The organism is Streptomyces sp. NPDC040405 (genome assembly GCF_055595765.1).
Window position 1 is genome coordinate 891,817 of sequence record NZ_JBVIVI010000001.1, and the last position, 56,266, is coordinate 948,082.

Annotated in this window: 51 protein-coding genes, 3 tRNA genes and 1 pseudogene (2 of these 55 running past the window's edge); 18 read left to right on the forward strand and 37 right to left on the reverse strand. The window is 70.2% G+C overall.

Annotated elements, in window-relative coordinates; translation table 11 throughout:
* The 3 genes from ACZ59A_RS03950 to ACZ59A_RS03960 all read right to left on the reverse strand — a co-directional run.
* On the reverse strand, positions 1-119 hold the beginning of the coding sequence (locus ACZ59A_RS03950) for a hypothetical protein (protein WP_470953145.1). It extends 553 nt beyond the left edge of the window; 119 of the gene's 672 nt are visible here — the first part of the coding sequence; it begins with the start codon at positions 117-119; the stop codon falls past the left edge of the window.
* A 570-nt stretch (positions 120-689) separates the two neighbouring features.
* The gene (locus ACZ59A_RS03955) at positions 690-1,523 is read right to left on the reverse strand and encodes a PIG-L family deacetylase (protein WP_470953147.1); all 834 of its coding nucleotides are present in this window, start codon (positions 1,521-1,523) and stop codon (positions 690-692) included.
* Between the two features lie 257 nt (positions 1,524-1,780).
* Complete coding sequence (locus tag ACZ59A_RS03960) at positions 1,781-2,227, reverse strand: anthrone oxygenase family protein (RefSeq protein WP_470953149.1); 447 nt, start codon at positions 2,225-2,227, stop codon at positions 1,781-1,783.
* A 90-nt stretch (positions 2,228-2,317) separates the two neighbouring features.
* Here ACZ59A_RS03960 and ACZ59A_RS03965 point away from each other — a divergent pair, with 90 nt between their 5' ends.
* Positions 2,318-2,896: a TetR/AcrR family transcriptional regulator gene (locus tag ACZ59A_RS03965; RefSeq protein WP_470953152.1), complete on the forward strand. Its 579-nt coding sequence runs from the start codon at positions 2,318-2,320 to the stop codon at positions 2,894-2,896.
* A gap of 345 nt (positions 2,897-3,241) precedes the next feature.
* Here ACZ59A_RS03965 and ACZ59A_RS03970 read toward each other — a convergent pair whose 3' ends face one another.
* The 11 genes from ACZ59A_RS03970 to ACZ59A_RS04020 form a co-directional block, all read right to left on the reverse strand.
* The gene (locus ACZ59A_RS03970) at positions 3,242-3,727 is read right to left on the reverse strand and encodes a SitI3 family protein (RefSeq protein ID WP_470953154.1); all 486 of its coding nucleotides are present in this window, start codon (positions 3,725-3,727) and stop codon (positions 3,242-3,244) included.
* Between the two features lie 193 nt (positions 3,728-3,920).
* Positions 3,921-5,525 (reverse strand): solute symporter family protein, encoded by a 1,605-nt coding sequence (locus ACZ59A_RS03975; RefSeq protein WP_470953157.1) that lies wholly within the window; start codon positions 5,523-5,525, stop codon positions 3,921-3,923.
* Positions 5,522-5,884, reverse strand: coding sequence for a DUF485 domain-containing protein (locus ACZ59A_RS03980; RefSeq protein ID WP_470953160.1), 363 nt, complete (start codon positions 5,882-5,884; stop codon positions 5,522-5,524). Before ACZ59A_RS03980 ends, ACZ59A_RS03975 begins: the two co-directional genes overlap by 4 nt.
* A 1,083-nt stretch (positions 5,885-6,967) precedes the next feature.
* The gene (locus tag ACZ59A_RS03985; RefSeq protein ID WP_470953162.1) at positions 6,968-7,612 is read right to left on the reverse strand and encodes a pentapeptide repeat-containing protein; all 645 of its coding nucleotides are present in this window, start codon (positions 7,610-7,612) and stop codon (positions 6,968-6,970) included.
* Positions 7,613-7,752: 140 nt separating this feature from the next.
* Complete coding sequence (locus ACZ59A_RS03990; RefSeq protein ID WP_470953164.1) at positions 7,753-8,025, reverse strand: hypothetical protein; 273 nt, start codon at positions 8,023-8,025, stop codon at positions 7,753-7,755.
* Positions 8,026-8,051: 26 nt separating this feature from the next.
* Entirely contained in the window at positions 8,052-8,921 is an 870-nt protein-coding gene (locus ACZ59A_RS03995) for an immunity 49 family protein (protein WP_470953166.1), read from the reverse strand.
* A gap of 12 nt (positions 8,922-8,933) precedes the next feature.
* Positions 8,934-11,567, reverse strand: a complete 2,634-nt coding sequence (locus tag ACZ59A_RS04000; protein ID WP_470953167.1) for a hypothetical protein — start codon at positions 11,565-11,567, stop codon at positions 8,934-8,936.
* On the reverse strand, positions 11,564-11,950 hold the full coding sequence (locus ACZ59A_RS04005) for a DUF6507 family protein (RefSeq protein WP_470953169.1): 387 nt from the start codon (positions 11,948-11,950) through the stop codon (positions 11,564-11,566). The genes ACZ59A_RS04000 and ACZ59A_RS04005 overlap by 4 nt, the downstream gene beginning before the upstream one ends.
* Positions 11,951-12,037: 87 nt before the next feature.
* On the reverse strand, positions 12,038-13,459 hold the full coding sequence (locus tag ACZ59A_RS04010; protein WP_470953171.1) for a DUF6177 family protein: 1,422 nt from the start codon (positions 13,457-13,459) through the stop codon (positions 12,038-12,040).
* A gap of 523 nt (positions 13,460-13,982) precedes the next feature.
* Entirely contained in the window at positions 13,983-16,400 is a 2,418-nt protein-coding gene (locus tag ACZ59A_RS04015; RefSeq protein WP_470953173.1) for an ABC transporter permease, read from the reverse strand.
* Positions 16,397-17,092, reverse strand: a complete 696-nt coding sequence (locus ACZ59A_RS04020) for an ABC transporter ATP-binding protein (protein ID WP_470953176.1) — start codon at positions 17,090-17,092, stop codon at positions 16,397-16,399. Before ACZ59A_RS04020 ends, ACZ59A_RS04015 begins: the two co-directional genes overlap by 4 nt.
* Positions 17,093-17,313: 221 nt before the next feature.
* On the opposite strand from ACZ59A_RS04020, the gene ACZ59A_RS04025 reads away from it, so the two are divergent.
* From ACZ59A_RS04025 to ACZ59A_RS04040, 4 genes are all read left to right on the forward strand, one after another.
* Positions 17,314-18,609 (forward strand): sensor histidine kinase, encoded by a 1,296-nt coding sequence (locus tag ACZ59A_RS04025; protein ID WP_470953178.1) that lies wholly within the window; start codon positions 17,314-17,316, stop codon positions 18,607-18,609.
* Complete coding sequence (locus ACZ59A_RS04030) at positions 18,606-19,292, forward strand: response regulator (RefSeq protein WP_470953180.1); 687 nt, start codon at positions 18,606-18,608, stop codon at positions 19,290-19,292. The genes ACZ59A_RS04025 and ACZ59A_RS04030 overlap by 4 nt, the downstream gene beginning before the upstream one ends.
* Positions 19,293-19,722: 430 nt before the next feature.
* The gene (locus tag ACZ59A_RS04035; protein ID WP_470953183.1) at positions 19,723-20,091 is read left to right on the forward strand and encodes a low affinity iron permease family protein; all 369 of its coding nucleotides are present in this window, start codon (positions 19,723-19,725) and stop codon (positions 20,089-20,091) included.
* A gap of 253 nt (positions 20,092-20,344) precedes the next feature.
* Positions 20,345-21,319 (forward strand): hypothetical protein, encoded by a 975-nt coding sequence (locus tag ACZ59A_RS04040; protein WP_470953185.1) that lies wholly within the window; start codon positions 20,345-20,347, stop codon positions 21,317-21,319.
* A gap of 189 nt (positions 21,320-21,508) precedes the next feature.
* Here the strand turns inward: ACZ59A_RS04040 and ACZ59A_RS04045 are convergent, their stop codons facing one another.
* Both ACZ59A_RS04045 and ACZ59A_RS04050 read right to left on the reverse strand, forming a co-directional pair.
* Positions 21,509-21,712, reverse strand: coding sequence for a cold-shock protein (locus ACZ59A_RS04045; RefSeq protein WP_010982331.1), 204 nt, complete (start codon positions 21,710-21,712; stop codon positions 21,509-21,511).
* 271 nt (positions 21,713-21,983) lie between these two features.
* Positions 21,984-22,112 carry a hypothetical protein gene (locus ACZ59A_RS04050; RefSeq protein WP_470953188.1) on the reverse strand — a complete coding sequence of 43 codons (129 nt, stop codon included), beginning with the start codon at positions 22,110-22,112 and terminating at the stop codon, positions 21,984-21,986.
* Between the two features lie 132 nt (positions 22,113-22,244).
* On the opposite strand from ACZ59A_RS04050, the gene ACZ59A_RS04055 reads away from it, so the two are divergent.
* Positions 22,245-23,666: an RICIN domain-containing protein gene (locus ACZ59A_RS04055; protein ID WP_470953190.1), complete on the forward strand. Its 1,422-nt coding sequence runs from the start codon at positions 22,245-22,247 to the stop codon at positions 23,664-23,666.
* Positions 23,667-23,705: 39 nt separating this feature from the next.
* Here the strand turns inward: ACZ59A_RS04055 and ACZ59A_RS04060 are convergent, their stop codons facing one another.
* From ACZ59A_RS04060 to ACZ59A_RS04070, 3 genes are all read right to left on the reverse strand, one after another.
* Entirely contained in the window at positions 23,706-24,242 is a 537-nt protein-coding gene (locus ACZ59A_RS04060; RefSeq protein ID WP_470953192.1) for a hypothetical protein, read from the reverse strand.
* A gap of 544 nt (positions 24,243-24,786) precedes the next feature.
* Complete coding sequence (locus ACZ59A_RS04065) at positions 24,787-26,202, reverse strand: M1 family metallopeptidase (RefSeq protein ID WP_470953195.1); 1,416 nt, start codon at positions 26,200-26,202, stop codon at positions 24,787-24,789.
* 184 nt (positions 26,203-26,386) lie between these two features.
* Positions 26,387-26,725, reverse strand: a complete 339-nt coding sequence (locus ACZ59A_RS04070) for an SDR family NAD(P)-dependent oxidoreductase (protein ID WP_470953199.1) — start codon at positions 26,723-26,725, stop codon at positions 26,387-26,389.
* Positions 26,726-26,819: 94 nt separating this feature from the next.
* Between ACZ59A_RS04070 and ACZ59A_RS04075 the strand changes: the two genes are divergently transcribed.
* Complete coding sequence (locus tag ACZ59A_RS04075; RefSeq protein ID WP_470953202.1) at positions 26,820-27,470, forward strand: TetR family transcriptional regulator; 651 nt, start codon at positions 26,820-26,822, stop codon at positions 27,468-27,470.
* 167 nt (positions 27,471-27,637) lie between these two features.
* Here ACZ59A_RS04075 and ACZ59A_RS04080 read toward each other — a convergent pair whose 3' ends face one another.
* Positions 27,638-28,486 carry a TIM barrel protein gene (locus ACZ59A_RS04080; RefSeq protein WP_470953205.1) on the reverse strand — a complete coding sequence of 283 codons (849 nt, stop codon included), beginning with the start codon at positions 28,484-28,486 and terminating at the stop codon, positions 27,638-27,640.
* Positions 28,483-29,544, reverse strand: coding sequence for a Gfo/Idh/MocA family oxidoreductase (locus ACZ59A_RS04085; RefSeq protein WP_470953208.1), 1,062 nt, complete (start codon positions 29,542-29,544; stop codon positions 28,483-28,485). The genes ACZ59A_RS04080 and ACZ59A_RS04085 overlap by 4 nt, the downstream gene beginning before the upstream one ends.
* A 482-nt stretch (positions 29,545-30,026) precedes the next feature.
* Between ACZ59A_RS04085 and ACZ59A_RS04090 the strand changes: the two genes are divergently transcribed.
* Positions 30,027-31,505 carry a sugar porter family MFS transporter gene (locus tag ACZ59A_RS04090; RefSeq protein ID WP_470953211.1) on the forward strand — a complete coding sequence of 493 codons (1,479 nt, stop codon included), beginning with the start codon at positions 30,027-30,029 and terminating at the stop codon, positions 31,503-31,505.
* A 75-nt stretch (positions 31,506-31,580) separates the two neighbouring features.
* Here ACZ59A_RS04090 and ACZ59A_RS04095 read toward each other — a convergent pair whose 3' ends face one another.
* Positions 31,581-32,279, reverse strand: a complete 699-nt coding sequence (locus ACZ59A_RS04095) for a citryl-CoA lyase (protein WP_470953213.1) — start codon at positions 32,277-32,279, stop codon at positions 31,581-31,583.
* Between the two features lie 188 nt (positions 32,280-32,467).
* Between ACZ59A_RS04095 and ACZ59A_RS04100 the strand changes: the two genes are divergently transcribed.
* Both ACZ59A_RS04100 and ACZ59A_RS04105 read left to right on the forward strand, forming a co-directional pair.
* Positions 32,468-33,022, forward strand: coding sequence for a hypothetical protein (locus ACZ59A_RS04100; RefSeq protein WP_470953216.1), 555 nt, complete (start codon positions 32,468-32,470; stop codon positions 33,020-33,022).
* A 584-nt stretch (positions 33,023-33,606) separates the two neighbouring features.
* Positions 33,607-33,711 (forward strand): annotated as a pseudogene (locus ACZ59A_RS04105) (IS21-like element helper ATPase IstB); the annotation flags it as partial.
* Positions 33,712-34,161: 450 nt separating this feature from the next.
* Here ACZ59A_RS04105 and ACZ59A_RS04110 read toward each other — a convergent pair.
* The 3 genes from ACZ59A_RS04110 to ACZ59A_RS04120 form a co-directional block, all read right to left on the reverse strand.
* Positions 34,162-34,238 (reverse strand) — tRNA-Ile (locus ACZ59A_RS04110).
* Between the two features lie 190 nt (positions 34,239-34,428).
* Positions 34,429-34,501 (reverse strand) — tRNA-Asn (locus tag ACZ59A_RS04115).
* A 5-nt stretch (positions 34,502-34,506) separates the two neighbouring features.
* Positions 34,507-34,579, reverse strand: a tRNA-Asn gene (locus ACZ59A_RS04120).
* A gap of 227 nt (positions 34,580-34,806) precedes the next feature.
* On the opposite strand from ACZ59A_RS04120, the gene ACZ59A_RS04125 reads away from it, so the two are divergent.
* Complete coding sequence (locus ACZ59A_RS04125) at positions 34,807-35,079, forward strand: YtxH domain-containing protein (protein WP_468054718.1); 273 nt, start codon at positions 34,807-34,809, stop codon at positions 35,077-35,079.
* Positions 35,080-35,104: 25 nt separating this feature from the next.
* A complete protein-coding gene (locus tag ACZ59A_RS04130; RefSeq protein ID WP_468054720.1) occupies positions 35,105-36,556 on the forward strand; it encodes an FGGY family carbohydrate kinase in 1,452 nt (483 codons plus the stop codon).
* Here ACZ59A_RS04130 and ACZ59A_RS04135 read toward each other — a convergent pair whose 3' ends face one another.
* The 7 genes from ACZ59A_RS04135 to ACZ59A_RS04165 form a co-directional block, all read right to left on the reverse strand.
* Entirely contained in the window at positions 36,557-37,924 is a 1,368-nt protein-coding gene (locus ACZ59A_RS04135; RefSeq protein WP_470953220.1) for an RNA polymerase sigma factor, read from the reverse strand.
* 215 nt (positions 37,925-38,139) lie between these two features.
* Positions 38,140-40,086, reverse strand: coding sequence for a DNA primase (gene dnaG / locus ACZ59A_RS04140; protein ID WP_470953223.1), 1,947 nt, complete (start codon positions 40,084-40,086; stop codon positions 38,140-38,142).
* A gap of 87 nt (positions 40,087-40,173) precedes the next feature.
* The gene (locus ACZ59A_RS04145) at positions 40,174-41,469 is read right to left on the reverse strand and encodes an NAD(P)/FAD-dependent oxidoreductase (RefSeq protein WP_470953226.1); all 1,296 of its coding nucleotides are present in this window, start codon (positions 41,467-41,469) and stop codon (positions 40,174-40,176) included.
* Between the two features lie 173 nt (positions 41,470-41,642).
* Complete coding sequence (locus tag ACZ59A_RS04150) at positions 41,643-43,052, reverse strand: deoxyguanosinetriphosphate triphosphohydrolase (RefSeq protein WP_470953229.1); 1,410 nt, start codon at positions 43,050-43,052, stop codon at positions 41,643-41,645.
* Entirely contained in the window at positions 43,049-43,852 is an 804-nt protein-coding gene (locus ACZ59A_RS04155) for a sirohydrochlorin chelatase (protein ID WP_470953231.1), read from the reverse strand. The genes ACZ59A_RS04150 and ACZ59A_RS04155 overlap by 4 nt, the downstream gene beginning before the upstream one ends.
* A gap of 763 nt (positions 43,853-44,615) precedes the next feature.
* Positions 44,616-45,071: a MarR family winged helix-turn-helix transcriptional regulator gene (locus ACZ59A_RS04160; protein ID WP_470953234.1), complete on the reverse strand. Its 456-nt coding sequence runs from the start codon at positions 45,069-45,071 to the stop codon at positions 44,616-44,618.
* Positions 45,072-45,105: 34 nt separating this feature from the next.
* Positions 45,106-46,086, reverse strand: a complete 981-nt coding sequence (locus ACZ59A_RS04165; RefSeq protein WP_468054734.1) for an adenosine deaminase — start codon at positions 46,084-46,086, stop codon at positions 45,106-45,108.
* Positions 46,087-46,204: 118 nt separating this feature from the next.
* On the opposite strand from ACZ59A_RS04165, the gene ACZ59A_RS04170 reads away from it, so the two are divergent.
* The 3 genes from ACZ59A_RS04170 (at position 46,205) to ACZ59A_RS04180 (ending at position 47,577) form a co-directional block, all read left to right on the forward strand.
* On the forward strand, positions 46,205-46,561 hold the full coding sequence (locus ACZ59A_RS04170) for a hypothetical protein (RefSeq protein WP_470953238.1): 357 nt from the start codon (positions 46,205-46,207) through the stop codon (positions 46,559-46,561).
* Positions 46,558-46,806: a hypothetical protein gene (locus ACZ59A_RS04175; RefSeq protein ID WP_470953241.1), complete on the forward strand. Its 249-nt coding sequence runs from the start codon at positions 46,558-46,560 to the stop codon at positions 46,804-46,806. The genes ACZ59A_RS04170 and ACZ59A_RS04175 overlap by 4 nt, the downstream gene beginning before the upstream one ends.
* Positions 46,807-46,872: 66 nt before the next feature.
* On the forward strand, positions 46,873-47,577 hold the full coding sequence (locus ACZ59A_RS04180) for a SanA/YdcF family protein (protein ID WP_470953244.1): 705 nt from the start codon (positions 46,873-46,875) through the stop codon (positions 47,575-47,577).
* Positions 47,578-47,628: 51 nt separating this feature from the next.
* Here the strand turns inward: ACZ59A_RS04180 and cutA are convergent, their stop codons facing one another.
* Positions 47,629-47,952 (reverse strand): divalent-cation tolerance protein CutA, encoded by a 324-nt coding sequence (gene cutA / locus ACZ59A_RS04185; RefSeq protein ID WP_470953247.1) that lies wholly within the window; start codon positions 47,950-47,952, stop codon positions 47,629-47,631.
* A gap of 117 nt (positions 47,953-48,069) precedes the next feature.
* Between cutA and ACZ59A_RS04190 the strand changes: the two genes are divergently transcribed.
* Positions 48,070-48,429: a cupin domain-containing protein gene (locus ACZ59A_RS04190; RefSeq protein WP_446461794.1), complete on the forward strand. Its 360-nt coding sequence runs from the start codon at positions 48,070-48,072 to the stop codon at positions 48,427-48,429.
* Between the two features lie 95 nt (positions 48,430-48,524).
* Here ACZ59A_RS04190 and ACZ59A_RS04195 read toward each other — a convergent pair whose 3' ends face one another.
* Together ACZ59A_RS04195 and ACZ59A_RS04200 are read right to left on the reverse strand one after the other, a co-directional pair.
* Positions 48,525-51,092 carry a CBM35 domain-containing protein gene (locus ACZ59A_RS04195; protein ID WP_470953250.1) on the reverse strand — a complete coding sequence of 856 codons (2,568 nt, stop codon included), beginning with the start codon at positions 51,090-51,092 and terminating at the stop codon, positions 48,525-48,527.
* Complete coding sequence (locus tag ACZ59A_RS04200) at positions 51,089-52,159, reverse strand: LacI family DNA-binding transcriptional regulator (protein WP_470954637.1); 1,071 nt, start codon at positions 52,157-52,159, stop codon at positions 51,089-51,091. The genes ACZ59A_RS04195 and ACZ59A_RS04200 overlap by 4 nt, the downstream gene beginning before the upstream one ends.
* Before the next feature lie 79 nt (positions 52,160-52,238).
* Here ACZ59A_RS04200 and ACZ59A_RS04205 point away from each other — a divergent pair, with 79 nt between their 5' ends.
* Positions 52,239-54,434 (forward strand): alpha-galactosidase, encoded by a 2,196-nt coding sequence (locus ACZ59A_RS04205; RefSeq protein ID WP_470953252.1) that lies wholly within the window; start codon positions 52,239-52,241, stop codon positions 54,432-54,434.
* On the opposite strand, the gene ACZ59A_RS04210 is transcribed toward ACZ59A_RS04205, so the two are convergent.
* Together ACZ59A_RS04210 and ACZ59A_RS04215 are read right to left on the reverse strand one after the other, a co-directional pair.
* Complete coding sequence (locus tag ACZ59A_RS04210) at positions 54,431-55,324, reverse strand: hypothetical protein (protein WP_470953254.1); 894 nt, start codon at positions 55,322-55,324, stop codon at positions 54,431-54,433. The two genes, ACZ59A_RS04205 and ACZ59A_RS04210, sit on opposite strands and share 4 nt — an antisense overlap.
* Positions 55,325-55,377: 53 nt before the next feature.
* On the reverse strand, positions 55,378-55,995 hold the full coding sequence (locus tag ACZ59A_RS04215) for a TIGR04222 domain-containing membrane protein (protein ID WP_470953256.1): 618 nt from the start codon (positions 55,993-55,995) through the stop codon (positions 55,378-55,380).
* Between the two features lie 176 nt (positions 55,996-56,171).
* On the opposite strand from ACZ59A_RS04215, the gene ACZ59A_RS04220 reads away from it, so the two are divergent.
* Positions 56,172-56,266: the 5' portion of a GDSL-type esterase/lipase family protein gene (locus tag ACZ59A_RS04220; protein WP_470953258.1), read on the forward strand. 1,063 nt of this gene lie beyond the right edge of the window; the window shows 95 of its 1,158 coding nt (coding positions 1-95); it begins with the start codon at positions 56,172-56,174; the stop codon falls past the right edge of the window.

The window sequence follows — 56,266 nt, forward strand, 5'->3', positions numbered from 1 at the left end:
CTGGCCGACGACGACGCCGCGTCGGCCGAGGTGGCCGACATGCCGGTCACCATCAGCAGGCCGACCGCCAGCGCGGACGCCATGCGGGCCGGTCTACTGCCCAGCTTCAGTTTTCTCACGTGTGTCTCCCAGAATGTCTTCGCTTGATCCGGAAAGGGTGCCGAACCGTTCCATGAGCGTGATTGGCCATCAGTGAGCGCCAATTGGTGCGATGGAGCAGAGAAGAACAAAGGGAACCGACGTAGATCAGTCGGGGAAGGCGGAATGGAGCCCTCCAACCGAGGCGCAGCGCCGACAGCGCGCGGCGACGACGGGAGAATTATCCAGGGCACATCAGGACACGCAGCAGGTCAATTTCGGCCAGGTAAGGGAGACTCCGAGCGCCACCCCTGGACGGCGCCAGCCTCGACTGGACCCGGACTCGGCCGACACACCTCGCCCCCGTCCCGTCCAGCCCCGTCCAGCAGATGAGCCGGGGCGCCCCGCGGCCCCAGGCAGACGCCGTGCTCGCGGCAGGGCGAAGAGACGTCGCCCCCTACCCTCTCCTGAGCTGGCCCTTCGGCGGCAACGCGCCACTTCCTGCCTGACCTGGGGCGCGGGAACTCGCGTGGACAAGCCTCCGGGTGCGCGACCCGTTCGATCGCGCCGTGCGGCCGATGCGCTTCCCGGGCCCCGGTCGGCAGAGCGGATCAGCGCAGTCCGGCGAAGAGATCGTTCTCGGGTACGGCGGCGCCGGTGGCGTCCTGGACACGTACGTAGGTCTCCATGCCCATCAACTCGCCGAACCTCTCCTTGCCCATCTTGAGGAAGAAGATGTTCTCGCCCTGACTGGCGTGCGCGGCCAGCGCGTCGAACTTCTGGCCGCTGAAGGCGGTGGTGTCCACCCACGTGGTGATCTCATCGTCGGGGAGGCCCATCTCGGCCATCGCGGCGGTCTCGGCAGGGTCCGGCTCCGGCATGTCCTCGTGGAACTCGCGCATGATCTCGCCGAACCGCTGCATCCCCGAGCGGGGCATCGTGGTCCAGTACACCTTCGGTGTCAGCTCGGTCATCTCCAGCGCCGCCATCGTGATGCGGTGGGCCTGGATGTGGTCGGGGTGGCCGTAGAAGCCGTTCTCGTCGTAGGTGACGACCACATCGGGCTGGTAGTGCCGCATGAGTTCCGCGAGCCGGGCGGCGCCTTTCTCCACGGGGGTCTGCCAGAAGGATTCGGGGGCGTCGTTGCCCGGCCAGCCGATCATTCCGGAGTCGGCGTAGTCGAGCATCTCCAGATCGCTGATCTTCAGCACGTCACAGCTCGCCTTGAGTTCGTCACGGCGCATCAAGGCGACGGCCGCCGGATCGTGCCCGGGATCGCCCGGCTTGACACCCCCCGGTCCGTCACCGCAACCGCCGTCGGTACAGGTCACCAGAACCGTGCGGATGCCCTCCGCCGCGTACCTCGCGAGGACCCCTCCGGTGCTGGTGGCCTCGTCGTCGGGGTGGGCGTGTACGGCCATGAGCGTCAAGGGCCGGTCAGTCATGAAACAGTCCTCCTGCAGAAGTACGTTTTCCTAAGAACTCGGATCCTGACGGGCCGGACGACCCTGTGGTCTCCGTGTTCCCCGCCGTGCGGCGCCGGTCCATCGGTCGATGCAACCGTGCCGCCGGGACGGCTGTTCCCGCGCGGCCGCTCGACCTTCCGGACATCGACGTTTCCATGCGGACGAGGCACAGGCGCGACCTATTGTCCTGTCGCAGCAGCAGTGCGCGCCACCTGCGCGGCCTCGGGTCCGCGGGCTCAGGCGAGGGCGGCTACCAGCAGGGCGAAGGCGGCGGTGATGACGGCGACGCGGACGTAGTGGAAGCGGTCCCAGCGGTTCATCTGCTGCTTCCAGTCGGCGGGCCGGTTGTCAGGGGTCCACGTCTTGCCCCGGTTGTTGATCGGGACGAGCAGCAGGAGCGACATGATCACGCTGAGGATCAGCAGCCCGCCGGCGGTGACGACGAGGCCGGTGCCGTGGTGGTGCCATCTGGCGATGGCCCAGACCGCGACGAGGACGAGCGAGGTGATGTACCAGACCGGCATCACGGCGCCGAGCATCCGGCCCCCGTGGGCGCGGCCGAGTTGGTCACTGTCCTCCGGGAGTGCGTTGAGGATCGGGTTGATGACGAAGGCGACGGAGAACTCCACCCCCACCATCAGGCCGACGATCACTGTGGTGACGACCTCGAGTGCGTTGAGCATGGTACCCCTCCTGAAATCTAGCGTCACTAGATGATGAGGCGACGCTAGCATTGCCGCCGATCGCCTGTCTAGCGATGCTAGGATCGAGTCATGTCGGTACAGGAACGCAAGGAGCGTGAACGGGCGGTCCGCGAACGTCTCATCGTGGCGACGGCCCGCGAACTCGCCGAGCAGCAGGGCTGGGACGCGGTCACCACCCGTCGGCTCGCCGAGCGCATCGAATACAGCCAGCCCGTCCTCTACAGCCACTTCCGCGGCAAGCGCGAGATCATCGGCGCCGTCGCCCTCGACGGCGCCACCGAGCTGGCCGCGGCCGTACGGGGCGCGACCTCCGCCGCGGACGACCCGCGCGGCCGGGTCACCGCCCTCGCCCGCACCTACCTCGACTTCGCCGTACGCAACCCGGCGGTCTACGACGCCATGTTCCAGCTCGACGGCGGCCTGGCGTTCGCGCAGGAGGACACCCCGGAGCCACTGAAGGACGCCTTCGCCGCCCTGCTGGAGAGCCTCGGCGAAGTTGCCGGGGACGGCGTCCACCCAGGGCTGTTCACCGAGGTGTTCTGGGCAGCCCTGCACGGCCTGGCGACCCTGGCCCGGGCGGGGCGGCTTCTCCCGGGGGAGGCCGAGTACCGGGTGGAGCTGCTGGTGGACCGACTCGCCGTGCTCTGACGCACCGCCCGGGCGGACGGGCAGCCGGAGCCTTCCGGCCCGGCTGCCGACCCACGGCATCGCTTCTGGTCACCCGTGCCCACGACCGGGTCGACCTGACGAGTGAGCGCGCTGAGCAGTTGTCCTGTCGAAACGCATCGCCGTAGTCGTCGGCGAGCGCACCCGCGGCGGCCCACATCCGCGCAAGGGCTGGACCGTGCACCCACACCTGGAAGCCACCGTCCCAGTTGGCCGCCCGTCACCCCCGTCTCCGGCACGAACTGGGAGGGCACCGGTGCGCAGCCGGACATCCCTTGCGCCGCTACCGCCTCCCTCGCTCATCGCCCGGGCAGTGCCTGTTGGTGGTCACTCGCCGGAAAACACGTGCGTGGCGCGTCGATAGGGCCGGGAGACCGCAGCCAGCCGGTGCGGGGTCCACAGGTCATCCCGCTCATTCAGGCTCATTTCGCCTGAACGGCGCAGCAGCCAGGTGACCTCGAACTGGAAGTGCAGCACCGCATCGCCGTCGACCCGGTCCAGTAGGCGGGACGCCAGCCTGATCATTTCGTCCTGCTGGCCGGAGTGCTCACTTGATCTGGCGAGTTCGAACATTACGGATACGTTCGGACTGAACCCGAGATCGGTGAGCACAGGGTGCCGCGGATCTGATCTCTCTTCACCCACGCGAAGCCACAACCCAGTCGTGGTCACCGCACCTTCGCCGACTAGCAGTTCGGGGGTGACTGACGCGTCGAACAGGTCGAGAGACCGGGCTACGTCCCACATCCGCCAGGCGACCTGCAACACGGCTTTCTCCGTCGCCGCCATGTCGAGACTGTAGGAAATTGACATGCGGATTACCCTTCTCGCAGGTTCCAGGGAAAGAGGCGCAATATGTTGCCTTCCTCGTTCTGACGGCTCAGCGAGACAGGACCGGTCAGCGCCGGCGCACCGAGCGGCGACGCCGCGGTCACCCGGCGTCGGGAGGATCGGGGCACCCGCTGCGCCGAGAGCGGCCGGGTGGCGCGGAGGAAGCGCCACCGGCTCAGTCGCCGCGAAGCCCCGTGCCCGTTCCGGTGAGGACGCGGAGTTCGGTATCCGTGTAGTCCGCCCCGCCCGGCTGGCCCCGGTCGGAGACCGAACCGGCCCAGGCGAGCAGGAACCCCATGGGAATCGAGATGAGGCCGGGGTTCCGCAAGGGGAACACCGCGAAGTCCCAATCGGGCCATAGGGCAGTCGGGTTGCCCGAGACCGCCGGGGACAGCGCGGTCAACAGCACGGCGACGAGCAGACCGCCGTAGGTGCTCCAGACCGCTCCCCTGGTCGTGAAACGCCTCCACCACAGGTTGAGCAGAAGGGCGGGCAGGATCGCGGAGGCCGCGATGGCGAAGGCAAGGCTGACCAGGAAGGCGATGTTGAGATGCTGGGCGACCATCGACAAGGCGATCGCCGCCACACCGATCAGCCCGACGCCCAGCCGGGCGACGAGGAGCTCGCTCTTCTCTGACGCCTTGCCCCGCATGATCGTCGCACCGTAGACATCGTGAGCCAGGGACGCCGCCGCGGTGAGCGTGAGAGCGGCGACAACGCCCGCGATCGTGAGGAACGCGACGCAGGAGACCACCGTGAGCAGGAAGGACCCGCCCAGGCGCTCGGCGAGCAGGAGCACGGCCCGATTCCCGGAGGCGGCATCCTCTTCGATGGTCTTCGAGCCGATCAGCGCCGCAGAGCCCAGGCCCGTGATCACCTCGAACAGGGTGAAGACGATGACCAGGCAGGCCGCCCACGCGGCCGACTTACGGGCTCTGCGTCCGCTGGAGACCGTTCCGATACGCATCAGGACGTGCGGCAGAGCGGCCGCTCCGAGCACGAACGCGAGTTGCAGGCTCACCGAGTCGATCTTGCTGGTGTGGTCGTGGAAGCGGATGCCGGGTTCCAGGAAGGGGTCACCGAGGCCACTGTGCAGGACGGCGGCATCCAGCAGGCGCGCCGGGCTCCAGCCCAAGTCCGACAGCACCGCCAGCACGACGAACAGACCTGTGGCGAGGAGAAGCACGGCCTTGATGCTCTGTACCAGGGTCGCGGCGCGCATACCGCCGATGACGACGTAAAGGACCATCAGAAGACCGAGAGCTGCCACAACGGCCCGCTGGGCAGCGGCTCCGTCGATGCCCAGGACGCTCACAGCGAGCGCTCCGGCACCGACGAGCTGGGCGGTCAGATACAGCAAGCAGACGACCACACTCGCGATGCCCGCCGCCAGGTGCGCGGGGCGGGCGCGCAACCGCAGGGCGAGGGAGTCGCCGATGGTGAACCGTGCGGTGCTGTGGAACGGCTCAGCGACCAGCAGTACCAGTACGGACCAGGCGACCATCGGCCCCATCACATAGGCGATCCCGTCGTAGCCGGTGAGCGCGATCAGACCGGGATTGCCCAGCATCCCTGCCGCGGACATGTAGCTGCCGAAGATGGCCAGCCCGTTGACAAGCGACGGCAACCGTCGCTGGCCGAGGTAGAACCCGCTCAGTTCGTTCTTTTCGTAGGTGATCGACCCGATCGACAGGAACAGCGTAAGGACGACACAGAGGCCGAAGACAGCGAGAACGGGGAAGGCTCCGCCGGAATCCGGGAGCGCGAGGACAGAGTTCACCGGCGGCTCTCCAGGTGCGGCAAGGAAGCACGGTGACGCTCGACCACGGGCTCCACACAGCGCCTCGCATACCGTACGTACCACAGGACTGCTCCGCCGGTGAACGCCAGTTGGGCCAGGACCAGGGTGAGCCCGATGTTCAGCGGTCCCGCCCAGGTGATCGCCATGACACCGGGGGCCTCGTTGGCCAGGATGACACCGGCCATCTGGGCGCCCACGACCGCGGCGGCGATCTGGGCCGGGCGGCGCCGTACGGCACGCAGATCGCGCAGTGCGCGGGTCGGCCCGGAGCCGGGGAGGGACTCCGGGGAAGCAGCGGTGCCGGACCGGCCGTCGTCCAGGGCCAGGTGCCGGGCCATGCGAAGGGCCCAATCTCTGCGACTCGTACGGACCTCGCGTTCGTCGGGGGTACTGGCCCCCTGCACGGACTGCCGGTACAGCTCCGAGAGTGCGGCCGGCTTGTCGATGGTCGCTTGGACGCGGGAGAGGGCGTTCCACAACTCGGCTACGGAGTATTGGTGTTCGTGGTCGAGGGAACTGATATAGAGCGCGGCGGCCGCGGGAGGGTCTTGGCCAGGTAGGAGATCGCGGGAATACATAGTCGTCCTCGACAGGATGGTGTGTGGATGTGGAGAGCACCTCGTACGAGGGTTTGTGGCCCTACGCATCTCCCGGGCACGCGGGTGGGAGCCGATGTCAGTGACGAAGACACTCGGCAAGGAATGAGAGCGAATGAACGGATTGCGCCTGCTCTCCAGAACCATGCACGCGATTCGCCGGGCCGAGCCGTTCCAGGCCCTTGCGGTCACCTCGCTTCACTGGCGCTAACCGTGCCGCAGAGACATTGGGCCGACAACGGTGTGAACCGTAACGATCGAAGGTACTTGCGTGCTTTACGTGCCTTGCATTCATGGCGTGGGCAAACCGTTCCCGGCCGCTCGCGTGGTCGGCTCGCTTCGAACTGAGCACTGGATCGGGTGAGTCGGCCCGTGGGTAGGCACGAAGGCATCTCGGCAGCGTTGGCCCTCCTGGTCGGTCAGTGTGCGCCCACGGACAGCCTCGGCCACCGCGCCTCGAACGATCGGATCGAACATCGCCGACACACCCAACCGCCACAACCTCGCCCCGGCGAACCCTGACCACCGCGACCCGCGACCTCGACGGCCTGCCTGCACTAGCCGACCGGCTCAAGGGCGTCGGTCTCCACCGACCAGCAGTCGACCGCCCGGGGACCTCGACACCGCCCCCGCCGCCGACCGGCCGATCACCACCGGCGGAGCAGGAGAAGCCTGTCGCCACCTGATCGCCGACCGCCTCGACATCACCGGCGACCGCTGGGGCCGTACCAGCACCGAAGCCGCCTTCCAACTCCGCACCGCCATCGCAAAACGGCGACTCCGCCACTGCCCCGACAGCCCGAACCCCTCTCCTTGGCCAGTGCCTCAGCGCCGTTTCGGCTCCAGAACACGCACGTCGCCGCCTCTGGCTCTGAGCCAACTTTCGAGTTCATTGCCCGCCAATGTCCGAACGACATCGCCCTGTACCACTTCCATCGGCCCGAAGATCGAACCGGCCATGTCGCGGAAGACCGTTGAGTCATCGACCCGAGCCTTGAAGGCGTTCTCTTTGAATACGGCGCCGGTGAGGTCGGCCCCGCAAAGGTTCACGTCGAGGAGCGAGGAGTTGACGAACCGCGCGCCGTGCCACCGCGAACCGGCGGCATCGACCTCGAAGAGTGACGTGGTGACGAGATCCGCTCCGTCAAGGGTCGTGTCGCGCAGCACGGCCCAGTCCAGAGCGACCCGCGCGAAGGAGGCACGCGTCAGGTTCGCCCGCGTGAGGTCGGCGTCCTGCAGGTCCGAGCGGTAGAACTCCGCTTCGGTGAAGTTCACGTCGGCCAAGGTGGCTTCGGTGAACCATGCGTTGGAGAACTCGCCACCGGAGAGGTCCGCGCCGGTCGCGTCCAACTCGATCAAGTTGAGGTCGCCACCCTCACCCGCGAGCCACTCCCTGAGGCGTTGCGCCGCCACGGGGTCCTGAGGGAATTTTCCTGGCGTCCATTCTTTACGGGTATCAGATGACATCATCACCCCAGCCCCTTTCCGTCACGCCGACTTGAGCCGCCGCGGCCACCGGCCCGCGAAACGGAACGGCAACTATTCACAGGCGGTCCCTGAGATCGGACCCGCGTCCGTCGATGACATCGGGCATTTCGACGCCGTGGCCTTCAGCACGTCCGAAGCAGGTTGCGTCGCCCGGCGAACGCCGTCGCCCCGAGAAGCGCATCGAGTTCCCCGAGAGCCACAGCGAGCCTGGGCGCGTTGCGCTTGTAGCTTTCCGGGTGCGGAAACCCCCTGAAGCCGAAGTGGCCCCAGATGTCATGGAAACCGCTCACACCAACGATAGTGACGGCGCCTTCGGGGGCAGTGTTGTCGTCCATCCACGAATGGATCGCCTCGACCGTCATCGCACGGTAGGGGATGTGGAATTTGAGCGGCACGAGTTCTGTGATCGGCCGATCGCAGCTCAAGCATCGATCTCGCCGACCCAGCCGAACTGCAGAAGTTCTTTGGGAAGATACTCAGAATCGACCTCGATCGGGAAATCGTTGTCGTAGGCCATGCATGCAATGGCAAGAGGGGCGAGGGCTACCAAGCCGTCGCTGTTCAGAGATCGAGCCTCGTCGCCGGTCCAGTACTGCCTGTGCCAGGTGAGGAATTCGACCATCGAGGCATTGAATTTCTCGACCTCCCCGCGGTTGTAGAGTTGGAAAAGCTCAAGCGGCGGATAAAGGATCTTCAGCAACGTCTCTTCGTCAGCGATCCGGGCGGCCCGGGGGCTGGCGCCATCAATCGCCTCGACCAGTGTGTTCCACATGTCGTCTGCTCGGCGGGACCAATAGCTCTGCAGTGCCTCCACCCAGCTGTATACGTACTCGTCGAACACGGCGCCGGACTCACGGAGGAACGACGTCGGCACCTGCATGAGCCGGTCGAGGCGCTCGTCGTCACGGCAGATCGTCGCCAGGTAGACCGCGGTGAGCCAGGACCCGGCATGCGTGTAAGAGGTCGGCCCGGTCGCCGGAAGATGCTTCACTTCCCCGGCGATCCCGATGCGACAGGGCACAGGGCCTTCCGCCGCCACAGCCGAATCAAACAGCGCGGAGCCAACCTGCATAGCTGTGACCCACGCCTCCCACGTCTCCAACTTCGCTGCCTGAGGATCGGCCGCACAGCACGACAGCGCCACGGTCAAGGTGGAGTCGAGAGCCCGGGACCGGGACATCTCCGATTGCTCAAGACGTCCGATGATATGGCTGGTGCTCTTCATGAGCGCGGCCATGTCCTCCTGGGTTGCCTGGGCTGGGAAGTCATGGCGGGGAACGCTCGTGACCACTGCTTCTCTCCTCTAGTAGACCTTGAAATGCTCCAGCACAGCACCATCGTAAGAGCCCCCGCTCTCCTTCCCCTTGACCAGGACGTACTGCAGCTTCCCGTCCTCGAGTGCGGCGAAGAGGGATTCCGCGAGTTCCCTGTCCCTTCCGCCTCGCTTCCACATCTCGTGGAAGATCGTCTCGAGGTACGGCCTGGTACCTTGCTTGACCATCATGTTCGCAGCAGGCCCGGCACCAAGACGGGGTGGATTGAGATTCGCCTTCGGCCCCTTCTGCTCAACGACGAGATAATGGCCGTCATCGCCAAGCTCATAAAGATCGTCGAGCATGTTGGCGCCATTAGGTGTCTTCGGAAGTGAGATCCATACGGGGTTCTTATCCTTGAAAAGCTCCGGGATGGCGTGGCGCCTGGACGCCTGCTCTCCAAGCTTCTCGGAGTGCTCACTGTTGTTAGGCACGTCACCGAGCTGATCATGATACGCATCCCGCGCGGTATCGAGAGCAGCCTGATTCTCGGCCGACGGACTATCCTTGAATTCCCTTTCCGCGTTGGTGAGATCCACGCTCACCCTGCTGTTCTTCGCTGCCTCATCAAGCTTCGGAAGGTGCGCGGTATCGGCGGAGTCCGGCTTGAGCGGGGTCCGGCCATGCCTGACTTCAGATGGTCCGTGCGGCAGGTCGTACTTGGCTACCCAGCCGCCGCCGGGACGTTTCTTCAGGATGGGTAGCTCAACGCCGTCCACCTGTTTGCTCTTGCTCCAACGATGCCCGTCGTCCCGATAGTGCTCGTTGAACCACACATCGTCGTTGTTGGCCAACCACACGTGCTTTTCTTGGAGCTTCTTCCGCTCGGCCGCGGTCAGCTCTCGCTCTCCGACGCCGCCGTGATCGCTTGTCCCGGTGCCCTCATCCGCCTGATGTACGGGCGCGTCCGCGTCATCGCCCGCGCGCCCTGCGTCACCGGCGTCGTCCACGCCGTGAGCTGCGTCGTCGCCCTCGCGGGCCACGTCGTCCATGCCCTCGGCCCCAGGAGTCTCCGGGTGACCGGAGCCAGGGTTGTCGGTTGACGGGCCGTGGTGTCCGCCTGTGCTGTGCCCGTCGCCGTGGCCGCTGGAGGGGCCATCGCCGTGACCGCCGGAGGGGCCGTCACCGTGACCTCCGGTCGACGGGCCGTTGTGCCCGCCTGCACCGGAGCCGCCACTGTGCCCGCCGGTGGAAGGCTCGTGGCGGGCGGAGGAGCCGTCGCCGGTGTGTGCGTGGGCGCGTGGTGGGTGGTGGTCCGCGCCGCCCCCGACCGTGGCCTTCTCGCGCTCGGGTGCCCTTTCGTGTGCGGGGTGGTCCTCGGGCAGGGACTGCTGCGGGTGGTCGCCTTCCTTCCTGGCGTCCTTGATGTCGTGGATGATCTCGCCGTTTTCCGCGTGGCGGATGTTTCCGTCGTTGTCCAGGACCGTCGGAGGCTGGCCCTCCTGGTCCGGCATGCGTACGCCCGACTCGCGCGGGTGGGCCAGATCGTCCGCGGCGTCCACGGTGCGGTCCAGGTGAGGAGCATCGCCCCAGTGAGGGAGGCCTTTGACCGCCGCCAGCACCTCGGAGGCTTTCGGAAGCGCGGCGCGAGCGGCCCGGGTGCCGGCAGTGACGGAATCGACGACCTTGGTGACCTTCGTGACCTCGGCCAGGTGGGTGCCCTTGGCGGCCTTTCCGAGCTTGCCGAGAATGCCGAAGGGCGTGACGTTGTAGAGGACCTGGCCTCCCGCACGCACCGGGTCCTTGTCCCACTCATCCCACGCAACGAAGCCCTTGAGGGACTCACGGAACGCCTTCTTCTGCTCGTTGTCCCCGTTGCCCCCGCCGATGGTCTTGGACATCGCCCACTCATACGGCCAGGCCGTGTACTGACCCAGGCCGCTGAAAGTGTCCCCCAGCGCCCCCCATGCCTCGGAGGCCTTGTCGCCTCCGTGCCAGCCGACCAGGGTGGCCAGCCCGTCGATGTCGCCGCCGAAACCGTCGATACCGAACCCCTTGGCCGCACTGGCACCCCAGTAGTCGAGCTCCCAGGGGCGGTGGGTCTCCTTCTCCGGGGTGCCCCAGGGCAGATCCTTCGCCTTGTCCAGATCACCGGCCCGGTACCCGTACGCACCCCGTTTACCGGACCCGTCGTCGACGGTGTAGTGGGTGGAGCCGAAGAAACGGTCGCCGATCTTGTTCGCCGCGCGGCGTTCGGCCGCCTGGAATGCCGCCACCGCGACATTCACCTGGTGCAGCAGGCCGGAGTGCTCGGCGATCTTCTCCTCGTCATCCTTCCAGTGCTCATCGTCCTTGACCTTCTCCACGAAGGCCGCGGCCTGGTGCTTGAGCCGCCGCAACTTGTTCTTGACAGGGCGGACTTCATCGACGTAGGCCGACAACGCTGCCGCGATCTTCTCCAAGTCGTCCGCGATGACATCGGACATGTCGCGCACGGGTGCGGTGGTGTCGAAGAGCTGCTGGGCCTCGGGAGCGTGGTAGACACCCGACAAGCTCTGGAACTTGGAGTGCACATCCGAGCCAGTGATACGGAACTTCCCCGCCTGCTTCTTCAGCGCGGAGGCATCCTTCTCCAACTGCTCCAAGTCACCCTTGAACTGAGGGATGGCATGAGGATCGATCACTTGGCGCCCTTCTTCCCCGGGCCATCAAGATCGATGGAGGGCGCCTTGAGTGCCTCCCCCTGCGCGTTGGCCGCCATATCCAACGCCCCCTTGTTGTACTCCTCCGTCGCGTCCACCGCACCCTGCAACGACTTGTCCGCACGGGCCACGATGAAGGCGATATCCGACTGCTGCGCCGAGGCGTACTGCCCCAGCGTCATACCCACCAGACCGACCTCAGGCGTCTGACTCTCGCCCCCGAAATCCAACGTCCCCGCCGCCTTCATCGCACTCTCCAGATGAGAGCTGATGGACTTCAGCTCCCCCTCGAAATGCCCAGCGGTACGTCCAGCCTCCCCAACGATGCGGCCCACACCCGCCACGTCGATGTCCCACTTCGCCACGATTCCCCCCGATTCCCCTCCGGAGCACGCCGCGTCGAACGTGCTCTGCTTCGTGCCCCTGATGTCTGCGGTAAACGGCCCTTCTAGCTATGCGTCCCGGCCGCGCAAGTGCTCCAGGAGCGAACGCAACCTCGCCCAGTTGGACGGGGAATCGGCCTCCCCCAAGCAGTAGTACCTGCCCGGTCGGCGTCGCGCTCCGATGGCCCGCGGCGGCTGCGGAACCGGCACCTTCTCCACACCGGCACCAGCCCTTCGGGCTTCCTCCGCGCCAAGCGCGAGGGCGAGCGGGATGGGCGGCGTCTCGAAACTCGCCGGAGCATTCACATCCCGCCGCCCGGTCCGCACATGGAACAAAGCCGAACGGAGACCGTGATGAGAGGCCAGATCATCGGCAAGACCGGCAAGCGCGTCAAACGGCGGCTCCTCACCCATGCCGTAACCGACCCCGAGGTTGATGTCCTCTTCCACACCGTCCGCGGTGCGCAGGATATTCAGGGCCGCGACGGCCGGACGATCGGGAGCGCCGACGACCACCAGTCTGGTCGGCCGCGGAGCGCGGTCCCGCGCGAAGTCGGTGAGGTTACGCCGGGACCACGGCAGACCGACCGGCTCAGCCGTACCCCACGCGACCGGAGCGGCCCCCGCCAGGTGCTGCCAGCAGGCCTCCAGCGCTCCGCCCAGCAGCAGGTGTTCGTCAGCCCGGTGGCAGGTACGGATGGACAGCAGCAGCTGACGCTCATCCGGGTTGGGCACCGGGGCGAAAGCCGCCGCCGTGCCGGTTCCACCGGTCTCGCGGGAACTGTCCGGGACGGGGACGAAGGAATCGCCCTGCCAGCCCAGCACCGCCCCGGTCAGACCGTCGTAATAGTCCCCGGACTCCTCCCGCACCACCCAGCGCCCCTCAACCTCGGCCAGTGCGAGGCGGGCGGGGAGCGTCAGCAGCGTATGAGGCGGGGTGACGATCTGTACCCGACGGTCCTCCGCCGCAGCGGAAAGCAGGGCATTGCCCAGCCACGAGGACAGCCCGAGAACCGGACGGTCCTGAAAAAGGACGGCCGCGGCGTCGGTCAGGACATCCACCGCGGGCTGTTCAGGATGAGGCGAAGGAGGAACCTGAGCACCGCGGGTGTCGACGACACCGATGCCCTCCTCCGCGGCCTCCCGCGGCCACAGCACACCACCCACCATGGCCACCAGACGCCCGGCCACCACCGACGCAAGCCGCCGCGCCTGGTCCGTGGCAGCCGTCGCACGCACTTCCGTCCACCACACCGACTCACCCAGCTCATCCGCCCGCACCCCGAGTAGACGCTGCGCTTCGTGCGGCACGGCAAGCAGCATCGGGGACTCGATGGAGACCAGCGGCCGCCCATCGTCATCGGTCAACTGCACTACAGCCCCCTCGCCAAGGGTCCGCAACCGCAGGTCAGGTCCTCCCGACAGCAGAGCGGCCGCGACGGTCCGCGGATCCGGCGGCTGCTTGGTGAGGGCAATGACGTCCTTGGTCATGATGCGGCCCCGCGGCTGCCGCGGCTCACGGCGCTGTGCCCAGCGGCCAGCTCACCACGAGGTGTACGGGCTGCCCTGAGCAGCGCGGCCGAACCGATGCCGCCCGCGTCGAACTTCATGCGCCCGCCCCCTGGTTACGAAACCGCACCGCATGCACTGACGTCATCCCCCGGAGCGGTGCTTCCCCCGGAGCCCCACACCCACCATAGATCACGACGCGTTACCCCCATTCGGGTCCCAACGTCTGCGCGGTGAGTCAGTCGCGAGCTGGCCAGTTGCACACGGCCCGGGCAACGCTGCTCCAATGCCTCCTGACCACCTGGACCGTCACCGGCCCCACTTGCCGTCGCGCCGCACCATGACAGCGTGGGCTCAGCCACGGTCTTCCAGCCCGTGCCGGAAGGCAGTTACCCACCTTGCCCAGAGTCCCTGAATCTGGCGGGCCCCCGGGAGAGGAGCGCCCTCGGTGGGGAGCCCGGGTGACATACCTTCCAGCGCCCAGAGGCTCGCGCTCCGCCGGACGCTACTCGGTGCGCAGTGCCGTGGCTGTACGGGCCTTGGCGGCCCAGCCGGCCGGGACGAGCGCGCCCAGCATCGCGATCACGACCCCGCCCAGCCCCAGCAGGAGCAGCTGAGCAGGCCCGTACACATCGAGGACCGACGACGGCATACGGGTGCCTACGGCACGCCCCATCACCGGCATGACGACGCGGTGCAGCGCGTACCCCGTCGGCACGCCGATCAGCCCTCCGATCACTCCGATCGCGGTCACCGAGGCGAGCACGAGGCTCATGGTCTGCCGCGGCGTCATGCCGATCGCCTTGCAGACGCCCAGGTCGTGGATGCGTTCCCGGGTGTCCAGGACTACGGAGTTGAGTACGCCGAGACCGGCCACGGAGACCAGCATGAGGGTGAGCAGCACCGCCATCGCGTCCATGATGAGGATGATGCCCTTCTGCTCCGAGGGGGCGTTGGTCGCGGCGTCGCCGCCCAGCGGCCGTACGACCGCGGCGAGCTTCCGGGCGTACTCGTCGGCGGGGACACCGGGCTTGACCTCCACGAGGAAGGTACTGGGCTCGGCCGACCGGAAGTTGGCCATGTCCGCGTGGATCTCCAGCTCGTTGCCCGAGGTGTCGAAGGACTCGCCCACGATCCGCAGGTTCGCGGTCTCCTTCTCGTACGTCACCCGCACCGTGTCACCGATCTTGGTGCTCGTCCTTTCCAGGAAGCGTGTGGGCGCCACGACCTGCCCCTTACCGGTGATCCAGTGTCCGGAGAGCATCTCGTAGCTGCCGGAGCGCGAATCGCCTTCGTAGAGGCTGATCCGTACCGAGCCGGAGATTCCGGCCACGGCGACCTCGGTCCGGGCCTTGCCGTAGTACGGCCCCGTCCCCGCCTGCGATGTGATGGCAGACCGCACCTTCGCCGGGTCGGCAGCCCTGGGTTCGGACGTGCTTGCCACGCCGCCGCCCACGGGAGACGGGCTTGCCACGCTGCCCCCTGCAGGAGGAGGCGGAGGGGGAGCGACGTTGTTGAGCTTGGTGGTCGTGGCCGTGACCGCGGCACGGCTGTCGGTGTCCTGCGAGGCGCCGACCTCGCCCAGAGACGCGGTCAGCCCCACCGCGAAGGTCGCGGCGACCGTACCGAACGCGACCGCGAGCAGCATCGCGAGGGTACGGACCGGATGCGTGAAGGGGGTGGCGAGACCGTAGGTCACCGGCCGCGGCAGCGGCAGCAGCCCGATCGCCCGGTGCGCCCACTGGCCGCGCCCCGTGCGCGGCGACCGGCCGACCGCGATGGCCTCGACCGTACGCAGTCTTCCGGCCCGCAGTGCGGGAATCAGCGCCGCGAGCCCCACGACGACCAGGGCGGCGGTCGGCACCGTGACGTCCACCCACCAGGCCACCGAAAGCGACATGCTGCCGTACATCTCCTGGGTGTCCGCCAGCAGCGGCACTGCCAGGAGGTTTCCCAGGACGACCCCCGCGGCGATGCCGGCGCCGGCCGGAATGAGCGCCTGGGCAACGTAGGCGCGTACGACCTCGCGTGGAGTGAAGCCGATGGCCTTGAGAATGCCGATTCTGCGCAGGCTGGTGCCGACCGCACCACTGATCACACTGCTGACGGTGATCACCGACATCAGGATGCCGAGCACACCGAAAGCCATCACGAACGGGACGGTCGCCGCCGCACCCTGATCAGCGGCGAGCTTGGTGTCCAGCCAGGACTGGGTGCCCAGCAGCGCCCCGGGCCCCACGGAGGCGGCGAGCTTCTTCCGGTCGGCGAGGATCTGACCCTTCGTGCTCGCGGAGTCGAAGCGGTAGAGCATCTGACTCGTGACCGGGCGGCCCTCCGACGCCAGCGCGTCGACCTGCGCGGGGGTCGCCCAGGCGTCGGCGGTCTTGCTGGCCGACACGACGAAGCCGACGATCGAAAGAGTCTGGGCGTTCGTGGTGTCCGAAGCCTTCAGGGTGGAGCCGAGCTCGATGGCGGGCCCCTCGAACGACGCGGCGAGCACGATCTCGCCCGGCTTCCGCGGCCACCGGCCGGACTTCAGATCCACGCGGTCCACATCGCCGTCCGCACCGGACCGCCCGACCAGGGTCAGCGTCGGCATGCGGAAACCCGCCTGATCCACCGGGCGGAACGCCGTGGACGGGTACGGCCCCGCGCTCGCGGTGACGTCGGCCAGCTTCCCGGTCCCTGCCAGCTGCGCCGCGCTCGCCTTGGCCGGATCGAACTGTGCCGTGAGGTGCGCACCCCGCTGCTTCCCGAACGCGTGGTCGAAGGGCGCGGCCGCGGCGACCATCAGCGAGCCAGCGACCACGGCCGAGGCCACGGCCATCATCGTGGCCACGGCGATCACCACGGTCTGTACCCGCCGTCGGCCCACCCCGGAGCGTACGACCCGGCCCAGCGCGCCGGTACCGAACAGGCTCATCGGACGGCCTGCGACGCGTACGTGTCGAGGGCGACATGACCGTCGACCAGGTGGATCGTGCGGCTCGCGCACGCCTCCGCCAGCGTCAGGTCATGCGTCACCAGCACGATGGTCTGTCCGCCGCGGTGCAGATCCATCAGCAGATCGCGGACGTCGTGGCCTGAGGCGGTGTCGAGCGCGCCGGTGGGCTCGTCGGCGAGCAGCAGCGCGGGCCGGTTGACCAACGCCCGGGCGACCGCGACCCGCTGGCGTTCGCCTCCGGACAGTCGGCCCGGATAGGCACGGGCATGTTTCTGGATGCCCAGCATCTCCATCAGCTCACCCGCACGGGCCGCGGCCTTGCGCCGGCTGGTCCCGGTCAGCTGGGCCGGGAGCTGGATGTTGTCGGTGACGGTGAGGTCGTCGAGAAGATTGAAGAACTGGAAGGCCATGCCGATGTGCTCGCGACGGAACCTGGCAAGGACGTGCTCGCTCAACTGGTCGATCCGTCGTCCGGCCACGATCACGGCGCCATCGGTCGGCCTGTCCAAACCGGCGACAAGGTTCAGCAGCGTGGACTTGCCGCTGCCGGAAGGGCCCGTCACGGCAAGGGCCTCACCCTGGGCGACGCTGAGCGTGAGCGGTCCGAGCGCCTGCGCGTCGGCGCTGTCGTAGCGCTTCGCCACACCCTCCAGTTCGATCACTTGACGCATACGAGTGTCCGTCCTTCACAGTCGCGAGAGGCACATGCCGTTGTCGGCCCCGTGAACCTAGAGGCGCCCGCGTACGGGGCGCGTCGGCCGCGGAACCAACATCAGCCCCTTCCTCCGGAGGATTCGGCCGCGGAGTCATACCTGAGAAGGAGGTCTCCGGGACAACGCCCTGATCGGACAGGCGGACGCGGGCCGGGCGGAGAGCGCAGCACAATGCACGGATGGAGACGGCAGACCGGCGCAGCTGGCATCAGCAGCTCATCGACGCGTTACGCCCGGAAGCGAAGGCAGCTCCGCTGTCCCGGCGAGCGGTGCGCGCCGATGTGGTGCTGGCGGTCGTCCTGACCGTCATCGCCCTGTTCGTGGCGGTGCGCTATCCCGGCGACGGTCCGGTGGACATCGCCCCGAAGGCCGACGCCGGGGCCGGGGTCCCGGCTCCGCCCCCGCCGCCCGATCCTGGTCAGACGCCCGCGGCGGACGAGCCCCCCTCCGTACCCTGGGCCCTGGTCGTCCTGTCGACGCTGCCGCTGGCAGCCCGGCGCCGGTATCCGCTGAGCCAGTTCGTGGCAGTGCTGGGCGCGGCACTGGCCATCGGCAGCTCCGCCTCCTGGATCACCGTCCTGGCCTGCGTCATCGGCGCCTACAGCGCCGTCGTACACAGCCGTTACCGGATAGCGGCGATTGCCGTCCTGGTGATCGCCGCCGCGTTGTCCGGTCTCGCTTTCCGCAACGCGGACCCCCTGCTCCCGGGATGGTCCAGCCCGGGATTCGTGCTGCTGGTGGCCGGGATGCTGGCCAGCCTCGTCCGCTTCCTGCAGCTGCGGCTGGCGTCCAGCCGGGACCGGGTCACAGAACTGCAGGAGGCTCAGGAGGAGGCCACGCGCCGGGCCGTCGAGGAGGAGCGTGCCCGCATTGCCGCCGAACTGCACGACGTTGTGACCCACAATGTGAGCGTGATGGTGATCCAGGCGGGCGCGGCCCGCAAGGTGATGGATGTGGTGCCCGAGCAGTCGAAGGAGGCGCTGCTCGCCGTCGAGGCGGGCGGTCGGGCCGCCATGGCCGAACTGCGTCACGTAATGGGCCTGTTGGCCGCCCCGGACCACGAGAAGGCTGACAGCCTGGAGCCCCAGCCCGGGCTCGCGCGGCTCGACGCGCTGGTCGCACGGGTGCGCGCCGCCGGGACGCCCGTGAGCGTCGGGGTGTCACTGCCGCCGGATCCGCTGCCGCCGGGGGTGGACCTCACCGCGTATCGCGTCGTACAGGAGGCACTGACCAACACGATCAAACATGCGCGTGGCGCGGACGCGTCCGTCACCATCGGTTACACCGACGACTGTCTGGAGATCGAGGTCACGGACACCGGCGGCGCCAAGAATTCCCCGCCGGTGGAGAGCAACGGCCGTGGCCACATGGGGCTGCGCGAGCGGTTGGCCGTCTACAAGGGCGAGCTGACGGCCGGGCCGACAAACGACGGCGGTTACCAGGTCAGGGCCCGTATCCCATGGAGCAGCGTATGAACATGGACCAGCCACCGCTGCGCGTCGTCATCGCCGACGACCAAGCCCTCGTACGCACGGGTTTCAAGATGATCCTGGCCGCGGACGGCATCGAGGTGACGGCCGAGGCGGCCGACGGGGCCGAGGCTGTCGCAGCGGTCCGCCGTACGCGGCCTGACGTCGTCCTCATGGACATCCGGATGCCGGAGATGGACGGCATCGAGGCCACCAGGCGCATCGTCGGCGATGCCGGCCCGAACGGACCGCGGGTCATCATCCTCACCACATACGACCTCGACCACTACGTCTACGCCGCGCTCACGGCCGGCGCCAGCGGCTTCCTGCTCAAGGACGTCACCCCCGAACATCTGGTCTCCGCCTTACGCCTGGTGCGGTCCGGAGACGCCCTCCTCGCACCCACGATCACTCGTCGGCTGATCGAGCGCTTCGCACACCGCGACGAACCGCAAACCGTCGCCCCGCACCGCGATCTGTCCGACCTGACCCCGCGCGAGCTCGAGGTGCTCCGCCTGCTCGCGACGGGCCTCAGCAATGCCGAACTCGCCTCCCGGCTGTTCCTCAGCCAGACCACGGTCAAGAGCCACATCGGCCGCATCCTGTCCAAGCTGGACCTGCGCGACCGCGTCCAGGCCGTCGTCTTCGCCTACGAGACGGGGCTGATCGCCCCGGGCGGGGCTGCCTGAAGCGCGTCGCAGAAGGGTTCGGACTGGGCATGGAGCGAACTCGCCTCGAACCACGTCTACGGCGCCAATGGAGGGTATGGCTGGTAGGAACGTTGCCCGGGGTCAGCGGTACCCGGGCCTCTCTCCAAGCAGGTGCATGCTCTGCGGAAGGCGGGGTAGGCACGGCCACATCAGCTCGAATTCGGGGGTTCGGCCGAGTCCCGCACGTGGGCCGACCACTGGAAGAACGTAGTGCCGACCATGGGGAGAACGTAGTGTCGACGGCCACCGGATCGGAGGCCTCTGCCGACCGTATGGCATACCTGGAGCAGGCGGAGTCGGATACGGGAGACAGGCCGCACGCCCTGTGGCGTGGGCGGTTCCATGTGTCCGACGGATCTCTGGGGACCCCTGCCGACCGGGTGGCCTCATGAGGACGGCCGGAGACCTCATGGCACCTCAGCACCCCGCGCACCGTGACGGCGACCGGCCGGGCTGGTTCACGCGCCTGGCGGAACACGCTTCGAACTTCACCAGCTCCCCCGGCTTCTTCGGTGTGTGCCTCGTTCTGGTCGCCGGCGCGATCACCGCGCACATACTGAAGCTGCCCACGCCGTGGCTGCTGATGGTGGGCGAGGCGATGTCCGCTGTGTCGCTGCTGCTTCTGGCACTGCTGAAGAACTCCGAACGGCGTGCAGAACACGCCATCCAGCGCAAGCTCGACGCCATAGCCGCCGCTCTGCTGGAGAACCAGCGGCAAGAACCAGGAGCGGCGAGCGAGGAACTCCGCCAGGCCATCAGCATGGAGAAGCAGAGCTGACCACGGACGGCTCGCGGTGATCGGGCGGTGAGCTACGGCCGGTAGCGGATCTCCAACATCACGCAGCCTCCGGTTGTCCGGCCTACGTGCCCCTGGCTGTTCCGGTACGCCGGGAGGCCGACCTTGTTCGACACAGCCTGCCCCGGTCCCGCGCTCGCTGATCCGGCGTGACAAAAGACCCTAGCCTTGGTCCGGCCGATGGCGAGAGAGTGCGCACACCTCGGAGAGGACGAAAGCAACGATGCGGGCACGGATGGCACTACACGCCACCGACTGGGCCGGGGCGGGACACGCCTACGGCGACGGCGCGGACACCCTCAAGTGGCTTCGCGATGCCTGTGGCGAGGACTCGGACCGCGCCGAGCGGGCCGTTGGCGTCCTCCACAACTGCCTGGTCCACCAGGGAAGCGTCTACGCGGGGTCGGCCAAGGCGTACCCCATTCTCGTGGACCTCCTGCTCGACCCCGCGGCACCTGGCCGGGCAACCCTCGCCGACCTGCTGCTCGGCATCACCATCGGCGTCGCGGAGACCGAATCCGTGCACCACGAGATCCGTGCTGCCCACGCGCGGGCGACTCCCCGCCTGCTCCCCCTCCTCGCCGACCCGGTCCGTGAAGTGCGGCACCGCGTCGCCTACGTGACCGGATTGCGCACCGGGCACGAGGAGCTTGCGATACGCGCGCTTGGCGAGTGCGCCCTCACCGAACCAGACCCGCTCATCGCAGCGGTCATGGTCGGTGGCGTCGCCCGGCACAACGTCGCCAACCGCGCCGCGTGGCTCTCCGACGCTCTGGCGTCCCGTCACACGCCCGCTGTGCGCGCCGCCGCGGCGTGGGGCATCGCCCAGGCCGGACTGCCGTGGACCACCGAGGTGACCACCGCCGTCGCCGAGGCGTGGGAGCACGGTGACGTGCTCAATGGCGATGTCATCGAAGGCGAACAGTGGCGCTGGTCGGACAGCCCGCTGGCAGAGACGCTCATCGCCATGGCTGACCCGGTCCGTGCGGCGGAGATCTGCCTACGGTTGACCCAGTCGGAAGACGAGGACACAGCGGAGTGCGGTGCCGTCGCCGCCGTGGGCCTATTGGAGAAACACCCGCACGCGTATGCGGCGTTCGCCCCCGTGATCGCCGCCGCCCGCGCCCACCGGGACATCCATATCCGCTCTTACGCCGATGACCTCGACGCCCTCACATCAGCGGACGAGGGGGATCGCACGGTGCGCTAGAGGCATGGACTCTCGATCAGGTGACCGCCGTGGCTGATGGGGCCACTGCGTTTGGTGGGTTTGACGGATTCACCCTTTCGTGGATGCCACGGAGGGAGCCATCAGTCCGGTGGCGGTGGCGGGTGGCGGGTGGAACGCACGGCGCCCGCCCTGCGAGCGTCGCAGGGCGGGCGTCGTGTAGGTGCGAGATCAGGCGGGGGTGATGTTCTCCGCCTGGGGGCCCTTCTGGCCCTGGGTGACGTCGAAGTTCACCTTCTGGCCTTCCTGGAGCTCACGGAAACCGGAGCTGGCGATGTTGGAGTAGTGAGCGAAGACGTCGGGGCCACCGCCGTCCTGCTCGATGAAGCCGAAGCCCTTTTCCGAGTTGAACCACTTGACGGTTCCGCTGGCCATTTCGCCCTCCAAGGGGACTAGAAGTCGGCTCCCGCACCGTGCGGGAGCCGGAGGTGATCGCCTTGGTCCTCAGCGACTTTGCACAGCAGAGTCGCCCGCGCACACGCTCACGGGCGACCGGTACTTCGGAACCATGACAGCTGATCCTGAGGTTACACCGCCGGTTCCACCCTCATCGCGGCAACGCTCAGACGAGCAAGGACCTCGTTCGGGCCTCTGGGCCGACCTCCGGGCGACCCTGCCCAACCGGCACGCCCGAGAGTACCTGGCGCTACGGCTCGCACCCGTCGCCGCACACGTAGTGCCTGCTCTCGCGTGCCGCCCCGCCGAAGCGGGCCTCCATCTTGGTGCGCAGCGGTCCGGTGAACGCCTGGCCGGAGGTGTCCAGGACGTCATGCACGGCGGAGCGCTGCACCGCCGCGGCCCCGGAGACCGCAGGGCGCCCGGCGGGGCAGCGTGCCGGTGCCTTCAGGCAGCGGAACGTGCCCCGGCGCCTGCGACACGGGCCGGGCGCCCGCCATAGCGTCATGCGGTGAGCCTTTGGACCTCTCTGGAACCTGCCTCGACCACCGTGGACCCCGGCGGCTCGGCCACCGTGCGGCTGCGGCTGCGCAACACCGGCGATGTCGTCGACGAATACCGCTTCGTACCCGTCGGCGACCTGTCCCCATGGACGACCGTCGAGCCGCAGACACTCCGGCTGTACCCGGGAACGACCGGCACCGTGGAGCTGACCTTCGCCCCACCGCGCACCCCGGACGCCGCCGCCGGGCCGAACGCGTACGGGGTGCAGATCATCCCCACCGAACACCCGCAGGCCACCACCGTCCCCGAAGGCAACGTCACCGTCACGCCGTTCAGCGAGGTACGGGCCGAACTCGTGCCGCAGACCGTCAAGGGCCGGTTCCGGGGACGCCCCAAACTCGCCGTGGACAACCTCGGCAACGTCAAACTCACCGCCTCCATCAGCGGCAGCGACAACGGCGACCAGATCTCCTACGACATCCACCCCGCCAACGTCCAGATCGAACCCGGCCGGGCCGCCTTCATCAAAACCACCCTCAAGCCCCGCCAGACCATCTGGGCCGGAGCCAAAGAGTCCCGGCCCTTCACCCTGTCCGTACAGCGCTCCGGCGCCGAACCGCTGCCGGTGCAGGGCACCTACGAACAGCCCGGGCTGATGCCGCGCTGGCTGGGCGTGCTCTTCAGCATGCTCGTCGCGCTCACCATCGCCTTCGTCATGATCTGGATCTCGTACAAACCGCCGGTCGGCACCCGCGCCCAGGACCGGACCGAGCAGGCCGCCGCCACCTCCGTGCCGACCCCGGAGCCCTCGGCCTCCAAGCCCCCGGCCGCGTCGAGCCAGGCGCCCGAGCCGACGCAGCAGCCCGGCGGTGACGACGCGGGCGGTGGAGGTGGCGGCGGCGGGGACGCCAAGCCCACGCAGGCACCGGTCGACCCGTTCGCCCGCGTCCTGCTCCGGAACGGGACCACGCAGAAGTGCGCCGCCCCCGTCGAGGAGCAGGGCAAGGTGGACGGGGAGACCGCCCAATACCCCTGCGACGGCGCCCAGGAACGGCAGTTGTGGAACCTGGAGACCGTGTTCGAGGGAAAGGGCCCGAACAACGCCGACCTCGTCCAGATCCGCAACACCATGGACGGCTACTGCATGGACCTGCCGGACCAGGGCGCGGCCGCCATCAGGACAGGGGTGAAGGAGGCGGCCTGCACCCGCAAGATGGACGACAACCAGCTGTGGTGGGTGGAGAAGCGGCCGAACACCAACGGCCTCCACTGGATCCACAACTACGCCAGCAACCAGCTCTGCCTGAACGTCGCGGGCTACGCCGACAAGGGCGAGGACAGGGCAGACGGCACGAGAATCACCATCTTCGGCTGCCAGGACGACAACGACCTGGAGTGGTTCATCGTCAAACCCGACAGCCAGCAGTAGTCAACGCCGCCGACTCCGCGGCCGCTGAACGCCGCGCCTCTAAGCCTCTGGAGCATCGGACAAGGCTTCGCCGATCATGCGAGTGGCGAAGTCGCGGTCGTCAGTGAGCCGGTTGATGTGCTCCGCGAGCAGCAAGGCCGTGGCTTCCAGAGGATTCATCTCGTCCTCGGTCCAGTCACCGAACTGCTTGCGCCACAGGTTGGGGCTCAGGCCGGTACCGGCCGCGACGACCAGGCCGGTCATGGTGGGGATGACCTCGGGACAGATGCTCTTGGTCATCATGCGCATCGAGGCCACCAAGCTGGGCACGACGTACTCGATGACGTCCTTGTCGTGGTCCTCGTGGGCCATCCGCAGCCACTGCATGAACATGTAGATGAGCGTGCACGCACCGTCCAGCAACTCCTTGGCCTCGGTGGGGCCGAGTGACGCGGCGAATTGCTCGCTCAGCTGCTGCTGTTCGGGGTCGGTCTCGGCCTTGCCGTCGTAGATGGCTTTGAGCCGAGAGTCAATCACCATGAGCGCGGCACCCACATCGCCGACGGGAGCGTACTGGGGGTCACAGGGCGATGACACAGGATTACTCCTCGGGGTGCGTGGACAACACGACGCGTCCAGTCCGACGGTAGCCCGAAAATGCGGCCACGGTCTGACAAATCGCATGCGGGAACTCCGTCGGCTACTGGAACGGATCACGACACCACACCAGCGGGACCTTCACCGACGTCGATCCGGGTACCACCGATGGCTGTACCGCCGCGATCAGGGCGGTCGTGCATCTGCCGAAATGCCCACCTGAGCCGCGTGCTCACCCAACCGACGTCCACACCGGTTGCGGCGTGCCTCACTCTTCTGGCGGTACCCGGGACGCGCTGCGTCTGCCTCCTCACCGGCTCGTGGAGTCCCAGCGAAACGCAGTGAGCGGACTGGAGCGACGAACAGTCCGCTGCGGATCACGCGGCGAAGCGTCGCCCGCCCGCCCGCAGGAGACCTCGTACTACATCGCCTACTGCCCCGCCGACACGCGCGAGTTGGGCCTCAACCCCAGCCTGATGGGCGGATGGTGGGCAGGTCGTCTTGGAGCCCGGGGGTGGCCGCCGCGCCGACGCCGCATCCGCTGTCAGGGGGTGCGGGGCTTCCCCTGGGCGTACAGCCACTTGTTGAACAGCGGACCGAGGTTCTTCCCGGACTCCCGCTCCGCGAGGCGCCGGAACTGGGCGGTGGTGCCGTGTCCATGGCGGTGTTGCACGGCCCAGGTGCGCAGGACGCGGAAGAAGACACGGTCGCCGACGGCGGTGCGCAGGGCGTGCAGGGCCATGGCGCCGCGGTCGTAGACGGGGCGGCCGAAGATCTTGGCGCCGCTGCCGGGGTTGCCGGGCGGGAACTCCCATAGGGGATCGCCCGCGGGAGTGGCGTACAGATCGTCGAAGGTCTGCTGGGCGCTGCCGTCGCCGTGCTGCTCGTCGTAGAGCCACTCGGCGTAACTGGCGAAGCCCTCGTTGAGCCAGATGTCCTTCCAGGAGGTGAGGGAGACGGAGTCGCCGAACCACTGGTGGGCGCTCTCATGGACCAGGGTGCCCAGGCCGGGGGCGCTGCCGTAGACGGGCCGGGTCTGGGTCTCCAGGGCGTAGCCGACGTTGGGCGCGTGGTCGACGATGGAGCCGGCGGCGCGGTACGGGTACGGCCCGAACAGCTTGCTCTCCCACTCCAGCACGGACGGCAGCTTCTTCAGCACGGGTGCGGAGGCGGTGGCCTCGCGCGGGTCGACGGCGTCGTAGACCCTGATGCCGCTACGGGTCGTGTACTGCTTGACCTTGAACTTCCCGACGGTCGCGGTGGCGAGGTAGGCGGCCATGGGTTCCTTCTGCCGCCAGCGGAAGGTGGTCTTCCCCTTGCGGGTGCTCCGGCCGAGCAGGACGCCGTTGGAGACGGCGGTGCGGCCCTTGGGGACGGTGATCGTGATGTCGTACGACGACTTGTCGAGCGGGTGGTTGTTGGCCGGGAACCAGGTCATGGCGCCCTGGGGCTCACCGGCGACGAACGCGCCGTCGTCGGTGGGGATCCAGCCGTCGGGAGAGCCGTCGGGGTCGGTGACCGGGGCGGGCTTGCCCCGGTAGGTGACGGTGACGCGGAACCTCTGCCCCTTGTGCAGGGCGCGCCGGGGTGTGACGACGAGTTCCTGACCGCTGCGCTTGTACGCCGCCCTGGCCCGGTCGACGGTCAGACCGGTGATCCTCAGACCCTTGAAGTCGAGGTCGAAGCGGGTCAGGCGCTGGGCGGCGCGGGCGGTGAGAACCGCCTTGCCGGTGAGATGACGGCTCGTCGGGTCGTAACCGAGCGTCAGTCCGTAGTGCGCGACGTGGTAGCCGCCGTTCCCGGCGCGCGGGAAGTAGGGATCGCCGACGCCGGGGGCGCCCGCCCCTCCGACAGCGGTGGCGGGCCCGGCCGCCGCGAGCAGGGCCGCCACGGCGACCGGCACGGTGGCGGCGACGGCTCCGCGGCCGAAGACGGCGGTGGGTATGCGGGGTTGGGTCACGTGCGCGCTCCTTGGGGGGTGGCGTGTGAACAAAGGAGCCTCAGATTAGGCAACCGCGCCCTCTGAATTCCGCCGAACCGTCTCTACCGATCGGGAGGCCCTCCATGCTGCTGCGGATCCGGCGAAGGTAACCGCCGTCGGCGTCTCCCACATCTGGTGGGACGGGATTCAGCCCTGGCTGGCCTCAGCCTCGACCGAACACGTTCGTCTCGAACTGGGCGCGGACGTTGTGCTCGGTGAGCTCCTCAACGGCCCCGAACACGCTGAAGCCCGCGTTGTTGACGACGACGTCCAGGCGCCCGAAGTGCTCGTGGGCCTGGATCACGGCCTCGGCTACGGCGGCCTTGTCCGTGAAGTCCAGCGGCAGCGGCAGTATCGCGTCGCCATGGGCGGCGACCAGGTCGGCCAGGGAATCGGGGGTGCGGGCGGTGGCCGCGACCTTGTCACCGCGGGAGAGCGCCGCCTCGGCGAACCGGCGGCCGAAGCCGCGGGAGGAACCGGTGATGAACCAGACCGTGCTCATGAAAGCACTCCTCGAAGATGGCATGGAGTCGAGACAAGGGTCTCTAACCCTTCATGGAACTGAGTACCACATAGGGTCTGTGTACACTTGCGGCATGGTCGAGACGCCCAGGACCGCACCCGCCCGCGGCACCGCGCAGCCCTCGCTGCGCGAGCGGACGCGAGCCGCGATGCGCGCCGAGGTCAGCGAGGTCGCGTTCCGGCTCTTCGCCGAGCAGGGCTACGACAACACGACGGTCGACCAGATCGCCGCCGAGGCTGGTCTGTCGCGCACCACCTTCTTCCGGTACTTCGGCACCAAGGAGGAGGTCGTCCTGGAGAAGTTCGGAGAGCTCGGCCACGAGGTCGCCATGGCTCTCGCGGCCCGCCCCGCTGACGAGCGGCCCTGGGATTCGCTGCGGCGCGCCTTCGACGTCGTCGCACAGCCCCAGGCCGACGGGCCGGAGCGGTCCCTGAGCTTGATGCGGCTGCTCAGCGACGCCTGCACCCTGATGACTCGCCAGTGGGAGAAGACCCAGGGCTGGCAGAGCATCCTGGTGCCCGAGGTCTCCCGTCGGCTCGGCGGCGACTCGGAATCCGCCGACGATCCCCGCGCCCAGGCACTCGTGGCCTCAGCGATCGCCTGCCTGGAAGCCGCTGCCGACGCCTGGACGGCCGGCGAAGGCACGACCCCGCTCGCTGCGCTCCTGGACCGAGCGATGGGCACGCTGAGCGAACTGAGTGAGGAGAGCCCGACCAGGCGATAGACACGCCGCGCCCCGATTCCTGGCGCAGCGCGGACACCTGCCCGGCGGCCCGCAACCAGCATCGAGGCGGTTACGGGCGTCCGGCCGGGCGAGGGGCAGGCAGCGGTAAACGGTCTGCCGGAGGGTGCACTGATCAGCGGCAGCGGTGCGCAGCGGCCGTGGATGACTCAGAGCGTGGATGACCCCGAGGCCGCTTCGGCCAGGACGGTGTCGGGGCCAGTGATGAAGGCGTTCCGGAAAGCGTCCAGGGCGGCGTCGGAGTCGTCGCGGGCCCAGCCTTCGAGGGCGATGACGCCGGTGTAGCCGAGGTCGCGCAGGGCGCGGGCGATGGCGGGGTAGTGGATTTCGCCGGTTCCCGGTTCGCAGCGGCCGGGGACGTCGGCGACCTGGATCTCGCCGACGTAGGGCAGGGCCTCACGGCAGAGTTCGATCAGGTTTCCCTCGCCGATCTGGGCGTGGTAGAGGTCCAGATTCATCCGCAGGTAGGGGCTGTTCACGGCGCGGACGAGGGCGAGGGTGTCGGCGGCGCGGGCGAAGGGGGTGCCCGGGTGGTCGACGGCGAGGTTGAGGTTTTCGAGGGTGAAGACGCGGCCCGCGGCTTCACCCAGGTCCGCGATGCGGCGCAGGGTGTCGGCGGCGGTGAGCCACATCGCGGGGGTGGTCCGGTGAACGGGGCGTACGGGGAGGCCGTGCGGGTCCAGGCCGGTGCCGTGCAGGTTCAGGCGCGGGCAGTCCAGCCGCGCAGCCGCGTCCAGGGACGTACGGGCCGAGGTGAGCAGGGCGTCGATGCCGTCGGGGTCGGTGAGGTCGCCGGTCAGGTAGCCGGTCATGGAGGAGAAGGTGGCGCCGGTCGTGGCCAGGGCGTCGAGGTCCTTGGCGGACCAGTCCCAGATCTCGACCTGGAAGCCGCGCTCGGCGATGCGGGTCACGCGCTCGGTGAACGGGCGATCCAGGTAGAGCATCTCGGCGCTGGCGGCGAGGGTGAACGGGCCAATGGTGTCGTGGGAGAAGGTCACTTGGTCACCTCGGCGATGGCGGCGGGGGCCTCGGTCTCGACGCTGCGGATGGCGGCCAGCGCGATGGACAGCGCCCGGCGGGCATCGGTGCCGGTCACGGGCGCGGGGTTCTGGTGGCGGATGGCGTCGGCGAAGGCGGTGAGTTCGGCGGTGTAGGCCGCGCGCAGCAGCACGGTGTCGAGCCGGGCGGTGTCGACGTGGCGGCCCTGGGCGCTGTAGAAGGTCATGTCGGTGCCGCGGCCGTCGCCAGCGGTCACCATGCCCTCCGAGCCGAAGACCTCGGCGCGTACGTCGTACCCGTACAACGCGGAGAAGGACGCCTCGGCAGTGGCGATGGCGCCGTTGTCGAACCGGATCGTCACCACGGCGGTGTCCAAGTGGCCTCCGGCCTTGGCGCCGGGACTGACCAGGGCGTCGGCGGTGGCGTGCACGCTGACCGGGGTGGCGCCGGGGTTGAGCCAGCACAGGGTGTCGAAGTCGTGGATGAGGGTTTCCAGGAAGATCGTCCACTGCGGTATGCGGGCCGGGTCCGCGGTGAACGGGCCCGGGTCACGGGTAAGCGAGCGCAGCAGTTGCGGCGTCCCGACCTTGCCCTCGTCGATCAGGGCGCGGGCGGCGGCGAAGCCCGGGGCGAACCGCCGGTTGAAGCCGACCTGGAGGGTGACGCCCACCTGTTCCGCGGCGGCGACGGCGCGGTCGGCGTCCTCCAGCGTCACCGCCATCGGCTTCTCCACGAAGATGTGGTTGCCCGCGGCGGCCGCGGCTACGACCAGGTCGGTATGGGCGCGGGCGGGCGCCGTGATGAGCACGCCGTCGATGTCGTCCCGGCCGAGGATCTCTTGCACATCGGTCGTGGCCGTGGGGACGTCCAGCTCGGCGGCGAGACGTTCGGCGGCGCCGGGGGCAGGGTCGCAGACCGCGGCCAGCGCGACGCCGGGGATGTGGCGGGCGACGATCTCTGCGTGGTTCGCCCCGATGCGGCCCGCGCCGATCGTGGCCAGCCGCAGCGGGTCCGGGGCGGGCCGGGTACGGCCGGGGGCGGTGTCGGTGACGACCATGTCTCTGCTCCCACATCTACTAGCACGTTCTAGTTAGGAGGAACGTAGAGGGCTCATAGCAGTTGGTCAAGGGCTCGACACCTTCGGCGACAGGGCGCCCGACAGGCGGGCCGGAGACGGATATGGGCAGGTGAGGCAGGGTTCCCCAGCGCGGTAGGGAGGGTGAGCCCGGCGACGTACACGACGGAGCCGCCCAGCCATCCCATCCCGCCACCGGAACACGGTTGCACGGCACTCACCCTCGACCGCCTCGTCGCCCCCGAGCCTAGCCTTTATTGCAGGTCAGCAGCCGAAAGAGGGGCGCCCACTCTGCAGTTGACGAATCGGGCCCCCACGGGTCCGGCCCCGCGCGGAGGGCGGCTGCCTCCGCATTCGCATCGAGATGGTTCATGCGAATGTCTTGACATGATTAGAACGTGCTAGTTCCCTGATCGGCATCTCTTCTTGCCGCCGGGGCGGGCGTTCGCCGAGAGGAGCACGTCATGCCGAGCGCCCCGAGCCCAGGCCACACCACCGACACCGCACAGGCCGCGTCGCCGCCACCGCCCGTCGGGAAAAGGCGGTCGACGACGGTCATCGCCGCCGTCGCGACGCTGGGCGGTCTGACCTTCGGCTACGACACCGGCGTCATCGCCGGCGCCTTGCCCTTCATGACCAAGCCGGGCCACGACGGGGGGCTCGGCCTGACCCCCGTGACGGAAGGTCTCGTCACGGCGTCCCTGCTGATCGGCGCCGCGGCGGGGGCCGCCTTGGGCGGGCGCCTCGCCGACCGTTACGGGCGCCGCCACAACATCCTCGCCCTGGCCTTCGTCTTCATCATCGGCGCGCTGGGGACCGCCCTCGCCCCGAACATCGAGGTCATGGTGGCGGCCCGGGTCATCCTCGGTATCGCGGTCGGCGCGGCTTCCACCACCGTCCCGGTCTACCTCGCCGAGATCGCCCCTGCCCAGGCCCGGGGCCGCCTGGTCGCCCTCGACCAGCTCATGATCGTCACCGGTCAGCTCGTCGCGTACAGCTCCAACGCCGCCCTGGCCGCCGCCTGGGGCGGGGAGCAGACCTGGCGCTGGATGCTGGCCCTGGCCACCATTCCGTCCACCCTGCTCTACCTCGGCATGCTGTTCATGCCGGAAACCCCTCGCTGGTACGCCTCCAAGGAACGCTTCGCCGACGCCCGCCGCACCCTGCTCCGCATCCGTGAAGCGGACACGGTGGACGCCGAACTGGCCCAGGTGAAAGAGACCATCGACCAGGAGAAGCACGCCTCCCGTACCGGCAGCGGCTGGTCCGAACTGGCCGTGCCGTGGGTGCGCCGGGTGTTCCTGATTGGGCTCGGCCTCGCCGTCATCCAGCAGGTCACCGGCATCAACACGATCATGTACTTCGCCCCGACCATCCTCCAGCAGACCGGTCTCGGCTCCCAGGCCGCGCTCACCGCCACCATCGCCAACGGCGTTGTGGCCGTCGCCGCTTCCACCGCCAGCCTCTACCTCATCGGCAAGGTCGGACGCCGACCGCTCCTGGTCACCGGACAGCTCGGCATCGTCGCCTCACTCATCGCCATCGGCGTGGCCTTCTCTCTCCACACGGAGCCCGGCACCGACGCCGCCACCTTGCGCAGCTATCTGATCCTGGCCTTCATGCTGACGTTCCTGGTCTTCCAGCAGGCAGCGGTCTCCCCGGTCACCTGGGTGATGCTCTCCGAAATCTTCCCCCTCGCCATCCGCGGACTCGGGATGGGCACGGCCGTCCTGGTGCTCTGGCTCGTCAACGCCGTGGTCACGTTCACCTTCCCCATCCTCCTGGCCGCTGTCGGCGGCACCATCACCTTCCTGGTCTTCGCCGCCATCAACATCCTCGCCGCGGCGACGGCCGCCAAGATCGTCCCCGAGACCCGCAACCGCTCCCTGGAACAGATCGAGGCCCACTTCCGCGACCGCCCGACCCCAGTGTCAGCCGACTGAGTACCCCTGAGAAAGCTGATCGCAGCGGCGACCGTGCCCGAGCCGCCCCTTGGACGTGGACACACGGCCTCTTCGTCAGGCCGGCGGTGTCGGCAGCGGGCTCCGCTGAACGTGGTCGCGCGCCGGTTCGCCGTGGTAGGCCGCGAGAAGTGGGGTGGGCAGCGGCCCCTTGATCCGTGCCCCGCCCTCGTACTCCTCCCACGCGTGGGCCAGGATTCCCACGCTCCGGGACAGGACGAACAGGCCCCTGCCCAGCTCGGCGGGGAAGCCCAGTTCGGCATAGACGATCGCGGTGGCGCCGTCGATGTTCATGGGAACCGGCTTCGTACGCCCACGGGACAGCGCTTCCTCCAGCGCCAGACCCGCCGCCAGAGCCCGCCCGGGGACCTCGCCCGCGTCGACAGCCTCACGCACCAGCGCCAGCAGTGGGTCCCGGCGGGGATCACGGGGATGGAAACGGTGTCCGAACCCCGGGACATACGCCGCACGGGCGCGGAACCCGGCGACGACCTCGTCCGCGGACTCCCCCTCGACGATCCGGGCCAGCACCTCCATGCACTGCTGGCCCGCCCCCCCATAGGTGTCGCCGAGCAGCCCGGTGCCTGTCGCCACCGCGCTGTTGAGACCGACTCCGCAGGTCGCGGCCATCCGGGCCGCGGCGATGGACGGCGCCTGCGGGCCGTGATCGACGGCGGCGACGAGTGCCGCCTCGAGGAGCCGCCCCTGCACCGGGGTCGGCAGCTCGCCGCGCAGCATCAGCCAGATCTGCTCCACGAAGCCGAACGGGCACCCCCTGCACAACCAACCGGAGCTGACGGGTCGACAGCAACAAGCGGTGGAACATTACAAGACGGAGATCAGGAAAGCCGTCAGGAAGCTCGGCAGGCGAAATCAGGCGGAGCAGGAAGAAGAAGAGCGGCGCAAGGCCGCCAAGAACCAACCCTGCAAGAAGGGGTGAAGCGATGACATTGCACACCGACGTGGCCGAGTTGCTCGCGGGGGCCGGCATCCTCGACGTGGACGTCGACGATGCCGTCGCGGACGAGCACGTCCGATCGTCCGCCTACCAACGCGTCGTCTCGGTGACCGCTTCCTCGCGGAGCCGCGACCGGGACCGCGCGATCGTGGCCACGATCCTGCGCGACCCCATCGACATTGTGTCCAAGACGGCGGTGGTCGCCCTCGTGGACAGGATCGCGATGAAGGTGACCGGTCCCACCGAGTTCCGGCAGTGGTCGACCGAACTACTGCCAGAGATCGACCAGCTCAAGACGGAGGCGTACCGCGAGTTCATCCATCGCCGCATCCACGACTGGCTGTTCTACCTGTCCATCGAGAACGGTCACGTGCCGACACCAGCCGAGTTGGCGAAGATCACGGACTGGATGCAGCGCGTCCTCGCCAAAGATTCGACGTCGCTGGCGGTACTCGCCCTGCTCGCCGAGTCAGGCAACACCAAGAAGACACGAAACATCGCGAAGAACCGAGCCGGAAGCCGCGAGCTGAGAACGAAATGAGTCGGTAGTGGCAATTGGCAGGCGCGCCGACTGCCTCAGGCACCGCTCGGTGGTCTGAACCGATTCCCACTTGACGCTCCGGCTGTCCTCAGTCTGAATCGTCGGCCTGCCGAGCGGGGCCGTCACACGTACCGGCTCGGCGATCGTGATCTCATAGCGTCTCTGTGCGTCAAGCGGCCTGAGCGAGGTGGTTTCCGTTGATCGCGTTTCATGATCCGATAGACCACGTTGGACAGGCGTCGTTTCGGGGCGCGTCGGGCCTCCGCCGATGCTTGTTCTGCCGTCGCGAGCCACCGGATCCCGGCCAGTGTCTCCCCTCGTCGCAGCGGCCACGATGTCACCTCTGCTAAGAGTACGCAGAGCCCACCCAGGCCACGCCCCTTCCACCCAGGGCTTCACGCAAGCAGGAATGGTCCACGACTGCAGTGTTCCGGTGGGTGATCGAACAGGCGGTGTTACGCCTGTCCGGCTACTGCGGGCCGGCCGGTCCCGGCCGAGCCGCCGCCCTCGATGCGGTGGGAACTGCTTTCCCCGCCCCTACGAGTCAGCCGACGCAGCCGAGTTGCCCGCCCTGTGGCCGCGTGGCCATCGTCGACCGCCTCAGCTTCAACGCCACCATCATCGACACCGGCACCGACTCCTACTGCCTCGCCAGAACCCGAGCCGAGGGGCCCGCCAAGGCTGGCTGACACGTCACGGTCTTCTCCTGCTCAGCCTGCTCGTTGAGCGTGCTCAGCTGTCCTTGTCTTCCGTGGGCCCATCACGAGGTCGCCCTTGACCTCAGCGGGGCGGGCGCTGATGGACACCATGCCTCGAATGACGCCCCGCCCTGTGGGTCGACGGGCGATCTTCGGGAGCGCATGGGTCTGGCCGACTGCAGCCGCCGGGTGAGACTGCGGTCGATCACCTGGAGCCGAAGCGAGTCGTAGAGCGACAGGTAGATCGCCTCGTGCGAAATCGCGGCCGTGGGAGCATCAACCACGACCCCCACCCGGATGTCGCCCCAAAACCCCAGGTCAGAAGGGGGGGCGGAGGCCCGGCCGGGCCACACAGGCGCGTGTTTCGCCTCACCGATCTGAGGCAATTGCCTCACGCAATCCGCCTCTCCAACGCGTTTGCGCAGGTCAGATCGATTTTCTTGGTGGGGCGGGTGGGACTCGAACCCACGGCCGACGGATTATGAGTCCGCTGCTCTAACCGGCTGAGCTACCGCCCCGTAACGGCGCGTCGTGCACATCTGTGCGCGCCGTCTGCCGCAGCATAGCCGCTCATACGATCTGTTGCTCCGGGGGGCCGATGTTGGGCGCCCGCATGCCGTGGATCAGGCCTGGATCAGGGATGAGCACGGCGTGAACAGGGGATGAGGGCATGAAAAAGGACCCCGGCGGGGGTCCTCTTCCGTGCTGCTCCCCCGACTGGACTCGAACCAGTAACCCTCCGGTTAACAGCCGAATGCTCTGCCAATTGAGCTACAGGGGATCGCGCTCCCCCGACTGGACTCGAACCAGTAACCTGCCGGTTAACAGCCGGCTGCTCTGCCAATTGAGCTACAGGGGATTGCTCCGTGTGCCTCGACCGCGCCCCCGTCCGGGCTTGCCGGTGGGCGTGCGCTCGCTGCGACACATACATTAGCGCAAGCAGGGGGGTGCTCCGCCAATCGGTATCCCCGCGGGTGTCCGGCGGATGATCCGCGGGTGATCGGTGGGTGATCTGCGGTGGCTGCGGGTAGACGTGCGGAACGACTCCGGGGTCCGACCGGGTAGGACAACCAGAAGGGCAGGTCGATGCGCTACCGGCTGACGTTCATGACCGGGCTGGCTGTGGGATACGTATTCGGCACGCGGGCCGGACGGGAGCGGTACGAGCAGCTGCGCGCGTGCGCGCAGCGGTTCGCGCAGAACCCGGCGGTCCGTAACACCGCCGAGTCGGCCGCGCTGGGTGGCCGGGAGGCGGCTACGAAGGCGCTCGGCAAGGTGCGGCCGCTGCGGGACAAGATCGCGCAGCGGGAGTCGCGCTCCGCGGCGAAGGAGGACGACTGGGGCACCAGCAACACCTAACCGCCGCGGTGGCATGATCTGGTCCATGGGGATAGTCGCCGGGTTGGACAGTTCGTCCGAGAGCACACGGATAGTCGTCTGCGATACGGATACGGGTGCCGTACTCAAGCAGGGGTACGCGCCGCACCCGGCGCCGTCCTCCGGCGGATCGCCCCATGACATGGACCCGCAGGCGTGGCTGCTCTCCCTCGGGGAGGCCGCCGAGGGCGGGCTGCTGGAGGGGGTGCAGGCCATCGGCGTCTCGGCGCAGCAGCACGGGCTGCTGGCGCTGGACGGGAGCGGGGCGCTGGTGCGCCCCGCGCAGATGGGCAACGACCGGCGGGTGCAGTCCGCGGCCGCCGATCTGATCGAGACGCTGGGCGGGCGGGCGGCGTGGGCCCAGGCCGTGGGCGCGGTGCCGACCGCCGCCCAGTCGGTGGCGAAGCTGCGCTGGATGGCGCGGTCGGAGCCGGACGCCGCGCGTCAGGTGGCCGAGGTGCTGCAGCCGCACGACTGGCTGGTGTGGCAGCTGCTCGGGCGGCCGATGCGGCGTACGACGGACCGCGGTACGGCCTCCGGCACCGGCTACTGGTCGGCGGCGACCGGCGCCTGGCGGTCGGATCTGGTCGAGCTGGCGCTCGGCCATCAGGTGCGGCTGCCGGAGGTCATCGGACCGGCCCAGCCCGCCGGGCAGACGCCGGAGGGGCTGCTGATATCGGCCGGTACGGGCGAGACCATGGCCGCGGCCTTCGGGCTGGGCGTGGGGGTCGGCGACGCGGTGATCTCGCTGGGGGCCTCGGGTTCGGTCTTCTCCATCCACCACGAGGCGCTGGCCGACCACACCGGCACGATCCTGTCGTACGCCGACGCCACCGGGATGCATCTGCCCGTCGTGCACACGCTCAACGCGGTGCGGGCGCTGCGCGGTACGGCGGAGCTGCTGGGCACGGACCTGGAGGGGCTGTCGGCGCTCGCGCTGAAGTCCACCCCTGGGTCGTACGGGATGGTGATGCTGCCCTATCTGGAGGGCGAGCGGACCCCGTACCTGCCGCACACCGCCGGGACGCTGACCGGGCTGCGGCGCGAGTCCATGAAGGCGGAGCATCTGGCGCGGGCCGCGTTCGAGGGCATGCTGTGCGGGCTCGCCGACGCGCTCGACATCCTGCGGGGGCGCGGGGTCGGGGTGCGGCGGGTGTTCCTGCTGGGACCGGCGGCCGATCTTCAGGCGGTACGGGCCATCGCGCCCGCGCTGCTGGGCGCGCAGATCGTGGTGCCGCAGCCCGCCGACTACGCCGCGCTGGGCGCCGCCCGGCAGGCCGCGTGGGCGCTGGGCGCCGCGCAGGGGACGCTGTCCCCGCACGAGCCGCCGCGCTGGCCCGCGGCCGCCAGCCAGGTGTTCGAGCCGGGCGACGACCTGGCGGTGGGGCAGGCGGTGCGGCAGCAGTACGTGGCGGTACGGGAGCAGACGCATCCGGGGGCGTTCGAGGGGCAGCCGTAGCTAGTCGAGGTAGCCGCGGAGCTGGTCGGCGAAGGCGTGGTCGCGGAGCTTGTTGAGGGTCTTGGACTCGATCTGGCGGATGCGTTCCCGGGTCACCCCGAAGATCCGGCCGATCTCCTCCAGCGTGCGGGGGCGGCCGTCGGCCAGCCCGTACCGCAGCTGGACGACCTTGCGCTCGCGCTCGCCGAGCGTCGACAGCACGGCCTCCAGATGCTCGCGGAGCAGCAGGAACGCGGCGGACTCGACCGGTGAGGCGGCGTCGCCGTCCTCGATGAGGTCGCCGAGCGCGACATCGTCCTCCTCGCCGACCGGCGCGTGCAGCGACACCGGTTCCTGGGCGAGGCGCAGCACTTCGCTCACCCGCTCCGGGGTGAGGTCGAGCTGCACCGCGACCTCCTCGGGCGTGGGTTCGTAGCCGCGCTCCTGGAGCATCCGGCGCTGCACCCGGACGACCCGGTTGATCAGCTCGACGACATGGACCGGGACCCGGATGGTGCGGGCCTGGTCGGCGAGGGCGCGGGACATGGCCTGGCGGATCCACCAGGTCGCGTACGTCGAGAACTTGTACCCCCGGGCGTAGTCGAACTTCTCGACCGCTCGGATCAGGCCAAGATTGCCCTCCTGGACGAGGTCGAGCATCGTCAGGCCGCGGCCCACGTAGCGCTTGGCGACGGAGACGACGAGGCGCAGGTTGGCCTCGATCAGCCGGCGCTTGGCCATCCTGCCCAGGACCACCAATCGGTCCAGGTCGAGGGCGAGTTGGCTGTCGAGGTCGGGGGCGGAGGCGAGCTTCTCCTCGGCGAACAGGCCCGCCTCGACCCGGCGGGCGAGCTCGACCTCCTCGGCGGCGGAGAGGAGCGGGATCCGGCCGATTTCGCGCAGATATTGGCGGAAGAGGTCGGAGGAGGGGCCGGTGGTCTCGGGGCGTGCGGGGCGCTCGGCGGGGCCGCCGCTGTCCCCCTCGGAGTCCTGTTCGAGGTCTGGTTCGGGGGCCTGTTCGGGGTCTGGTTCAGGGGCTGTGGCGTCTGGTTCGGGGGCCGTGGGGTCTGGTTCGGGGGCCTGTTCGGGGTCTGGTTCAGGGGCTGTGGCGTCTGGTTCGGGGGCCGTGGGGTCTGGTTCGGGGGTCTGCTCGGCGCGTGAGGCAGGGGTCGGGGCCGCGTCCGGGTCCGGGGGCTGGGTTTCGGCGGCGCCCGGGGTGCCCGGGGGCCCCATGGCCGACGGGGCCGGGGACTGCGGCGGCGCCACGGCGGCCGCGTCGGAGAGGGTCTGGGTCTGCACGGGGGCGACCTCCAGGGTGATCGCTGCTGAGGCGGCAGAACGATCGGGTACGGATGCGCCGGCCACGCCGCCGTCCGTCCCGTACATCATGAGCGGATGTGCGGGGGATCCCGGCCTACCCGGCCAACACCGCCGCGCTCCGAGGACTCAGGCACCACAACCCAGTGTGGAGTACGACACACGCCCGCCACGAGGGGCGTGCGGGCACTTTTTGCGCAGCGGCCGGTGACCGGGCGATTACGCGACGTCCGCGACGCCCGGCCACCGCCCTGCCGCAACCCGCCTTCAGCCCGGCCGCAGCCCGGCTAGAGCGCCGCGGCGCCCTGGGTCTGGAGGGACTGGGCGTACTGCTGGAGGACCCACAGCTCGTTCTGTACGGCGGCCAGATGGGCCGGGTCGGCGCGCTGGCCCAGGCGCTGAAGGGTGCCCTGGACCTCCCTGATGCGGTGGTTGACGGCGGCCTGGCGGACCCTCACCAGCTGCTCGCCCGCGTACGCCTCGTCCGCCTCGCGGCGGGTGTGGAGGGGCTCCACGGCCAGCTCGGTGACCATGGCGCGGACCGTGTCGTCGGGGGCGACCTCGCGGACGCGGCGCAGATAGTCGGCGTCGGCGCCCTCGGCGCCGCCCGCGTCCTCGACGGCGCGGCGCACGGCGGCGTACGGGGCGGCGGTGAACTCGTCCTCGCCGTAGGCGTCGAAGGCCGGAGAGACCAGTTCGGGGCGCTGGAGGGCCAGCTTCAGCAGCTCGCGCTCGACCCGGTGGGCCGGGCTGCGGAGGTTCAGCGCGGGGCCACGGGGGCCCGCCGCGGCCGCCGGACCCTGCCCCTGGGCCTGGCCTGGGCCGCCTGGCCCGCCGGGGCCACCGGACCGGTGCTGCGGGCGGCCGCGCTGGTCGGGGCGCTGGTCGCCGCCCCGGCCGCGGTCCCGCGCCCACCGGGCGAGCTGGCTGACGCGCTGGACGACGAACTGGGTGTCGAGGATGCCCAGCAGCCCCGCGAGATGGACGGCCGACTCGTGCTGGATGGAGCTGTTCTTGATGCCCGCGACTACCGGTGCGGCCTCGTCCAGGGCGGCGGCGCGGCCCACCGCCGTGTCGAGGTTGTGGCGGGCGACGATCTGCCGGATGGCGAACTCGAAGAGCTGGGTGCGGCTCTCGACCAGCTCCTTGACCGCGACATCGCCGTGCGCGAGCCGCAGCTCGCAGGGGTCCATACCGCCCGGGGTGATCGCGATATAGGTCTCCGCGGCGAACTTCTGGTCGTCCTCGAAGGCGCGCAGAGCGGCCTTCTGGCCCGCCGCGTCGCCGTCGAAGGTGAAGACGACCTCGGCGCCGGAGTTGTCCATCAGCAGCCGCCGAAGGATCTTGATGTGGTCGCCGCCGAAGGAGGTGCCGCAGGTGGCGATGGCGCTGGTGACCCCGGCAAGATGGCAGGCCATGACGTCCGTATATCCCTCGACGACCACGGCGCGGCTCGTCTTGGCGATGTCCTTCTTGGCGAGGTCGATCCCGTACAGGACGTGGGACTTCTTGTAGAGCGGGGTTTCGGGGGTGTTCAGGTACTTCGGGCCGTTGTCGTCGTCGCGCAGCTTGCGGGCGCCGAAGCCGACGACCTCGCCGGTGATGTCGCGGATGGGCCACATGAGGCGGCCGCGGAAGCGGTCGATGGGATTGCGGCGGCTCTCCTGGGCGAGGCCGGAGAGAAGGAGTTCCTGGTCGGTGAAGCCGCGGCCGCGCAGGTAGCGGACGAGGTGGTCCCAGCCCGCCGGGCTGTAGCCGACGCCGAAGTGCTGGGCGGCGGCCTGGTCGAAGCCGCGCTCGGCGAGGAACTTGCGGCCGATCTCCGCCTCGGGGCTGTCCAGCTGTTCGACGTAGAACTGCGCCGCCGCCCGGTGCGCCTCGACCAGGCGGGTGCGCTCGCCCTGCTGGCGGCCGGGGGTGGCGCTGCCCTGCTCGTACCGCAGGGTGATCCCGGCTTGGGAGGCGAGCCGCTCGATCGTCTCGGCGAAGGAGAGGTGGTCGATCTTCATGACGAAGTCGACGGTGTCGCCGCCCTCCTGGCAGCCGAAGCAGTAATACAGCCCCTTGCTGGGGCTGATCTGGAAGGACGGTGACTTTTCGTCGTGAAAGGGGCAGAGCCCCTTGAGATTGCCACCGCCCGCGTTCCGCAGCTGGAGATATTCGGATACGACGGCGTCGATCGGGACCGCGTCCCGCACCGCCTTTACGTCGTCATCGTTGATCCGTCCTGCCACGCGTGAATTCTACGGCCGGGGTCCGACACGGATGTCCGTCACATGTCCGTCCCGGGTCGGGCCCCGGCGCAGCCCCGCGTGCGGGCGCTACGGCAGCAGGGAGCCGAGCGGGACGGACGGGTCGGCGAGGGCGCCCGGATCGGGCTGGGCGCCGGTGCGGATGAGCTGCTGGATGGGCCCGGTGACGTCCCACACGTTCACGTTCATGCCCGCCAGCAGCCTGCCGTCGCTCAGCCAGAAGGCGACGAACTGCCGCTTGCCGACGTCGCCGCGGATCAGGACCTGGTCGTACGAGCCGGGCGGCGCGTAGCCGGAGTACTCCAGCCCGACGTCGTACTGATCGGAGAAGAAGTACGGCACCCGGTCGTACGAGACGTCCTGGCCGAGCATGGCGCGGGCCGCGGCCGGGCCGCCGTTCAGCGCGTTCGCCCAGTGCTCGACGCGCAGCCGGGCGCCGGGCGGGAGGGCGGTGCGCACCGGGGTGCCGTCGAGGAAGGCGAGCGGGGCGGAGGCGGCGTCGCCCGCCGCGAAGATGTCCGGGTCGCTGGTGCGCAGCGCGGCGTCGACCGCGATGCCGCCGCCCGACGCCCGGTCCACCACGTCCAGCCCGGCGGCCTCCGCGAGCGCGGTGCGCGGGGCGGCGCCGATGGCGGCCAGCACGCTGTGGCAGGGGTGCTCCTCGCCGTCGTCGGTGAGGGCGGCGAGCACCATGCCGTCCTGGCCGGTGATCTCGGTGAGCGTGGCGCCGAAGTGGAAGCGGACGCCGTGCTCGCTGTGGAGATCGGCGAAGAGGGCGCCCAGTTCGGGGCCGAGGACGGAGTGGAGCGGGGTCGACTCGGGCTCGACGATCGTCACCTCGGCGCCGTAACCGCGGGCGGCGGCCGCGACCTCCAGGCCGATCCAGCCCGCGCCCGCGATGACCAGCTGCCCGTTGTCCCGGCCGAGAGTCGTGAGGACGCCCTTCAGCCGCTCGGCGTGGGCGAGGCGGCGCAGGTGGTGGACGCCGGCCAGGCCGGTGCCCGGGATGTCGAGTCGGCGCGGCTCGGCGCCGGTGGCCAGCAGCAGCCGGTCGTAGTGGATCCGGGTGCCGTCGCCGAGGGTCACGGCCTTGGCGGCTCGGTCCAGGTGGGTCGCGGGCTGGCCGAGGTGGAGCTCGATGTCGGCCTGCGCGTACCAGGCGGGTTCGTGGACGAAGACGCTGTCGCGCTCCTGGCTGCCGGTGAGGAAGCCCTTGGACAGCGGCGGACGCTCATAGGGGTGGTCGCGCTCGTCACAGATCAGGATCACCCGGCCGGTGAACCCCTCCGAACGAAGGGCTTCCGCGGCTTTCGCCCCGGCCAGCCCCCCTCCGACGATGACGAACGTCTGGTGTGCGTCGACCACTTGTTTCCTCCTCGCTGCCGGGCGGTGCCTCTGCGTTTGCTTTTACCCCGGTCGCGTCGACCAGTCGCATCAGCCGGAGCTTTGGCCATGGGGAGCCTCGTGGGAGCCTCCCGCACCTAGCGGGACGGGGGAAGGGGGCCGCGCGGAGTGGCGGGAACGGGTCGCGGGGGGGGTCATACGTGGCGGGCGGAGCGCGGCGCCGTGAGGCGGGCATGGAGGGAGCGGGCCGAGGCGTCCGTCAAGGCGGCGATCTGGTCCACGATCGCGCGCAGCCGCCCCGTCTCGTCGCCCGCCGCGTCGGCCGCGTCGAACAGGGCGCGGAACTGCGGGTCGAGCCCGTCGGGCGCGCGGGCGATCAGCGCCTCGCCCAGCTCGGCGATGACGACGCGCTGGTCGGCGCGGACCAGCTCCTGGTCGGCGCGCTGGATGACGTAACGGTCCGCGACCGCCTTCAGCACCGCGCACTCCAGCCGGGCCGGGCGCGGCACCACCAGCTCGGCGCGGTAGCGGGTGAACCGGCCCGTACCGTACGCCGCCCGGGTGGCGGCCTCCGCGGCGAGGCAGAACCGGCCGATCAGCTGGCTCGTGGCGTCCTTGAGGCGGGCTTGGGCGACGGACGTGCCGTCGTAGCCGTGCGGCCACCACTCCTGGTCGAGCAGCCGGTCCAGCGCCTCGGCCAGCTCCTCCGTCTCCGCGCCCGGCGCGTAGCGGGCGGCGGCGACCGCGAACACCTCGCGCCGCTCGGGCTCGGCGAGCAGGCTGTTCGGGTCGAGATGGCCCGCGTGCAGGCCGTCCTCGACGTCGTGCACCGAATACGCCACGTCGTCCGCCCAGTCCATGACCTGGGCCTCGAACGGGGTGCGCTGGTCGGGCGCGCCGCGCCGGAACCAGGCGAAGACCGGGAGATCGTCCTCGTACACCCCGAACTTCGGCGAGCCGGGGTCGCTGGGGTGACCGCCGCGCGGCCAGGGGTATTTGGTGGCCGCGTCCAGGGCCGCCCGAGTGAGGTTGAGGCCGACGCTGACCGGCTCACCGGTCTCCGCGTCGGGGACGAACCGCTTCGGTTCGAGCCGGGCCAGCAGGCGCAGCGACTGGGCGTTCCCCTCGAAGCCGCCGCAGTCGCGGGCCACCTCGTTGAGAGCCTGTTCGCCGTTGTGGCCGAAGGGCGGGTGGCCTAGGTCATGGGCGAGGCAGGCCATCTCCACCAGGTCCGGATCGCAGCCGAGGGCGGCCCCCAGCTCACGGCCCACCTGGGCGCACTCGAGGGAGTGGGTCAGGCGCGTACGGGGTGTGGCGTCCCAGGCCGGGGTGCGGGCGGCGGGGCCGAGATCGGCGGCCGGTGCAGCGGGGACGACCTGTGTCTTTCCGGCCAGTCGGCGCAGCGCGGCGGAGTGCAGCACCCGGGCCCGGTCCCGCTGGAACGCCGTCCGGCCCGGCCGCTTGTCGGGCTCCTGGACCCAGCGCTCCAGGTCCGCCGCGTCATAGCCGGGGGTCGTGGGTGTGGCGGTGCGGTCCGCGGTGCGGTCCGCGGTGCGGGCTCGGTCTGCGGTGCGATCTGTCGTACGACCTGCTCTGCGGCTCATACACCGACAGTAACCGCCCGGTAGGACAGTGGAGCAGCGGCGAGGGCCTGTTCGTAGCGGTGGAGCACCAGCCGGGCGACGGCCGGGTGCGCGCCGAGCGGGGCCGCCGCGACGCCGGGAGCGGCGTCCGCGCACTGGGTCGCGAAGCGGCCGGGGGCGGTGAAGTACGAGGCCACGGCGATGTCGTGGTGGTGGCGGTGGTGTGGGGTGAGGGTGCGTACAGCGTCGGCCACGGTGGGTGCGGTGGCGGAAGCGTAGGCCGGGACGACCGGTATGCCGCCGAGCCGGGCGCTGAGCAGGTTGGCGGTCGCGGTGGTGTCGACGGCCGCGTCGGGGTCGCGGGAACCGGCGGCGGCGAGGACGACGGCGCGGGGGTGGTGCGGGGTTCGGTGGTGCGCGCCTCGGTGCCGCCGGGCGGCCTCCTTCAGGCGGGCGTGCAGTGCCTCGGCGAGCAGCGGGTGGGGGCCGAGGGGTGCGGCGACGCGCGTGGTGAGGTGGGCCGCCTGCGCGGCTGCCGCCGGAAGGTCCTCCTTGACGTGGTAGCCGCGGCCGAGCAGCAGCGGTACGAGGACGGCTTCGCCGCGGAGTGCCGCGAGGGTGTCGGTGAGCAGCGGTCGGTTCAGCTCGATGTGCCCGAGCCGTACGGGCACGTCGGGCCGCAGGGCCCTGACCGCGTTCACGAGCGCCGTCACGGTGCGCAGCGCCGCCGGGTCCCGGCTGCCGTGCGCCACGGCGACCAGCGTCGGGGGACGCGCGCCGGTGGGGAGGCTGGCGGGGAGGGGGCGGAGCAACGCTGTCATGACGTGACTGTGGCAGGGGCGTATTGCGCCGCCGTTGCGCGGCTGTGACGGGTGATTGCGCCGACTTCACGGTGGGGGGTGGGGCGGGCTGAGGTGGGTGCGGGTTGTTGGTGGGTGTCAGGTGCGGGTGGTTGGTGGGGGCGCGGTCGCTGGGGTGGTGGGTGCCAGGTGCGGGTGGTCGGTGGGGGCGCGGTCGCTGGGGTGGTGGGTGCCAGGTGCGGGTGGTCGGTGGGGGCGCGGTCGCTGGGGTGGTGGGTGCCAGGTGCGGCGCCTCCGGGGCAGGGCCCTGGACCGTATATTTACGGCGCCGCCGACGTAGAGCGTGACGTGAACGCGGGGCGATCGGCGCCACAAATACACGACAGCGTCCAGGACCCCACCCCTGCACCCCCGCCCCCTCCCGCCGAGCAGCGGCTCCCCACCGGTGCCCCCGGGCCCCGGTCCGTTCCGGCTCGCCCGGACGCCAGGTGCCGGGCGGGGGTGGGAGCGCCCCCGCCCCCTCGCGGCGTTCAGCGGCGCCCCGCCGGTGACCCCGGACCCGGTTCCGTTCCGGCCCGCCCGGACGCCAGGTGCCGGGCGGGGGTGGGCGCGCCCCGCCCCCTCGCGACGTCCAGCGGCACCCCGCCGGTGACCCCGGGCCCGGTTCCGTTCCGGCCCGCCCGGAGACCGGGTGCCGGGCGGGGGTGGGAGCGCCCCGCCCCCTCGCGGCGTCGGCCCGGCTCGCCCGGAGGCCGGCGCTGGGTGGGGGTGCGGTCTGTTCGGGTCAGTGGTGCCAGGCTTGGCCGTGGGTGTTGTGGATCATGCGCTGGAGGACCTTGAGGGTGGCGACGTAGTCCTCTTCGGGGATGCCGTCGTGGATGCGCTTCCGCATCACCAGCTGGTGGTCCGCCGCTCGGGCGTGGAGGGTGTGGCCCTCGGGGGTCAGGTGGAGGCGGTCGGCGGTGGTGGTCAGCAGGCCGCGGTCCAGGAGGGCGTCGATCTCGGGATCCAGGGCGGCGCCCACGTCCAGGTAGCCCTGGAGGACGGCCCGCACCTCGTCGCGGGTGCGGCCGTCCTCGCCGCCGTCGTGGACCTGGTTCAGCGTCCACCACTGGGGCTGGCTGAGGCCGAATTCCGACAGCCCTTCGCGGATGTAGGTGACGACGGACTTGGAGGCGGCCCAGCTCCAGTAGCCGATGGGCTGGCGGATCAGTTCGGTGTCGCTGTGTGAGTACTCCATGGCGACGAACGTAGAAGTTGAACCAAGGTTGAGGTCAAGACGCGTCGAGTTCCTTCAGGTACGCGGCACGTGTCTCCTCGTCCAGGAAGGAGGCCAGGAAGGAGTTGCGGGCCAGAGTGCGCAGCGTCGCCCGGTCGAGGCCGAGGGCGTCCCGTACGGCGGTGAAGTTGTCCTCCGCGTAGCCGCCGAAGTAGGAGGGGTCGTCGGAGTTGACGGTCACCAGCAGACCGGCGTCCAGCATCGCGGGGAGGGGGTGGTCGGCGAGGTGGTCGACGACGCGGAGGCGGACGTTGGAGAGGGGGCAGACGGTCAGCGGGACCTGGTCGGCGACCAGCCGGGCCACCAGGGTGTCGTCCTCCAGGCAGCGGACGCCGTGGTCGACGCGGTCGACGCCGAGGATGTCCAGCGCCTCCCAGACGTACGCGGGCGGCCCCTCCTCGCCCGCGTGCGCGACGCACTTCAGCCCGGCCTCCCGGGCCAGCGCGTACACCTCGCGGAACTTGGACGGCGGGTGGCCGACCTCGGCCGAGTCGAGGCCGACGGCGGTGATCCGGTCGAGGTAGGGGCGGGCGGATTCGAAGGTCGCCAGGGCCGATTCGGCGGTCTCGTCCCGCAGGAAGCACATGATCAGGCGGGTGGTGATGCCGTGGGTGCGCGGGGCTGCGTCGAGGGCGCGGGTGAGGCCGCGGATGACGGTGCCGATGTCGACACCGCGGGCGGTGTGCGCCTGCGGGTCGAAGAAGATCTCGGCGTGCCGGACGCCCTGCTCGCGGGCGCGGGCGAGGTAGGCGTTGGTGAGGTCGGCGAAGTCGTCCTCGGTGCGCAGGACCGCCATCAGCGCGTAGTAGAGGTTGAGGAAGTCCTGCAGGTCGGTGAAGGAGTACGCGGCGCGCAGCTCGTCCTGGGTGGCGTAGGGCAGCTCGATGCCGTTGCGCTCGGCGAGCGCGAAGGCGAGATCGGGCTCCAGGGTGCCCTCGATGTGGAGGTGGAGTTCGGCTTTGGGGAGCGGCGGCACGGCTGGGATCACCTGCTGGTTTCGCTGACGGGGAAGTCTCACAGACTAACGGGGCGGCGACCCGTGCCTGAGCGGTAGGCTCGCGTCGGGAGCGCACTCAGGGACACAGGAGGTCACCGTGAGCAGTCAGCCGACAGAGGCGAGCGGCCCGTTGATCCCCATGCCACCCCTGACCCCGGACGCACTTCGGGCCGCGGTCGCACAGATCGTGCCCAGTCGTCTTCCCGAGTTGAACGAGCACTTGGCGAACGCGGCGACAAGCGCTCAGCGCACCAGTAGCGTCGGCCCACTGCGGGCGTTCACGACGCACTGGGGAACCCTCGTCAACATCGAGCGCTGGCCGCGGCGCGCCGCCCGCTTCCACGCATGCGAGGAACTGGCAGCCGACCCCCGGGCCGACGCGGACGAGGCCCGCGCCGCAGCCAGCGAAGTCAGCCGCATCCTGCGGGTCGCGGGCGAGGAGATCGGTGCGTGAGCGACGTATGGAGGTGGGAGTACGACCCGGACGCGGAACATGTCGTCGGTGGCCTTCCGCCGCATGTCGTCACCGAGGTGGAACGGCTCGCCCATGAGCTGGCCGTTCTGGGCCGTGACGCCGCCGAAGTAGGCGCCGGGCACATGCTGCGCAACCTGGCCTTCCTCGATATGGGCCTGCTGTACTTCCTGCCTGTGCCCAGTCAACAGCTGATCGCGGTGGTCCGCGTCACCTGGGCCGGATGAGGCAACCGCTCCCGCCTCCGTGACGTCAGTGCTGGCGAGGGTCGCGGACGGAAGGAACGGCGGGGCATGCTCGGGGGACGGCGGATAGGCGCGGCGATGGGCGGCCTGAGGTTGCCGCGGACGCGGGGTGGGTGGCGGCGGGCGTTTCAGGTGGGCGTGCTCGTCAGCGTGCTGGCGCTGCTGCCCGCGACCTGGCTGTGGGTGAGCACCGACGGGCGGGTGCGGGCGGGGGCCGGGGACGTGCCGTCGGCGCCGGTCGCGGTGGTGTTCGGGGCCGGGCTGTGGGACGGGGAGCCGTCGCCGTATCTGGCGCACCGGCTGGACGCGGCCGTCGCGCTGTACCGGGACGGGAAGGTACGGGCGCTGCTGGTCACCGGGGACAACAGCCGCGACGACTACGACGAGCCGAACGCGATGCGTGCCTATCTGGTGAAGCGGGGCGTGCCGGACCGGCGCATCGTGAGCGATTACGCGGGCTTCGACACCTGGGACTCGTGCAGCCGGGCCCGGCGGGTATTCGGGGTGCACCGGGCGGTGCTGGTGAGCCAGGGGTTCCATATCCGCCGGGCGGTGGCGCTGTGCGGGGCGGCGGGGATCGACGCGTACGGGGTCGCGGTGGCCGAGCCGCACGACGCGACGTGGGGCTTCGGCGGGCTGCGGGAGACCGTGGCGGCGAGCAAGGCGGTGCTCGACGCCACGTTCCGGCCCGATCCGCACTTCCTGGGGCCCCGGGAGCGGGGTATCAGCGAGGCGTTGACGGTGGACAGGTAGTGGATAGCGGGTGACGGATACTGGATGACGGGTGACAGATAGTGGTATCTGTCAGTTGATCGTCGTTTCCGCCACCACCCACGCCAGATAGTCCTCGCTGCCCCGCGTGATCGGCGTCGCGATCACTTCCGGCGTCTCGTAGTCGTGCGCCTCGCGGAGGTGCGCCTCCAGCTCCTCGTAGCGCGCGGCCGTCGTCTTGAAGAGCACCTGCCACTCGGCGGCGGTCTCGATGGTGTCCTGCCATCGGTAGACGGAGGTCACCGGCTGGCTGATCTGCGCGCAGGCCGCCAGCCGGGCTTCCACGGCGCCGCGCGCCAGCGCCTCCGCCTTCTCGGGGGTGTCGGTGGTCGTCAGGACGGTCAGGTAGTCGGCCACGGTTGCCTCTCTCGATGTCGCGGGGTGTCGCGGGGTGCGGACTGGCGCGCATCACGCTAGCCGGTGACGATTGAGGGAACCCGGCGACCATCAGATCAGGCCGATCGAGGGGCACTCATGGATGACCTCACCGCGCTCGCGCGCCACCATCTGGACCAGGCGAAGGCCGATCCGCACGGGCGCAGCGCGCATCTGTTCCTGCATGACGGGCCGCTGCGGCAGAGCGTGATCGCGATGGTCTCCGGCTGCGAGCTGGACGAGCACAACGCTCCCCCTGCGGCCAGCCTGCACGTGCTGCACGGCCATGTGCGGCTGACCGGGAGCGGGGTGCGCACGGATCTCATCGCCGGGCAGGTGGAGCGCGTTCCGCATGAGCGGCACGGGATGCTCGCGCTGGAGGACTCGGTGGTGCTGCTGACCGCCGTGACCGCCACCGTGGGCTGCCCCACCCCCACCGAGGACGCGGCGACCGCCTGAGGGCCACCGCCCCGGTGCCGTACCGCGTCGGCACCGGAGCGGTGTTCGGGCCCCGGTGCGGTGCACGTCGCACCGGGGCCATCGTGCGAACGGCGTCAGCCGATGACCGGGGCCAGGTCGATCCGGTCGAGGTTGGGGGCGTACGCGCCCGGGTTGGCGAAGGTGACCGTGTTGGTGCCCTTGGCGAGGTCGACGGGGACGGCCAGGGTCCAGTAGTCGTCCCAGCCCCAGGTGTTCTTGAACATCACGCGCCGGGGCTTGCCCTGGCCGACCGTGATGTCCGCGCCGCGCGAGACGATGTCGGTGTTGTACGCGTGGCCGTTGTCGCGCCGCTCGTTGTTCGCGTAGCGGACCGCCATCAGGTACCGCCCCGCGGCCGGGGCCCGGACGGTGAGGGTGGCGGTGTTGGACACGCCATTGCCGAGCCAGCCGACGTAAGCGCCGCCCGAGGCGTGCGCGCCGGACTCGGGCTTCGCGGCGCCGGACAGGGTGCCGCTCTCCGCCTCGTATCCGCGCACGCCCGCCGTGTCGTCGCCCGCGCCCGTGACGTCCAGGGAGCGCAGCCGGACGGGCACCGCTCCGGCCGGGGCGGCGGTGACGCGGTTGTTTCCGGCGGTCAGGTAGAGCCGCCGGGAGGTGGTCGTGGCCGCCCCGTGCGCGGTGAGCTTCAGCGGGCCCCCAGTCGCGCGCGGGGTCACCGCGTAGTAGCCCTCGCGGGGGGCGTAGACGTCGAAGACCGCGCTGTCCCGGGCGCCGAGAACGAGGGAGCCGGTGCCGGTTCCGGTCGCCGAGGCATAGTCGTACGAGGGGCTGCCGGTGGTGTCGGCGAGCGTGGCCTCGTACGCGGTGGACGGCTTCATGGCGGCCGTGAGGTCGACGCGGTCGAGGGTCACCTCGGCGGTGTCATGGGCCAGGGCGATGACGTGGCGGCCCGCGGACAGGCGGACCGGGAGGGTCTTGAGGCCGCGGTAGGTCCAGTTCTCGGTGGAGGGGTAGGCGACGGTGCGGGCCGCGCCGCCGTCGACCGTGAGCCGCTGGGTGGCCGGGCCGCCGCTCTGGTTGCCGTAGAGGACGGAGAGGTCGTAGTCCCCGGTGCGGGGGACGTCCACGGTGAAGGCCACCTTGCTGGTGTCCTGGCTGAGAGAGCCGACGTCCTTGGTGCCGGAGGCGGCGTAGCCGTTGGCGTTGGCGACAGTGCCCTGGGTGTAGACCTTGCCCCCGGTGATCGCCGCGTCCTCCGCCTCGTACGCCGCGTGCCACGACACCTCCGCGGGCTGCGGGGTGCCGCTGCCCGCCGGGGTGAGCACGATCCGGTACGCGGACATACGGTCCATGCCGGTGAGCGGCACGGTCACCGAGCCGTCCGGGCGGACGGTCAGCTTCGTCCGGGCCAGGGTGCGGGGGGCGGCGTGCGCGCCCTCGTAGCCGGACCAGGCGGCCTCCGAGACGGCGGCGGTGACCTGGCGGCCGAAGACCTTCGGGTCGACGTGGCCGATCGTCACGTTCGCGTCGCCCGCCGCCCCGCCGACCAGCACCTGCGCCTGACGCTTGGCGGTGTCGTAGGAGGCCAGGCCCTGGAGGGTGTCGACGGTGTCGGGGGTGGGCGGGGTGACCTTGACGGTCCGGCCGGTCATGGTGGCGTACCAGCGGAAGAACCACCACGCGCCGTTGGGGATGTTGGCTTGGGCGACGCTGCCGGAGAGGTTGCCCGCGGCGTCCCAGTACGCCTGGTCGGCGTAGACCTTGTTGCGCTCGAACAGGGAGACCCACTGGACCAGTTGGCCGGGGACGGACAAATCGCGGCGGTTGGCGTACTCGTCGATGTTGATCGGACGCGGTGTGATCCCCGCGCGCTTCTCCAGGGCGCGGTAGTCGTCGTAGTGGCTCTGGAAGTCGCGCAGGGAGTCCGGCCCCAGCTCATGCCAGGTGGTGACCTCGGGCAGCACCTTCTCCCGCTTCGCCCAGGTCAGGAAGTCGCCCATCAGGCGGGAGTGGTACGAGGACTCGTTGGGGCCCGCGATACGGGCGTCCGGGTCGATGGCGCGGATGCGGTCGTGGACGGTCTTCCAGTCGCGGAAGAAGCGGTCGCGGTTCTTCTCGTACGTGGCCTGGTCGGCGACGCCGAGCTTGTACCAGATCTGGTCGGGCTCGTTGAACGGGACGTAGACGAAGTGCTCGCTGTTGGGGGCGTCGGCTATGTCGCGGACGACCTTGTCGACCTTGGTGAGGTAGTCGTCGATGCCCAGGTCCTCGTACGGCCACTTCGCGTAGATGTCCTGCATCATCACCAGGACGTCGCCGCCGCCGTTGCGGAGATACGGCTTGGAGACGGTGACGGCGTCGCCGTTCGGGTGCTGGGCGCCGCCCTCCGGCTTCTGGGTGACGGTGGTGAGCTTCAGCGGCGCGAGGGCGGCGTCGGTCGGCACGCCGTCGTCGCTCAGCCCGTACAGCGACCCGTTGGCGCCGTGCAGGACGGGGCCCTCGGGGGCGGCGAGGTCGACGGAGACGGACTGGGCGGCCTTCGTGGCCTTCGGGGCGGCCGCCGGGCTTTCGGCTTCGGCGGGGACGGCCGCCGTGAGGAGCGCGGCGGCGAGGGCGGTGGCGGTGGCGGCTGTGCGTATCCGGTGTCGGACGTATCTGCCGGATCTGCTGGACCTGCTCATGCGCGGGGAACCTCCGAGGGTGGGTTCGGCGGTGACGGATCCGGCGGTGGGCCGGAGCTTTCGCGGACGATCAGCAGCGGTACGGAGACGGGGCGCGGCGCGACCGGTTCGGCCTCCTCGACCAGGCCGTACAACCGGCCGAAGGCGGCCCGGCCCAGGCCCGTGAAGTCGAGCCGTACGGTCGTCAGGGAGGGCGTGAGGAACGCGGAGTGCGGGGCGTCGTCGAAACCGGCCACGCTCACCTCGTCCGGGATCGCCCGGCCCGCCTCGTGCAGCGCCCGGATCACCCCGAGCGCGAGGTCGTCGTTGCCGCACAGGATCGCGGTGACGGACGGGTCGCGGGCCAGCCGCCGCCCCGCCCCGTAGCCCCCGGCCGGATCCCAGCTCCCGGACAGCGGCCGCGGCTCCGGCGCCCCGGCCGCGCGCAGCGCGTCCCGCCAGCCCGCGGTGCGCTGGCCGGTGCGGCGGGTGCTGGAGGGGATGGCGACGTAGTGCACCGTCTCGTGGCCGAGGTCCAGCAGATGGCGGGTGGCGGTGCGGGCCGCCGCGCGGTCGTCCGTCCACACCCAGGGGCGGTGTTCGGCGGGCGGCCGGGTGGGGGTCTCGACCACGCCCACGACCGGGAGTTCGGCGGGTACGGCGGCCAGGGCCCGGACCCCGGCGGTGTCGTACGCCATCACGATCAGCCCGCCGCCGGTGTCGGCGGCCCGCCGCACCTCGGCCCGGACGTCGGCCACGGTGTCGGACTCCAGGACGCCGATGGCGACGGTGTAACCGGCGGCGCGGGCGGCCTCCTCGATGCCCTGGAGGGTGGCGGCGTAGCCGTAGTGCGTGGTGTTGGCGGTCAGCACGGTGACCGACCGGGTGCGCCCGCTGGCCAGGGCGAGCGCGGTGGCGCTGCGGCGGAAGCCGAGGGCCTGGATCGCGGCGAGGACGCGTTCGCGGGTGGCGGGTTTGACGCTCGGATGGTCGTTGATCACCCGGGAGACGGTCTGGTACGAGACGCCCGCGGCGGTGGCGACATCGCGGATGCCGGGCCGCTTGGGGCCTCTTGTGTGACCGGTCACATGCACGCCAGGATTGTGACCGGTCACACAGGGGCCGTCAAGGGACGCGGCAAGCGGCGGCAGACGACAAGGGGCGGGCGTGCGGAAGACGTTCACATGGGGCCATACGGCGCTCGCGGCCGTGTTCGCGACCGGGCCGGACGGGGTGGTGCGGCTGCTGCGGCTGGGCCCGCCGGGCAGCGCCCCGCCGCCAGCCGACGCCCCACCGCCAGCCGACACCCCCGCCTCGCCGACCGACGCCGCCCCGCCGCCCGTTGTGGAGGTGCTGGCGCTCGGCCACGGCAGCGACTGGTCGGGGCAGCGGGGCATCGAGACAGCACTCGGCGCGCGGCTGCGCTACCGCGGCCACCGCGCCGAGACGGACGACGACGGCGGGGGCGACGGAGGTGGCGGGGGCGGCGGAGGCAGCGGCTGGCACCGGCTGACCCTCGACCTCCACGACCCCGGCTCCGGACTCACCGCCGAGGTCCGCTTCTCCTCCCCCGACGGCCTGCCGGTGCTGCGCTCCGAGGTGCGGCTGACCAACGAGGGCACGGATCCGCTCGTCGTCCAGGCCGTCCCCAGCCTCGTCCTCGGCGGCCTCCCCTCCCCCGACGCGCTCGACGTGCACTGGGCGCACAACGAGTGGCTGGCCGAGTGCCGTTGGGCCGCCGTACCGCTGCGCGACCGGATCGTGGACGTGTCGCGGGACGCCCACGGCCACGACAGCCGCGCCGCCCTCGTCCTCAGCAGCGTCGGCAGCTGGCCCACCGACGGCCATCTGCCGATGGGCGCCCTGACCGAGCGCGCCACCGGCCGGGCCTGGCTCTGGCAGGTGGAGTCGCCGGTGGGGTGGCGGTGGGAGGCCGGGGAGCGGGCCCATGGGACGTACGTCGCGCTCGGCGGCCCGGCCGACGCCGAGCACCAGTGGCGTATGCGGCTCGAACCCGGCGCCTCGTTCACCACCGTCCCGGCCGCCCTCGCGCTCGCCGACCGGGGCGGTTTCGACGCGGCCATGGGCCATCTCACCGCGTACCGCCGGGCCGTCCGGCGTCCGCATCCCGACCACACCGCCCTGCCCGTCGTGTTCAACGACTACATGAACACCCTGATGGGCGACCCCACCACCGAGCGGCTGCTGCCCCTGATCGAGGCCGCCGCCCGGGCCGGAGCCGAGTACTTCTGCATCGACGCGGGCTGGTACGACGACACCGGCGCCTGGTGGGACGGCGTCGGCGCCTGGCAGCCCTCCACCCGCCGCTTCCCCGGCGGGTTTCAGCTCGTCCTCGACCGCATCCACGCTCTCGGTATGGTCCCGGGGCTGTGGCTGGAGCCCGAAGTCGTCGGTGTCCGCAGCCCCGTGGCCGCCGCCCTGCCGGACGACGCCTTCTTCCAGCGCGACGGCGTACGCCTCACCGAAAACGGCCGCCACCACCTCGACCTGCGCCACCCCGCCGCGCGCCGCCACCTCGACACCACCATCGACCGGCTCGTCGGCGACTGCGGCGTCGGCTACCTCAAGCTCGACTACAACATCAGCATCGCCCCGGGCACGGACTGGGATCCGGTGCGTGGCCACGCCGCCCCCGGCGCGGGCCTGCTCGCCCACGCCCGCGCCTATCAGCGCTGGCTGGCCGCCGTGCTCGACCGCCACCCCGCCCTCGTCATCGAGAACTGCGCCTCGGGCGGCCTGCGCATGGACGGCTCCTCGCTCGCCCTCGCCCAGCTCCAGTCCACCAGCGACCAGCAGGACCCGCTCCGCTACCCGCCCATCGCCGCCGCCGCGCCGACCGCGGTGCCGCCGGAGCAGGGCGCGGTGTGGGCGTACCCGCAGCCCGGCTTCACCGACGACGAGATCCGCTTCACGCTGGCCGGTGCGCTGCTGGGCCGCGTCCATCTCTCGGGCCACCTCGACCGGATGACACCGGCCCAACTGGACCTCGTACGCGATGCCCTCGCCGCGTACCGGCAGGTGCGCCCCGACCTGCCCTCGGCCGTCCCCTTCTGGCCGCTGGGGCTGCCGGGCTGGACGGACCCGTGGGTGGCGCTGGGGCTGCGCGCCGATGGCGACCGGACGTACGTGGCGGTCTGGCACCGGGGCGACGAGACGCCCGAACGGACCCTGCCACTCCCCCACTTGGCGGGCCGCACCCTCCGCATCGAACACCTCCACCCGGCCGCCACCTCGGCAGCGACCTGGGGCGCGGACCGCGCCGAACTCACCGTCTCACTGCCCCACACCCCCACGGCGCTCCTCCTCCGCCTGACCCCCACCGAGCCCGGGGAGGACCGCTAGGCCGCCGGGCGGCGTAGGGCGCGGAGGATCTCGGCGTCGCTCGCCGGGCGGGCGGTGTGGAGCATGCGTCGCAGCTCGTCGCGGTCGGCCGGGTCGCCCGTGCCGTACGCGGTCACCGTGATCCGCATCCCGTCGCGGTGCGCCGACAGGATGATCTCGACGGTCCCGCCTCCGAGGTGGCGGGTCGTCTCGGTGATGCCGTCGCCGTCCCGTTTAGTGTCGTGGCTCAGGCGGGTGACCATGAACGCCACGTCGGCGGCGCTCGGGACGTACGGGAGGTAGTGGACGCGGAAGCCGTGGGCCGTCAGGTTCCCGTTGCCCTCGTCCACGCGGTATCCGGCGGGCGAGTCGGGCAGCAGCAGCTCCTGGCGGGCCAGGGAGGTGCCGGACATCAGGCCCCGCATCTCCTTCTCCTGCTGGGACTTGTGCGTGACGGCCGTGCCGTACGCCACCACCCCGAGCACCGCCACACCCGAGACCAGACGGACCGTCACCCCGGCGATGAACAGCGCCGCCACCAGCGCGTACGGCACCCCGCACAGCGCGGCGCGCTGCGCGGGGCCGCCCACCTGCAGCGCGCCGGAGCGCCAGGCGCCGATCCCGGCCGCGAGTCCGACCGTGCCGCCGAGGAACACCGCCATGGCCCAGCCGAGCCGCCCACCGGCCGTACGGCACGGCCTCACCACATGGCCCACCGGGGCCACGCCGACCGCGAGCACGCTGACCATGGCGGCCGCGCCGATCGCGACCGCGGGCAGCCGGTCGACGTCGAGTCCGAGCCCGCGTCCGAAGCCGATGCGGTAGGCGCGCGGCACCACCAGTGCCCCGGCCGCCCACACCAGCCCCAGATACAGGGCGAGATGCGTCCAACGTTTCCCCGTGGCCTTCACGCCTCGATCATGTCAGGGCGCATACGCCGCACACCTGAGCACCCCTACCTACTTCAGTCGCTGCCGCCACCGCCACCGCCACCGCAGGAGTGGTGGCCGCCACCGCAGGAGTAGTGGCCACCGCCGAAGTCCACGGTCCCGTCGTTGTCCGAGTCGAGGGCCCCGCCCAGGTGGAGCAGACGGCGGGTGAGGCCGGGGCCCGACGGGCTCGCCTCGCTGACGTTACGGCGCAGCGCACCCGCCGGCAGGGCAGCGGGACCCTCGAAGACGTGCGCGGGGAACGCGCCGCTCCGCTCGGCCGACTCCAGATGCCACTTGCCCGCACGGGTGAGGCGCAGGCGCCTGGGGGTGAGCAGGTCGCAGGAGATCATGCGGCGTTCGATCTCCTCCACTTCGGGCCCGGCCTCGATGGTTTCCAGCAGGTGTCGCGTGCGCAGGGAGACGTATCGGCACAGCTCGGTCACCGTGTGCTCGAAGGGGTGGCTGTCAGGGTCACCGGCTCCATCCAGGGTGTGCACACGGGAACCGCGGATCCGCACGATGCCGCGCTCATGCAGGCTGACGAGGGCGACTTCCATCATGCGCCGCGGCCCGCCGGCCAGATAGGCGACGTCGTAGAGATCCAGCGTCCGCGGCACGGGATCGGCGGTGCGCCGGAAAATGAGCCTCATCGGAATGCCCCCTTCCACCCCAACTGCTTCCTTATCGTAAGTTTTGTTCAGGCAGCGAGGTGACGAACCGTGATCACGCCAGTTCAGAGGGAGATTTGAGGTTCACCGCCGTCTGCTCATTTGCCTAAAGTCATTAGGCAAATACATAATCGCTTATGCCCCAGCGACAGACTGAGATGACGACCACCCCCATCACCGCGGAGCTCCTGCGTGGCGCCCTCGACCTGGAGCGCACCGCGCACGGAGTGCTGCCGCACCGGCTGCCCGCCCG

What these genes read in the sequence shown, in the direction of transcription:
- ACZ59A_RS03955 (WP_470953147.1), bottom strand. Translation starts at nt 1,523, where the DNA reads ATGACTGACCGGCCCTTGACGCTCATGGCCGTACACGCCCACCCCGAC.
- ACZ59A_RS03960 (WP_470953149.1), bottom strand. Translation starts at nt 2,227, where the DNA reads ATGCTCAACGCACTCGAGGTCGTCACCACAGTGATCGTCGGCCTGATG.
- ACZ59A_RS03965 (WP_470953152.1), top strand. Translation starts at nt 2,318, where the DNA reads ATGTCGGTACAGGAACGCAAGGAGCGTGAACGGGCGGTCCGCGAACGT.
- ACZ59A_RS03970 (WP_470953154.1), bottom strand. Translation starts at nt 3,727, where the DNA reads ATGTCAATTTCCTACAGTCTCGACATGGCGGCGACGGAGAAAGCCGTG.
- ACZ59A_RS03980 (WP_470953160.1), bottom strand. Translation starts at nt 5,884, where the DNA reads ATGGCCCGGCACCTGGCCCTGGACGACGGCCGGTCCGGCACCGCTGCT.
- ACZ59A_RS03985 (WP_470953162.1), bottom strand. Translation starts at nt 7,612, where the DNA reads ATGATGTCATCTGATACCCGTAAAGAATGGACGCCAGGAAAATTCCCT.
- ACZ59A_RS04010 (WP_470953171.1), bottom strand. Translation starts at nt 13,459, where the DNA reads ATGACCAAGGACGTCATTGCCCTCACCAAGCAGCCGCCGGATCCGCGG.
- ACZ59A_RS04015 (WP_470953173.1), bottom strand. Translation starts at nt 16,400, where the DNA reads ATGAGCCTGTTCGGTACCGGCGCGCTGGGCCGGGTCGTACGCTCCGGG.
- ACZ59A_RS04020 (WP_470953176.1), bottom strand. Translation starts at nt 17,092, where the DNA reads ATGCGTCAAGTGATCGAACTGGAGGGTGTGGCGAAGCGCTACGACAGC.
- ACZ59A_RS04025 (WP_470953178.1), top strand. Translation starts at nt 17,314, where the DNA reads ATGGAGACGGCAGACCGGCGCAGCTGGCATCAGCAGCTCATCGACGCG.
- ACZ59A_RS04030 (WP_470953180.1), top strand. Translation starts at nt 18,606, where the DNA reads ATGAACATGGACCAGCCACCGCTGCGCGTCGTCATCGCCGACGACCAA.
- ACZ59A_RS04035 (WP_470953183.1), top strand. Translation starts at nt 19,723, where the DNA reads ATGGCACCTCAGCACCCCGCGCACCGTGACGGCGACCGGCCGGGCTGG.
- ACZ59A_RS04040 (WP_470953185.1), top strand. Translation starts at nt 20,345, where the DNA reads ATGGCACTACACGCCACCGACTGGGCCGGGGCGGGACACGCCTACGGC.
- ACZ59A_RS04045 (WP_010982331.1), bottom strand. Translation starts at nt 21,712, where the DNA reads ATGGCCAGCGGAACCGTCAAGTGGTTCAACTCGGAAAAGGGCTTCGGC.
- ACZ59A_RS04070 (WP_470953199.1), bottom strand. Translation starts at nt 26,725, where the DNA reads ATGAGCACGGTCTGGTTCATCACCGGTTCCTCCCGCGGCTTCGGCCGC.
- ACZ59A_RS04075 (WP_470953202.1), top strand. Translation starts at nt 26,820, where the DNA reads ATGGTCGAGACGCCCAGGACCGCACCCGCCCGCGGCACCGCGCAGCCC.
- ACZ59A_RS04085 (WP_470953208.1), bottom strand. Translation starts at nt 29,544, where the DNA reads ATGGTCGTCACCGACACCGCCCCCGGCCGTACCCGGCCCGCCCCGGAC.
- ACZ59A_RS04090 (WP_470953211.1), top strand. Translation starts at nt 30,027, where the DNA reads ATGCCGAGCGCCCCGAGCCCAGGCCACACCACCGACACCGCACAGGCC.
- ACZ59A_RS04100 (WP_470953216.1), top strand. Translation starts at nt 32,468, where the DNA reads ATGACATTGCACACCGACGTGGCCGAGTTGCTCGCGGGGGCCGGCATC.
- ACZ59A_RS04125 (WP_468054718.1), top strand. Translation starts at nt 34,807, where the DNA reads ATGCGCTACCGGCTGACGTTCATGACCGGGCTGGCTGTGGGATACGTA.
- ACZ59A_RS04130 (WP_468054720.1), top strand. Translation starts at nt 35,105, where the DNA reads ATGGGGATAGTCGCCGGGTTGGACAGTTCGTCCGAGAGCACACGGATA.
- ACZ59A_RS04135 (WP_470953220.1), bottom strand. Translation starts at nt 37,924, where the DNA reads ATGATGTACGGGACGGACGGCGGCGTGGCCGGCGCATCCGTACCCGAT.
- ACZ59A_RS04150 (WP_470953229.1), bottom strand. Translation starts at nt 43,052, where the DNA reads ATGAGCCGCAGAGCAGGTCGTACGACAGATCGCACCGCAGACCGAGCC.
- ACZ59A_RS04155 (WP_470953231.1), bottom strand. Translation starts at nt 43,852, where the DNA reads ATGACAGCGTTGCTCCGCCCCCTCCCCGCCAGCCTCCCCACCGGCGCG.
- ACZ59A_RS04160 (WP_470953234.1), bottom strand. Translation starts at nt 45,071, where the DNA reads ATGGAGTACTCACACAGCGACACCGAACTGATCCGCCAGCCCATCGGC.
- ACZ59A_RS04180 (WP_470953244.1), top strand. Translation starts at nt 46,873, where the DNA reads ATGCTCGGGGGACGGCGGATAGGCGCGGCGATGGGCGGCCTGAGGTTG.
- ACZ59A_RS04190 (WP_446461794.1), top strand. Translation starts at nt 48,070, where the DNA reads ATGGATGACCTCACCGCGCTCGCGCGCCACCATCTGGACCAGGCGAAG.
- ACZ59A_RS04195 (WP_470953250.1), bottom strand. Translation starts at nt 51,092, where the DNA reads ATGAGCAGGTCCAGCAGATCCGGCAGATACGTCCGACACCGGATACGC.
- ACZ59A_RS04215 (WP_470953256.1), bottom strand. Translation starts at nt 55,995, where the DNA reads ATGAGGCTCATTTTCCGGCGCACCGCCGATCCCGTGCCGCGGACGCTG.